Annotated in this window: 52 protein-coding genes (2 of these 52 only partly in view); 35 read left to right on the top strand and 17 right to left on the bottom strand. The window is 62.8% G+C overall.

What is annotated here, in order from left to right; all coding sequences use genetic code 11:
- Positions 1-763, bottom strand: the 5' portion of a protein-coding gene (gene glmM / locus VGT77_RS05710) for a phosphoglucosamine mutase (protein WP_327460455.1). The gene continues 575 nt to the left of window position 1, outside the view; the window shows 763 of its 1,338 coding nt (coding positions 1-763); it begins with the start codon at positions 761-763; the stop codon falls past the left edge of the window.
- A gap of 49 nt (positions 764-812) precedes the next feature.
- Between glmM and VGT77_RS05705 the strand changes: the two genes are divergently transcribed.
- A complete protein-coding gene (locus VGT77_RS05705; protein WP_327460453.1) occupies positions 813-1,808 on the top strand; it encodes an aldo/keto reductase in 996 nt (331 codons plus the stop codon).
- Between the two features lies 1 nt (position 1,809).
- On the opposite strand, the gene VGT77_RS05700 is transcribed toward VGT77_RS05705, so the two are convergent.
- The 5 genes from VGT77_RS05700 to VGT77_RS05680 all read right to left on the bottom strand — a co-directional run bounded on the left by VGT77_RS05700 (position 1,810) and on the right by VGT77_RS05680 (position 8,356).
- Entirely contained in the window at positions 1,810-2,475 is a 666-nt protein-coding gene (locus VGT77_RS05700) for an NnrU family protein (RefSeq protein ID WP_327460451.1), read from the bottom strand.
- Positions 2,476-2,576: 101 nt separating this feature from the next.
- Complete coding sequence (locus VGT77_RS05695) at positions 2,577-3,860, bottom strand: amidohydrolase family protein (protein WP_327460449.1); 1,284 nt, start codon at positions 3,858-3,860, stop codon at positions 2,577-2,579.
- A gap of 80 nt (positions 3,861-3,940) precedes the next feature.
- Positions 3,941-5,335 (bottom strand): amidohydrolase, encoded by a 1,395-nt coding sequence (locus VGT77_RS05690; RefSeq protein ID WP_327460447.1) that lies wholly within the window; start codon positions 5,333-5,335, stop codon positions 3,941-3,943.
- A gap of 2 nt (positions 5,336-5,337) precedes the next feature.
- A complete protein-coding gene (locus tag VGT77_RS05685) occupies positions 5,338-7,347 on the bottom strand; it encodes a peptide MFS transporter (RefSeq protein WP_327460445.1) in 2,010 nt (669 codons plus the stop codon).
- 94 nt (positions 7,348-7,441) lie between these two features.
- Positions 7,442-8,356, bottom strand: a complete 915-nt coding sequence (locus tag VGT77_RS05680) for a M48 family metallopeptidase (protein ID WP_327460443.1) — start codon at positions 8,354-8,356, stop codon at positions 7,442-7,444.
- Between the two features lie 54 nt (positions 8,357-8,410).
- Between VGT77_RS05680 and VGT77_RS05675 the strand changes: the two genes are divergently transcribed.
- The 4 genes from VGT77_RS05675 (at position 8,411) to VGT77_RS05660 (ending at position 11,015) form a co-directional block, all read left to right on the top strand.
- The gene (locus VGT77_RS05675) at positions 8,411-8,983 is read left to right on the top strand and encodes a nitroreductase (RefSeq protein ID WP_327460441.1); all 573 of its coding nucleotides are present in this window, start codon (positions 8,411-8,413) and stop codon (positions 8,981-8,983) included.
- Between the two features lie 32 nt (positions 8,984-9,015).
- Positions 9,016-9,357 (top strand): GntR family transcriptional regulator, encoded by a 342-nt coding sequence (locus tag VGT77_RS05670; protein WP_327460439.1) that lies wholly within the window; start codon positions 9,016-9,018, stop codon positions 9,355-9,357.
- A gap of 40 nt (positions 9,358-9,397) precedes the next feature.
- On the top strand, positions 9,398-10,195 hold the full coding sequence (locus tag VGT77_RS05665; RefSeq protein WP_327460437.1) for a class I mannose-6-phosphate isomerase: 798 nt from the start codon (positions 9,398-9,400) through the stop codon (positions 10,193-10,195).
- A 61-nt stretch (positions 10,196-10,256) separates the two neighbouring features.
- Positions 10,257-11,015 carry a metallophosphoesterase family protein gene (locus VGT77_RS05660; protein ID WP_327460435.1) on the top strand — a complete coding sequence of 253 codons (759 nt, stop codon included), beginning with the start codon at positions 10,257-10,259 and terminating at the stop codon, positions 11,013-11,015.
- Here VGT77_RS05660 and VGT77_RS05655 read toward each other — a convergent pair.
- Entirely contained in the window at positions 11,004-12,044 is a 1,041-nt protein-coding gene (locus VGT77_RS05655; protein ID WP_327460433.1) for a mannose-1-phosphate guanylyltransferase/mannose-6-phosphate isomerase, read from the bottom strand. The two genes, VGT77_RS05660 and VGT77_RS05655, sit on opposite strands and share 12 nt — an antisense overlap.
- A gap of 3 nt (positions 12,045-12,047) precedes the next feature.
- Positions 12,048-13,751, bottom strand: coding sequence for an acyl-CoA dehydrogenase (locus tag VGT77_RS05650; protein WP_327460431.1), 1,704 nt, complete (start codon positions 13,749-13,751; stop codon positions 12,048-12,050).
- 43 nt (positions 13,752-13,794) lie between these two features.
- Here VGT77_RS05650 and VGT77_RS05645 point away from each other — a divergent pair, with 43 nt between their 5' ends.
- From VGT77_RS05645 to wecB, 3 genes are read left to right on the top strand one after another with little or no spacing between them, the layout of a single operon-like run.
- Entirely contained in the window at positions 13,795-14,715 is a 921-nt protein-coding gene (locus tag VGT77_RS05645; RefSeq protein ID WP_327460429.1) for an L-threonylcarbamoyladenylate synthase, read from the top strand.
- Positions 14,716-15,696: a GDP-mannose 4,6-dehydratase gene (locus VGT77_RS05640; protein ID WP_327460427.1), complete on the top strand. Its 981-nt coding sequence runs from the start codon at positions 14,716-14,718 to the stop codon at positions 15,694-15,696.
- A 51-nt stretch (positions 15,697-15,747) separates the two neighbouring features.
- Positions 15,748-16,890, top strand: a complete 1,143-nt coding sequence (wecB, locus tag VGT77_RS05635) for a non-hydrolyzing UDP-N-acetylglucosamine 2-epimerase (RefSeq protein WP_327460425.1) — start codon at positions 15,748-15,750, stop codon at positions 16,888-16,890.
- Here wecB and VGT77_RS05630 read toward each other — a convergent pair.
- From VGT77_RS05630 to VGT77_RS05620, 3 genes are all read right to left on the bottom strand, one after another.
- Complete coding sequence (locus tag VGT77_RS05630; RefSeq protein ID WP_327460423.1) at positions 16,887-17,753, bottom strand: UTP--glucose-1-phosphate uridylyltransferase; 867 nt, start codon at positions 17,751-17,753, stop codon at positions 16,887-16,889. The genes wecB and VGT77_RS05630 overlap by 4 nt on opposite strands.
- Positions 17,754-17,817: 64 nt before the next feature.
- Positions 17,818-18,348 carry a peptide-methionine (S)-S-oxide reductase MsrA gene (gene msrA / locus VGT77_RS05625; protein WP_327460421.1) on the bottom strand — a complete coding sequence of 177 codons (531 nt, stop codon included), beginning with the start codon at positions 18,346-18,348 and terminating at the stop codon, positions 17,818-17,820.
- Between the two features lie 19 nt (positions 18,349-18,367).
- Complete coding sequence (locus VGT77_RS05620; RefSeq protein ID WP_327460419.1) at positions 18,368-19,321, bottom strand: UDP-glucuronic acid decarboxylase family protein; 954 nt, start codon at positions 19,319-19,321, stop codon at positions 18,368-18,370.
- Positions 19,322-19,527: 206 nt separating this feature from the next.
- On the opposite strand from VGT77_RS05620, the gene VGT77_RS05615 reads away from it, so the two are divergent.
- The 27 genes from VGT77_RS05615 to VGT77_RS05485 all read left to right on the top strand — a co-directional run bounded on the left by VGT77_RS05615 (position 19,528) and on the right by VGT77_RS05485 (position 50,681).
- Entirely contained in the window at positions 19,528-21,450 is a 1,923-nt protein-coding gene (locus VGT77_RS05615) for a nucleoside-diphosphate sugar epimerase/dehydratase (protein ID WP_327460417.1), read from the top strand.
- Between the two features lie 108 nt (positions 21,451-21,558).
- Positions 21,559-22,893, top strand: coding sequence for an O-antigen ligase family protein (locus tag VGT77_RS05610; RefSeq protein ID WP_327460415.1), 1,335 nt, complete (start codon positions 21,559-21,561; stop codon positions 22,891-22,893).
- A gap of 74 nt (positions 22,894-22,967) precedes the next feature.
- The gene (locus tag VGT77_RS05605) at positions 22,968-23,690 is read left to right on the top strand and encodes a polysaccharide biosynthesis/export family protein (protein ID WP_327460413.1); all 723 of its coding nucleotides are present in this window, start codon (positions 22,968-22,970) and stop codon (positions 23,688-23,690) included.
- A gap of 14 nt (positions 23,691-23,704) precedes the next feature.
- Positions 23,705-25,912 carry a GumC family protein gene (locus tag VGT77_RS05600; protein WP_327460411.1) on the top strand — a complete coding sequence of 736 codons (2,208 nt, stop codon included), beginning with the start codon at positions 23,705-23,707 and terminating at the stop codon, positions 25,910-25,912.
- Between the two features lie 4 nt (positions 25,913-25,916).
- Positions 25,917-27,113 carry a hypothetical protein gene (locus VGT77_RS05595; protein ID WP_327460409.1) on the top strand — a complete coding sequence of 399 codons (1,197 nt, stop codon included), beginning with the start codon at positions 25,917-25,919 and terminating at the stop codon, positions 27,111-27,113.
- 7 nt (positions 27,114-27,120) lie between these two features.
- Complete coding sequence (pseB, locus tag VGT77_RS05590; RefSeq protein ID WP_327460407.1) at positions 27,121-28,179, top strand: UDP-N-acetylglucosamine 4,6-dehydratase (inverting); 1,059 nt, start codon at positions 27,121-27,123, stop codon at positions 28,177-28,179.
- The gene (gene pseC, locus VGT77_RS05585) at positions 28,172-29,341 is read left to right on the top strand and encodes a UDP-4-amino-4,6-dideoxy-N-acetyl-beta-L-altrosamine transaminase (RefSeq protein WP_327460405.1); all 1,170 of its coding nucleotides are present in this window, start codon (positions 28,172-28,174) and stop codon (positions 29,339-29,341) included. The genes pseB and pseC overlap by 8 nt, the downstream gene beginning before the upstream one ends.
- Before the next feature lie 3 nt (positions 29,342-29,344).
- On the top strand, positions 29,345-30,028 hold the full coding sequence (gene pseF, locus VGT77_RS05580) for a pseudaminic acid cytidylyltransferase (RefSeq protein WP_327460403.1): 684 nt from the start codon (positions 29,345-29,347) through the stop codon (positions 30,026-30,028).
- Entirely contained in the window at positions 30,025-30,924 is a 900-nt protein-coding gene (locus tag VGT77_RS05575; protein ID WP_327460401.1) for a class I SAM-dependent methyltransferase, read from the top strand. Before pseF ends, VGT77_RS05575 begins: the two co-directional genes overlap by 4 nt.
- Positions 30,921-31,676, top strand: a complete 756-nt coding sequence (locus VGT77_RS05570) for a class I SAM-dependent methyltransferase (RefSeq protein WP_327460399.1) — start codon at positions 30,921-30,923, stop codon at positions 31,674-31,676. Before VGT77_RS05575 ends, VGT77_RS05570 begins: the two co-directional genes overlap by 4 nt.
- A gap of 41 nt (positions 31,677-31,717) precedes the next feature.
- Complete coding sequence (locus VGT77_RS05565; protein ID WP_327460396.1) at positions 31,718-32,266, top strand: GNAT family N-acetyltransferase; 549 nt, start codon at positions 31,718-31,720, stop codon at positions 32,264-32,266.
- Positions 32,241-34,190: an NAD-dependent epimerase/dehydratase family protein gene (locus VGT77_RS05560; protein WP_327460394.1), complete on the top strand. Its 1,950-nt coding sequence runs from the start codon at positions 32,241-32,243 to the stop codon at positions 34,188-34,190. Before VGT77_RS05565 ends, VGT77_RS05560 begins: the two co-directional genes overlap by 26 nt.
- Positions 34,174-34,854 (top strand): HAD family hydrolase, encoded by a 681-nt coding sequence (locus VGT77_RS05555; RefSeq protein ID WP_327460392.1) that lies wholly within the window; start codon positions 34,174-34,176, stop codon positions 34,852-34,854. Before VGT77_RS05560 ends, VGT77_RS05555 begins: the two co-directional genes overlap by 17 nt.
- 30 nt (positions 34,855-34,884) lie before the next feature.
- Positions 34,885-35,934, top strand: coding sequence for a pseudaminic acid synthase (pseI, locus tag VGT77_RS05550; protein ID WP_327460390.1), 1,050 nt, complete (start codon positions 34,885-34,887; stop codon positions 35,932-35,934).
- A 5-nt stretch (positions 35,935-35,939) separates the two neighbouring features.
- Positions 35,940-36,632, top strand: a complete 693-nt coding sequence (locus tag VGT77_RS05545) for an acylneuraminate cytidylyltransferase family protein (RefSeq protein WP_327460388.1) — start codon at positions 35,940-35,942, stop codon at positions 36,630-36,632.
- Positions 36,619-38,868 carry an N-acetylneuraminate synthase family protein gene (locus VGT77_RS05540; RefSeq protein ID WP_327460386.1) on the top strand — a complete coding sequence of 750 codons (2,250 nt, stop codon included), beginning with the start codon at positions 36,619-36,621 and terminating at the stop codon, positions 38,866-38,868. The genes VGT77_RS05545 and VGT77_RS05540 overlap by 14 nt, the downstream gene beginning before the upstream one ends.
- 20 nt (positions 38,869-38,888) lie before the next feature.
- Positions 38,889-40,256: a surface carbohydrate biosynthesis protein gene (locus VGT77_RS05535; protein ID WP_327460384.1), complete on the top strand. Its 1,368-nt coding sequence runs from the start codon at positions 38,889-38,891 to the stop codon at positions 40,254-40,256.
- A gap of 12 nt (positions 40,257-40,268) precedes the next feature.
- Positions 40,269-41,852 (top strand): oligosaccharide flippase family protein, encoded by a 1,584-nt coding sequence (locus VGT77_RS05530; RefSeq protein ID WP_327460382.1) that lies wholly within the window; start codon positions 40,269-40,271, stop codon positions 41,850-41,852.
- A gap of 122 nt (positions 41,853-41,974) precedes the next feature.
- The gene (locus VGT77_RS05525) at positions 41,975-42,925 is read left to right on the top strand and encodes a class I SAM-dependent methyltransferase (RefSeq protein ID WP_327460380.1); all 951 of its coding nucleotides are present in this window, start codon (positions 41,975-41,977) and stop codon (positions 42,923-42,925) included.
- Positions 42,926-43,146: 221 nt separating this feature from the next.
- Positions 43,147-43,941 (top strand): hypothetical protein, encoded by a 795-nt coding sequence (locus tag VGT77_RS05520; protein WP_327460379.1) that lies wholly within the window; start codon positions 43,147-43,149, stop codon positions 43,939-43,941.
- A gap of 66 nt (positions 43,942-44,007) precedes the next feature.
- Positions 44,008-45,402, top strand: a complete 1,395-nt coding sequence (locus tag VGT77_RS05515) for a DUF6418 domain-containing protein (RefSeq protein WP_327460377.1) — start codon at positions 44,008-44,010, stop codon at positions 45,400-45,402.
- 27 nt (positions 45,403-45,429) lie between these two features.
- Positions 45,430-46,818, top strand: a complete 1,389-nt coding sequence (locus VGT77_RS05510) for a hypothetical protein (protein ID WP_327460375.1) — start codon at positions 45,430-45,432, stop codon at positions 46,816-46,818.
- Between the two features lie 12 nt (positions 46,819-46,830).
- Positions 46,831-47,595: a glycosyltransferase family 2 protein gene (locus tag VGT77_RS05505; protein WP_327460373.1), complete on the top strand. Its 765-nt coding sequence runs from the start codon at positions 46,831-46,833 to the stop codon at positions 47,593-47,595.
- Positions 47,493-48,560: an NAD-dependent epimerase/dehydratase family protein gene (locus tag VGT77_RS05500; protein WP_327460372.1), complete on the top strand. Its 1,068-nt coding sequence runs from the start codon at positions 47,493-47,495 to the stop codon at positions 48,558-48,560. Before VGT77_RS05505 ends, VGT77_RS05500 begins: the two co-directional genes overlap by 103 nt.
- Positions 48,557-49,249: a PIG-L deacetylase family protein gene (locus VGT77_RS05495; RefSeq protein WP_327460370.1), complete on the top strand. Its 693-nt coding sequence runs from the start codon at positions 48,557-48,559 to the stop codon at positions 49,247-49,249. The genes VGT77_RS05500 and VGT77_RS05495 overlap by 4 nt, the downstream gene beginning before the upstream one ends.
- Positions 49,249-49,821, top strand: coding sequence for a sugar transferase (locus tag VGT77_RS05490; protein WP_327460368.1), 573 nt, complete (start codon positions 49,249-49,251; stop codon positions 49,819-49,821). The genes VGT77_RS05495 and VGT77_RS05490 overlap by 1 nt, the downstream gene beginning before the upstream one ends.
- Before the next feature lie 2 nt (positions 49,822-49,823).
- Positions 49,824-50,681, top strand: a complete 858-nt coding sequence (locus VGT77_RS05485; protein ID WP_327460366.1) for a formyltransferase family protein — start codon at positions 49,824-49,826, stop codon at positions 50,679-50,681.
- Here VGT77_RS05485 and VGT77_RS05480 read toward each other — a convergent pair.
- The 6 genes from VGT77_RS05480 to VGT77_RS05455 all read right to left on the bottom strand — a co-directional run.
- Entirely contained in the window at positions 50,663-52,135 is a 1,473-nt protein-coding gene (locus VGT77_RS05480; protein ID WP_327460364.1) for a hypothetical protein, read from the bottom strand. The genes VGT77_RS05485 and VGT77_RS05480 overlap by 19 nt on opposite strands.
- A 110-nt stretch (positions 52,136-52,245) precedes the next feature.
- Positions 52,246-52,491: a hypothetical protein gene (locus VGT77_RS05475; RefSeq protein WP_327460362.1), complete on the bottom strand. Its 246-nt coding sequence runs from the start codon at positions 52,489-52,491 to the stop codon at positions 52,246-52,248.
- Positions 52,492-52,692: 201 nt separating this feature from the next.
- On the bottom strand, positions 52,693-53,841 hold the full coding sequence (locus VGT77_RS05470; RefSeq protein WP_327460360.1) for an HlyD family type I secretion periplasmic adaptor subunit: 1,149 nt from the start codon (positions 53,839-53,841) through the stop codon (positions 52,693-52,695).
- Positions 53,841-55,931 (bottom strand): ATP-binding cassette domain-containing protein, encoded by a 2,091-nt coding sequence (locus VGT77_RS05465; protein ID WP_327460358.1) that lies wholly within the window; start codon positions 55,929-55,931, stop codon positions 53,841-53,843. Before VGT77_RS05465 ends, VGT77_RS05470 begins: the two co-directional genes overlap by 1 nt.
- Positions 55,928-57,247, bottom strand: a complete 1,320-nt coding sequence (locus tag VGT77_RS05460) for a TolC family protein (protein ID WP_327460356.1) — start codon at positions 57,245-57,247, stop codon at positions 55,928-55,930. The genes VGT77_RS05465 and VGT77_RS05460 overlap by 4 nt, the downstream gene beginning before the upstream one ends.
- 43 nt (positions 57,248-57,290) lie before the next feature.
- A protein-coding gene (locus tag VGT77_RS05455) for a class I SAM-dependent methyltransferase (protein WP_327460354.1) crosses the window boundary here: on the bottom strand, positions 57,291-57,671 show its 3' end. It continues 1,140 nt past the right edge of the window; only the last 381 of its 1,521 coding nucleotides appear in the window; its start codon lies off the right edge, out of view; it ends in the stop codon at positions 57,291-57,293.

The following is a 57,671-nucleotide window of genomic DNA, read 5'->3' as shown; positions in this document are numbered from 1 at the left end:
TCCCGGTCTCGTCGACCACGATCAGCCGGTCGGCATCGCCGTCCAGAGCCAGGCCGATATCGGCACCGCTCGCGACCACCGTTTCCTGCAGCGTTTGCGGTGCCGTAGATCCGCAACCCGCGTTGATGTTGGTGCCATTAGGGCCGACGCCGACCGGCACGATTTCAGCACCCAACTCCCAAAGCGCTTCGGGCGCGACCTTGTAAGCGGCGCCGTTCGCGCAATCGATCGCGATCTTCAGCCCTTCGAGCCGCAGCCCCTCCGGAAAGCTGGACTTGACCGCATGGATATAGCGGCCCTGCGCGTCGTCGACACGCCGTGCTCGTCCGGTGCGGTCGGCCGGGGCGAGCCGGGCTGCCGCTTCGATCAGCGCCTCGATCGCCATTTCGTCGTCATCGGACAGCTTGTAGCCGTCCGGGCCGAACAGCTTGATGCCATTATCGGCAAAGGGATTGTGGCTGGCCGAGATCATCACGCCAAGGTCGGCCCGCATCGAACGGGTCAGCAGCGCCACGGCAGGCGTCGGCATCGGCCCGACCAGCACCACGTCCATGCCGACGCTGGTGAAGCCTGCGACGAGCGCCGGTTCCAGCATATAGCCCGAAAGCCGCGTGTCCTTGCCGATCACGACCCGGTGGATATGGTCGCCACGGACGAAGTGCGCTCCGGCCGCCATGCCGACCTTCATCGCCATTTCCGCCGTCATGCTGGGGGTATTTACCCGCGCCCTGATGCCGTCTGTCCCGAAGAATTTGCGTGTCATGCCGCTTCCACTACCCTGAACCCGATCCCCTAGCGAGAAGGACCCGCCCATGAAATACCGGACGCTCGGCCAAGGCCTTGAAGTATCAGCGATCGGCATCGGCTGCATGCCCATGATCCGCGGTGGCAACATCAATTACGGGGGGGATGCAAGCATCGACGAGTCGCTCGCGACAATCCACCGCGCGATCGATCTGGGCGTCACTTTCTTCGACACGGCGCAGATCTACGGCCCCTTCCAGAACGAGGAGCTGGTCGGCGAAGCGATCAAGGGCCGGCGCGACAAGCTCGTCATCGCGACCAAATTCGGGTTCAAGTTCGACGGCAACACAATCACCGGCGTCGACAGTTCTCCGGCGAATATCCGCAGCTCGGTCGAGGGCTCGCTGAAGCGATTGGGGATCGACGCGATCGACCTCTATTATCAGCACCGCGTCGACCCAAACACGCCGATCGAGGAGACGGTCGGCGCAATGGCCGAGCTGGTAGAGGAAGGCAAAGTGCGCTTCCTCGGCCTGTCTGAGGCTGGACCCGAGACGATCCGCCGCGCCCACGCCGTTCATCCCATCTGCGCTTTGCAGAGTGAATATTCTTTGTGGGAGCGCGACGTGGAGAAAGATATCCTGCCCGTCTGCGAGGAACTCGGCATCGGCTTCGTGCCCTATTCGCCGCTTGGGCGCGGGTTCTTGACTGGCCAGATCCAGAGCCGGGACGACCTGCCTGCCGACGACTGGCGACGCAACGATCCGCGCTACTCAGAAGAGAATTTCGGCCCCAATCTGAAGATCGTCGATGCGATCCGCGCCGTCGCCGAGCGGAACGGAGCCAGCCTGGCGCAAGTGGCGCTCGCCTGGCTGATCGCGCAAGGCCCGCACGTGGTACCGATTCCGGGCGTGAAGCGGCGCGTGACGATGGAGGACTCGGTCAAGGCCGCGGACCTGGAACTGTCCGCAGCCGATCTCGACGAACTCGATGCCGCGGTGCCGCCCGGCGCGGCGCAAGGCCCCCGCTACCGTGAGCAGGGCATGCGGATGGTGCGGCTTTAGTCTAGCGCCAGACCGCGGGCGCGCCGAGCAGCGGGTGGAGCCAGCTGGCGGCGAGCCAGAGTGCGACGCCGCCGAGCAGCACGCCCCAGCCGGGCCACATCGCACGGGCCGGCGGCGGGCCTGTGAACGGCACAAAGCCGGTCTTGCGCCGCCAGCCCGGCCAGAAGTCCGGCTGCAGCTTCGTCTTCTTTGCGTCCTGCCCGGCTGCGCCCACAAGAGCGAGCAGGCCGATCCCGAAGCACAGGATCACCACGGACGGTTGCGGCCAGACCAGGGCATGCGCCACCGCCCAGAGCGCAAAGCTCCACATCATCGGGTGGCGCGTGATAGCGAACACGCCGCGGGGCTCACGCGCGTTCGCGGGCGCACCGGGCAGCGCGGGATTGCCGATCAGCGAACCGACGAGCAGCACGCTGGCGAACAGCATGATGATGGAAGCAGCGAACCAGGCCCAATCGGGCGCCGCCCAGACAAACTCCTCCGGTCCCATCCGGCGCATGGCCCAGACCAGCCAGCCCAGCGTCGCGAACGACACGAGCGAATAGACGCCCTGGAAGCCCTTCTCCCCCAGCCGCGCGACCATCGGTGCCCGTAAGGGATGCGACATGAGCAAATGCGTGCCAACAAACGCCGCCGCGGCAGCAGTGACTTGTCCTAAATCCCCCATTTTTCGTCACCCCGGACTTGATCCGGGATCCAGCTTACTTCTTCTGCCGTGAAAGAGAAGAAGCGGGATCCCGGCTCAAGGCCGGGATGACGAATGGTGGGTCAGCGCTCGTACGTCTTCGGCAAATCACCCTCGTGCGGGCGCGCATAGCGGTCGCGGAGCTTGGTCTGGCGGCTCACCATCGGCTGCTCGACGCCATCGATCCAGACGCGTTCGGCATGGCTGGTCAGTTCGAGCGGATCGCCGCTCCACAGCACGACGTCGGCGCGGCGGCCGGGGCGGAGCGAGCCGATCTCATTGCCCATGCCGAGCGCGTCAGCGGGGCCGGAAGTGATCGCCGCGAGCGCCTCGCCCCATTGCAGCCCGGTCGCGCCCGGCACCTTGTTCAGGGCGACCAGATTGCCTGCATATTGCGGGGAGTAGCGTGCCTGCATCGCGTCATTGTCGTCGATCATGCCGACCGAGACCCGCACGCCAGCCGCCTTCATCCGGCCGATGTTCGACTGGGTCGCGGCGACGCGCTCGAACGACGACGGCAAGTCGGCAAGCGCCGACGCGATCACCGGCACACCGGCCGCCGCTATCTCGCGCGCGACGAGCCAGCCTTCGGCGGCCCCGACCAGCACCAGCTTCACGGCCGGAAACTCCCGCCGGAGCCGCAACACATTGCGAATATCGTTCGCGCCTTCGACATGGACCAGCAGCGGCATCCTGCCGTTGATCACGGGCACAAGCGCTGCCGCATCGGCCCGATTGAGCAGCGAGTCCCGGCTGTCGCCGTCATAGCCCGCGGGATTACGGGCATAACGCTGCGCTGCTTCGAGCGAGGCGCGAAGCTGCACGAACGCCGCAGGCCGGCTGCCGCCGGCATTGTCGGCGCCTTCCTCGCCCAGTTCGACGAACTGGAAGGCGCGCGGCACGGTCACGGCATTCACGTCGGCGCCGGTGTCGATTACCGCGCCTTGGCCGGCGAAGATCATGTTGGCCGTCGCGGGCGCCACGATCGCGCGGGTCACGCCACCGACACGGCTGACCGCCATGGCGGCTACGGCAGGATTAATGCCCGGTTCGATATCGATCGCGGAAGAGTAAGGCGAACGTGCGCCCGCCCGCGTGTCGTTGGCGGCATCGACCGCATCGACTTCGACGAGGCCGAGCCGCGTAAACCCGGCGACAAAGCCCGGCGCCACCCATTTGCCCGACGCGTCGATTGTCTGCGCGCCCGCAGGCACAGCCACGCCACGCCCGGCAGCCACGATCCGGCCGTCGCGGATCACGACCGTGCCGCCCTCGATTGGCGCGGAGCCGTCGCCGAGCGCGACGGTTCCGCCGGTAAGGGCGACGGTCTGGGCGAAGGTGGGCGAGCTCAAAAGGCCGAGCGCCAAGAGAGCCGTCCGTGTCGAGCGAAGTCGGGACACGCTTCTCGACTTCGCTCGAAGCGAACGGAGGAGGGGTCGCACGCTGCTCACTTCACATCTCCCTCGCCCGGCTGGCCGAGTTCGAAATCGGTCACGGGGCGGCGCTTCGGGTCCATGGCGTCGTACATCAGTGCGCCGTCGATCCAGACCTTCTCGGGCCGCGTGTAGACGCTGAACGGATTGCCGTTCCACAGCACCACGTCCGCCATCTTGCCGGGCTTGAGGCTGCCGGTCTTTTCGGCGATGCCCATTGCCTTGGCCGGGTTGTAGCTAAGCCAGGACCAGGCGACCTCGTCGGGGATGTTGATCCCCATCCGCCGCCCGTTGCCGAGCGCCTTGGCCGCTTCCTGATAGAGTCGCTGAATGCCGTTCTCGTCGTCCGAATGGGTGACGACGCATGCGCCCGCATTGTGGACCAGCGGCATATTCTCGTTGACGGCATCATAGGCTTCCATCTTGAAGCCCCACCAATCGGCCCAGATCGCCGCGCAGATGTCGTGCTGCTTCAGCAGGTCGGCGACCTTGTAGGCCTCAGTCGCGTGATGGAAAGCGGCGACCTTGTAGCCGAACTCCTTCGCCATATCGATGACATAGGCCATCTCCTCGGCGCGGTAGCAGTGGTTCTGCACCAGGATCTCGCCGGCGAGGACGCCGCGGAGCGTGTCGAAAGCGATGTCGCGCGTCGGCGGATCGCCGCCATCCCGCTCATATTTGTCCCAGCGCCGCTTATATTCCTGTGCGCGCACCCAGGTCTGGCGGTTTACCGCCATGTTCCCCATGCGCGTCGCGGGCATCTGGTTGCGCGAGCCATAGACGCGCTTCGGATTCTCGCCGCACGCCATTTTGAGGCCGTAGGGAGCACCGGGGAACTTCATCGCCTGAACCGTGCGCGCGGGCACGTTCTTCAGCACCACGGAGCGCCCGCCGAACAGGTTGGCGGAGCCGGGCAGGATCTGCAGCGAGGTCACGCCGCCATTGGTCAGCGCCCGCGTGAAGCCGGGGTCCTGCGGCCAGATGCTGTGTTCGGCCCAGACTTCCGGCCGGACCGGGTTCGTTCCCTCATTGCCGTCGCCGAAGTCGCCGCCGGGATTCCCCTCGCCCAGATGGCTGTGGATGTCGATGATGCCGGGCGTCACCCATTTGCCGGTACCGTCGATCGTCACTGCGCCCGCGAGCGCGGAGACAGTCTGCCCCAGCGCGACGATCTTGCCGTCGGCGAACAGCACCTGGCCGTTGTTTATGCGTCCGCCCTCGCCGTCATAAATGGTGACGTTGGTGATGACGGTCGGCACGCCGGGAAAGGCGCGATAGGTCGAAGGATAGGGATCACGGGAGAAGGAGACCGGCTTTTCCCGCGGCGCGGAGGCCGATCTGCGCTTGTCACCCGTCGCCGCGCAGGAGGCGAGCGCCAGCGCGCTCACGGCAATGACAACAGAACGCATGCTTATTTGACCCCGTGCATCAGATATTTGAGCGGGAAAGCGATGACGAGCAGCACGGCGCCGATCGCGACGGAAATCCAGCCGATGGTCGTGAACACGCCGACATAGGTGTCGAGACTGACCTTCAGGTTGGTCACCTGACCGCCGACCGTCTCCACGCTTGCGACCTGGGCGACCGCGCCGGCAACATATTGCGCAACCGAGATGGAGAGGAACCAGACTCCCATCATCAGGCCGACGATCCGGGCGATCGACAGCTTGGTGATCATCGAAAGACCGACCGGCGAGATGCAGAGCTCGGCGATTGAGTGGATCAGGTAGAGCCCGGCGAGCCAGGCAAGGCCGACCTGGAAGCCTGCATCGGCGAAGCTCGCACCCCAGACGAGGAACAGGAAGCCGGCGCCCACGCCCATCAACGCGATGCCGAACTTGACCGGGATCGGCGGCTCCAGCCCGCGTCGGGACAGGGCATTCCACAGGAAGCTGAACAGCGGCGCCAGCAGCACGATGAACAGCGCGTTGAAGATCTGCGTCTGGCCCGCCGGCATCACATATACGCGTTCATTGCCGAAGCCGTTCATGCGCGCGAAGTGCATGCCGATCATCACCAGCACGGCGACGACGCCAAAAGCGATCGCCATGGTCCGCCGCGTGGCCGGCTCTTCGCCCCAGGCGAAGAACCACCAGGCCAGCCAGAGAATGCCGCCGGTCAGCACGCCGAAGAAGAGATAGTAGGTGATTGGGGCATCGCGGAACATGGCGAATAAGGGCGCGGTCCAGCCGATCTCCAGCATGGTGTTGCGCTCGGCGAACAGGGTTAGCGAGGAGCCCGCTTGTTCGAACAGCGTCCAGAAGACAACGTTGAAAACGATCAGCACCATCGCCGCCAACATCATCTGAAACTCGGTGCGGCTGCCTTTCAGCCACGACCAGCCGAGAATGCCAGGCACCGACAACAGGAAGGTGCCGAACAGGAACTTGCCCATGATCGGCAGCGACGCGACATAGCCGATCACGCCCGAGCCCGCCGGGGGCGCGACATAGTTCATCAGGTTCCAGAACAGGAAGATGACGAGCGGGATGGCGGCCAGGGCGCCGCCATAGATGAACATGTCGCGATCGGAGCGCGCATCCTGCGGCCGTTCGCCATAGCCGTTTAGACGGCCGCCATCGAACTGGAACAACAGCCAGGAGCAGGTCATGCCGATGGCGGCAAGACCAAAGCCCGCCCACCAGCCGACGGTGACGGCCAGCAGTGGGCAGAAGAACTGGGAAATGAGAGAACCAAGGTTGATCCCCATGTAGAAGATCGTGAAGCCCGCGTCGCGCCGCCGATCTCCTTCCTCGTAGAGGGTGCCGACGATCGTCGAGATATTGGGTTTGAAGAAGCCGTTGCCGATCGTGACTAAGGAGAGGCCGAGCAGCAGGATGACGACGAACAGGCCCGAGCGCTGGCCGTCCGACTTGAACCCGTCGGGCGCGATCCGCCGGACTTCGTTGCCCGCAGGGCCAACCAGCGACACCGACTTGTCGTCATTGCCCTTGATCAGCAGCCTTTCGCCATTGCTGTCGATAAATCGCTGTTGAGCATCGCCCTGACCTTGAACGGTCACTTCGAAGCGCTGGCCGTCCACCACCGCGAATGGCCGCGCCGCCTGGCCACCGAAGCACAGGGTGAAATAGCCGAGCGCCATCAGGATCGCGCCGAACTTCACCGAGCGTTTCGAGCCCAGATACTGATCCGCCAGCAGGCCGCCGATCAGCGGGGTCAGATACACCAGAGCGGTGAAGCCGCCATAGATGCCGGCAGCGGTGACGTCGTTGAAGAGGAAATGATTGACGAGATAGAGCGTCAGGATCGCTCGCATCCCGTAAAATCCGAAGCGCTCCCACATCTCGGTGGTGAACAGGCGCTTCAGCTGCCTCGGATGGTTGAACCAGGTGCCGCCGTCCGACCGGCTGACGTGTGGCGAAAGCGGCTCTGCCGTCGGATCGGCGTTGACGTTGACCATTCAGCTTCCTCTAGTCCCAGTGACGAGCCGAGCCGTCTGCGCAGCCCGATTGGCGCGGGACCCTAACGCCGAAATCCGCGCTGCCAAGAGGCGCTTAGGGGGTGGGCTGCTGACCGGCTGCCTGTTGCGCGCGGATCCGGGCGATTTCCGCCTCGGCACGGCGCACCCGCTCCCGCGCGCCCGGATGGGTGCCGTCACTGAGGAAGCCAGGTACGGTGTGGCGGCCGAACCGCTCCCAAAAAGCTGGAGCGACACTCACGTCATAGCCGGCCCGCGCCATCAGATAGAGGGCGAGCCGGTCGGCTTCGAGTTCGGTCTCGCGAATGCGCGTACGGTTCTTGCCGAAGCCGGCGAACAGCCCGCGCGACACGCCGGCCGCGTCCAGCCGGTTCTTGTGGCGCAGGATGTTGTGCGCGAGTTCGTGCGCGATCACGAGCGCGAGTTCGTCGTCGTTGTGGACGAACTCGACCAGTTCGCCCGTGACCTGGACGTAGCGGCCGTCAGCCTTGGCATTGAGGCCGCGGCCCGTGAGGAGCTGAAAACGCGATCGGCAGCCCGGCACCGGCACGATGCGGACCGGCACATCCCTGCCCTCGCGCCGCACCACCAGCGCGACCGGTCCCGCGGCGAGTGCCTGCTCGACCATCGCCTCAACCTGTTCGACCCGCCGGTAGCCCCTCGCCTGGGCGGCAATAGCCTGACCATTCACCGAGACGATCTCGTCCCCCACCCGCAGCCCTGCGGAGGCGCCGCTGCCGGGCAGCAAGGCGACGACGCTCGGCAGGTCGCCCAGCTTCAGGGCCTGGCGCGCCGCTGGACGCAGCGCCGCACTATATTGCGCGACGTCCTGCAACACCCATCCCGGACTACTCAGCACCTCTTTACATAGGCCTCCCCGCGCGAGCCGCTCGCCGATTGCAGCAACCCGGATGTCGAGTGCGACGAGTGCACGCAGTTGCTCCGCCTGGGGCACGGGCGCCGCAGCGGCGAGAAGAAGCGCAAGCAACATGGGCTCCAGCATAGCCGCTTGATCCCGCCCCGCCAGCCGCCCAGATGCGGACCCATGTTCAACGACCTCTCCTCGCCCGCCAAGCTGCTCGCCACCCGCCGTTCGGGCAAGCCGCGCGACATGGTGGCTCCCGGCCCCGACGCCGACCAGTTGTGTGCGATACTAACGGCCGCGATGCGCGTGCCGGATCATGGCAAGCTCGCGCCGTGGCGGATGCTGGTGATCGATGACCGGGACAGTTTCGCGCTGCTGTTGCAGAACGCATTCCGGGCGTCGCGCGGCACACCCGAGCGGGAGGATGTAGTCGCAATCGACCAATTCGCCCGCCAAGCCCCAACGCTCGTCGCCGTCATCTCCTCGCCGGTCGAGCCCAGCAAAATCCCGCTTTGGGAACAGCAGCTCTCGTCCGGCGCACTGTGCATGAACCTGGTCACGGCGGCTACGGCGCACGGCTTCGTCGCCAGCTGGATCACCGGCTGGGCAGCCTTCGACCCGAATGTGCTGAAGGCGCTTGGCGGCAAGGAAAGCGACCGTATCGCCGGTTTCGTGTTCATCGGATCGCCCGGCCGCGCGCTGGAAGAGCGACCGCGACCGATTTACGACAACGTGGTGCGGCATTGGCCTTGACGTGACCCGCTGTGTTAGGGCACCAATGCGCGATGCCCGCAGCCGAGCGCCCCGTTTACCTCCAGCTTCGCGACCGCATCGCGGAAGCGATCCTGGACGGCCGCTATGGCGAGGGCGACATGCTGCCCTCGGTCCGCGCCTTTGCCGCCGAACAGGGCGCCAATCCGCTGACGGTCGCCAAGGCCTATCAGCTGTTCCAGGAAGAAGGGCTGGTCACCGTCCGCCGCGGCGTCGGCATGTTCGTGGCCGATGGTGCGGCGACGCGCCTGCGAGAGCAGGAACGCCGCGCTTTCCTCAGCGAGGAATGGCCCCGCATCCGCGGCGTGATCCAGCGGCTGCGCATCGATCCCGCAGAACTGTTCGAGCGCGCCTGAGGCTCGCATTCTAGCCAGCGCACGGCTAAGGCACCCCGCCATGCCTGCCGTGAAACTGAATGCTCACGCTGTCGAAAAGCCGTGGGGGCGTCCGAGACTTCTCCCGTCCTTCAAGGCCTTCGAGACGGCCGAGCCCATCGGTGAAATCTGGTTCGACCAGAGCGGCGACCCGGAGCTGCTCGTCAAATATTTGTTCACCAACGAGAGATTGTCGGTTCAGGTCCACCCCGGCGATGCAGCCGCACAGGCGGCAGGCTTTTCGCGAGGCAAGGACGAGGCATGGCTGATCCTCGACGCGGCACCGGATTCGACGATCGCGCTCGGCCCCAGACGGCCGGTGAGTCCCGACGAGTTCAGGACTGCGGCGATGGACGGCAGCATCGTCGACCTGCTCGATTGGGTGCCGGTGAAGGCCGGAGACTTCATCTATTCGCCGGCCGGAACGGTTCACGCGATCGGTGCCGGGCTAACGCTCATCGAGATCCAGCAGAACCTGGACCTGACCTACCGCCTTTTTGATTATGGCCGCCCGCGTGAGCTTCACCTCGAAGATGGTGCGGCGGTCTCCGTGCTGCGGCCCTTTGCGCCTGTTCCAGCGCCGGAGGAAGGCGACCTGCTCGCGCGAGGTCCGAAGTTCGTGGTCGAGCGCCTGGAGGCGATCGAACGGCGGCTGCACGCGCCAAAGGGGGCGCTGTTGGCGCCGATCACGGGCGTCGGATCGGTCGATGGAAAGCGATTCGGTGCCGGCGAGTGCTGGGCTGTTACCGACGAAAGCTGCATCAGTGTGCCTGAGGGATCGTCCGCACTGCTCGCTTATCCGGGGGCGTCCCGGCTCTGATCATCTGGTGTTCAGGCGCACGCGCCCTATATGAGCGCGCTCAGCTGACAATAAGAAGAACATGGTTCTGAAGCTTCTCCGTCGTGCCATCGAACCCGCACCGCCGCCCGCGCGCGTGCCCGACGGGCTGCGCATCTATGCCATCGGCGACATTCACGGTCGGCTGGACCTGCTCGACTCCCTCCTCTTCCGTATCGAAGCCGATGAAAGGGCGCGCGGAGCGGCCAAGACGCAGCTCGTTTTTCTCGGGGATCTGATCGATCGGGGGCCTGACTCGGCAGGCGTTGTCCAGCGCGCGTTGGAACTCGAGCGGAGCGGCCGTCCAGTGCGCTTCCTCATGGGCAATCATGAGGAGGTTTTCCTCAAGACATTGGCCGGCAGCCTCGAAGCCTTGCGCTTCTTCGTAAAGATCGGCGGGCGCGCGACTATCCTCAGCTACGGCTTCAGCGAAGAGGAATATGCGGCGCTCGACTATGAGGACCTGCTGCACGCCTTGATCGCACGTGTTCCGGCAGAGCATGTCGAGTTCCTGAAGCGGTTTGAGGACCGGATCGCAGTCGGCGATTATCTGTTCGTCCACGCAGGCATTCGGCCGCGCGTGGCGCTGGAAGAGCAGACCGGCAGCGACCTGCGCTGGATTCGCTCCGAGTTTCTGGACTTTCGTGGCCACCATGGCCCGATCGTCGTCCATGGCCACACGATCAGCGAAGAGGTCGAACAACGACCGAACCGCATCGGGATCGACACCGGCGCGTTCGCGAGCGGCCGTCTCACCGCGCTCGGCCTGGAAGGCGGCGAGCGCTGGTTCCTAAGGACCTGAGAGGCGCTTGACCTCCTGCGACTGACCGCGCGGCATGATCAGGATTTCGTCGCCGGTCGCGATTACGATCAGGTCGGACACGCCCAGCATCGACACGCGCGGTCCTTCGCTGCGCACCAAGCAGTTGGACGTGTCCACCAGCCGAGCCGCACCTTTGATCAGGTTGCCGGCCGGGTCACGAGGTCCAAGGTCATACAACGCGTCCCAGCTGCCGACATCGGACCAGCCGAGATCGACCGGGACGACCGCAACCTTCCCCGCCTTTTCCATGACGGCATAGTCGATCGACTCTGACGGGCAGGCTGCGAAAGCCTCTGCTTGCGGCTGTATGCGGACACCGGTGGTGACAGCGGCCTCGAGCGCTTCACGCGCTTGTGCCAGCACCTGCGGCGCCAATTCGGCCAGGGCCTGCAGCAGCGCACCGGCTTTAAACAGGAAGATGCCGCCGTTCCAAGCATAGCCTCCCTCGGCAAGCATCGATTCCGCAGCAGGGCGTAGCGGCTTTTCGATGAAGCGCTCGACCCGGTGCACGCGCGGGTCCAGCGGCTCGGCGAGCTTGATATAGCCGTAGCCCGTCTCCGCGTGCGTGGGCGTGACGCCGAACGTAACAAGCCAGTCCTGCTCGGCAAATGGCAGACCCGCTGCCACTGCTTCGTGCAGCGCCTCAGGTTTCGCGATCACATGGTCGCTCGGCATGATGAGCAGAATGGCTTCCGCGCTGGCTGATAAGGCCGCCAGCGCGATGGCAGCGGCCGTGTTGCGCGCAACCGGCTCCAATATGATCGCCTGCGGACCGCAGCCAATCGCCTGCAACTGACCTTCTATCTCGTCAGCATGAGCGGCATTTGCGACGATCAACGGCGGCGCATAGCGGGTCCGATCGGCCGTGCGGGCGGCAGTCGCCTGCAGCATTGTCTGCTCGGAAGCTAGCACCAGGAACTGCTTCGGCTTGTCCGGACGCGAAAGCGGCCAAAGCCTCGTGCCGCCGCCTCCCGACAGGATGACGGGCACAACGCGCTGCTCGGTCATGTCTCAGGCCGCCAGCGTCTCGGCATCAAGGCTGTACAGACCCGCCGCGCCGCCTCGCGCCGAAGCCTCGAGGCCGATCGCTTCCGGCACGATGCGCTCCAGGAAAAAGCGCGCAACCGCCTGCTTCATCTCGGTGAAGGGCGTGGCCTCCACAGCGGCCGCGGCCTTGGCCTGCCGCGCCATCAGCCAACCACCGACGGCAACTCCCGTCATGGTCGTCATGGGGTAGCTGCCGGCGAGCCGGTCTTCCTGCGTCGCTTCATTGCCCGTCATCCAGCGCGCGATCGCTTCGACGCGGTCGACCAAATGCATAAGCTGCGCCTCGTCCGCAGCCTCGCCGCGAATATCCGCCAAGAGCGAAGCAAGCACTTCGCCCCCCTGCATTGGCAGCTTGCGGTTGACTAGGTCCGCCGCCTGAATGCCGTTCGTTCCCTCGTAAATCGGGGCGATACGGATATCGCGATAATGCTGTGCGGCGCCGGTCTCTTCGACGAAACCCATGCCGCCATGGACCTGCACGCCGAGCGACGCGACTTCGCAACCGACATCGGTGCCCCAAGTCTTGGCGAGCGGCGTCAGCAGCTCCAGCCGCGCCCGGGCAGCGGCGTCGCCAAGATGGGCGCGGTCGGCCATGCCCGCGCCATAATAGATCAAGGCCCGCGCACCCTGCGTCAGCGCCCGCATCCGCAGCAGCATGCGCCGTACGTCCGGATGCTCCACAATGGGTTTGCCGAGCTGCACACGCTCCTTGGCATAAGCAAGCGCCTGCTGAGTCGCCCGTTCGCCGATCTGCACGCCCTGTAGGCCGACATTCAGCCGTGCATTGTTCATCATCGTGAACATGGCGCGCATGCCGCCCATCTCCTCGCCGATCAGCCAGCCATGGCAATCGTCATTGTCGCCAAAGCTGAGCGTGCAGGTGGGGGACGCGTTGATGCCAAGCTTGTGCTCGATCGAGACGCAGCGAACGTCGTTGAACTCGCCGGGCGTGCCATCGGCGTTCAGGCGGAACTTGGGCACGAGGAACAGCGAAATGCCTTTCGTGCCCGCCGGCGCTCCCGGTGTGCGGGCTAGGACCAGGTGGACGATATTGTCGGTGAGGTCGTGCTCGCCAAAGGTGATGTAGATTTTGTTGCCTTTGATCCGCCAGCTGCCGTCGCCCATCGGCGTCGCAGTGGTGCGGAGCGCGCCGACATCGGAGCCGGCCTGCGGCTCGGTCAGGTTCATCGTCCCGTTCCATTCGCCGCTGATCAGCTTGGGCAGGTATGTCGCCTGCTGCTCCGGCGATCCGTGCGCGAGCAGCGCCTCAACGGCTCCAGGCGTCAGCATCGGCATCAGCGTGAACGCCATGTTGGCCGAGCCGAGATCCTCGAGCACCACGGTGGCCAAGGCATAGGGCAGCCCTTGCCCGCCGAACGCTTCCGGCGCATTGATCGTGCCCCAGCCCCCTTCGACATAGCCGCGATACGCTGCCTTGAAGCCCTCAGGCATTACAACCTGGCCGTCCCGCCATTGGGCGCCGACCATATCGCCGAGGCGGTTGAGCGGTGCCCATTCGCCTGCCGCGAACGCGCCAGCGCCCTCGACCACGGCATCGACCAGATCGGGCGTGGCAGCCGCGAACTCCTGATGCTCGGCGAGCTCGCCGATCCGCACGACATGATCGAGCACGAAGCGCTGCTCGGCGACAGGGGCGATGTAGCTCATAGGGCTCCTTGAGAAAGTGTCGGCGCGCCTATAGCGCGGCACCGTGAGCGCCACCACTACCCGCATCCTTGCCTTTGATGAGCAGGCGATCGCCGAGGCCGCGCGGCTGGTGCTGGCGGGCGAACCGGTCGCCGTGCCTACGGAGACGGTCTACGGCCTTGCGGCTGACGCGACCAACGCCGAGGCGGTGGCGCGCATCTATGCCGCAAAGGGCCGGCCGAGCTTTAACCCCTTGATCGTGCACGTGCCCGATTTCGCGGCGGCCGAGCGCCTCGGGGAGTTCGGGCCGGCGGCGCGCCAGCTGGCTGAGCGTTACTGGCCTGGCCCGCTGACCTTGGTCGGTCCGAAGGTCGGCGTCACCCTCCCTTCCATCGTCACGGCCGGGCTGGAGACCGTCGCCCTGCGCGTGCCCGCACACCCGGTCATGCAGGCACTGTTGAGAGCCTGCGGACGGCCGCTCGCCGCACCCTCGGCCAATGCCAGCGGCACCATCAGCCCCACGCGCGCCGAGCATGTGCTGAAAAGCCTGAACGGCCGCATCCCGCTCATCATCGATGCAGGACCGACTAGCGTGGGACTTGAGTCGACGATCATAGCAGCGGAAGCGGACGAGCTGCGTCTGCTACGCCCCGGCCCGCTCGATCTCGGTCTCGAAGCAGTCACCGCCGACAGGGTCGAGGCACCCGGCATGCTCGAGCGTCACTACGCACCGTCCAAGCCGCTCCGCCTCGATGCACCAGATGCCCCGTTTGGCGAGTTCCTGATCGGCTTCGGTCCGGTCGCAGGGGATGCCACCCTCAGCGCCTCCGGTAACCTGATCGAAGCAGCTGCGCGCCTATTCGACTTGCTGCATCAGGCCGAAGCTTCGCGGGCAGCGGCCATCGCGGTGGCGCCGATTCCTGAGGATGGGCTCGGGATCGCCATCCGAGACCGGCTTCGCCGCGCCGCGCATAGGGAGAGTTGATTGACCACGCTCGTCACCGGCGCCGCCGGCTTTATCGGGTTCCATCTGGCCGACCGGCTGATGTCGCGCGGCGAGCCGGTGATCGGCATTGACAATTTCAACGCCTATTACGATCCGCAGCTGAAGGAGGACCGCGTCGCGGAGCTCTGGCGACGGCATGGCGACCTGTTGACGCTACACCGGATCGACTTTGCGGACCATGAGGTGCTGGAAGCGGCCCTGGGCTCATATGAGTTCGACCGGATCGCGCATCTGGGGGCACAGGCGGGCGTCCGCTACTCGCTCGAGAACCCTCGCGCCTATGTCCAGTCCAACTTGGTCGGGCATCTGAACCTGCTGGAGATTGCCCGGGCGCGGCAGGTGCCCATGGTCTATGCCTCGTCATCGTCGGTCTATGGCGGCAACACCAAGCTGCCGTTCAGCGAAGATGACCGCGTCGATCATCCCGTCTCGCTCTATGCCGCAACCAAGAAGGCGGACGAGCTGATGAGCGAGACCTACGCCCATCTCTACCGCATTCCACTGACCGGCTTGCGTTTCTTCACCGTCTACGGTCCTTGGGGCCGGCCCGACATGGCGCCCTGGCTGTTCACCGAGGCGATCCTCACCGGCAAGCCGATCAAGGTCTTCAACAATGGGGATATGCGGCGTGATTTCACTTACATAGACGATATCATCGATGGCGTGACAGCGGCGCTGGACCGTCCGCCGACCGATAATGGGTCAGCGGCCCCTCACCGCGTTTATAATATCGGCAACAGCCGTTCGGAGGAGCTCGGCCGCTTCATCGAAGTCATCGAGGCCGCTTGCGGGACAAAGGCCTTGCGAGAGCCGGCGCCGATGCAGCCTGGAGACGTCCAGGAGACCTATGCGGATGTCAGCGCGATCTCGGCAGAGCTGGGGTTTTCGCCGCGCACCTCCTTGGACGAAGGCATTCCGAAGTTCGTAGATTGGTTCAGAGCCTACCGGGCGCTTGCTTAAGCGAACCAGCTATGTCTTGATAAAGCTGGGGATAAAATCGGGGGCAAGCTCATGGCCGGTATTTTGGTCGTGGTGGGCACGCGACCAGAAGCGCTGAAGCTGGCGCCTGTCATTCATGCGCTACACAGCCGTGGCATCAAGCCTCGTATCTGCGCCACCGGACAGCATGGCGATCTCCTGAAGCAGGCGCTCGAGGGCTTCCATGTTCGAGCGGACATCGACCTGGCCCTGATGCAGCCCGACGGAAATCTCAACGAACTGTCTGCGCGCCTGATCTCTGGCATATCCTCCGTCCTGGCCGCGGAGCGGCCCGAACGGGTGGTGGTGCAAGGCGACACCAGCTCGGCCTTCGCCGGAGCGCTCGCTGCCTATCACCTGAAGATCCCTGTCTCCCATGTCGAAGCCGGCCTTAGAAGCGGCGACACCGCTCAGCCATGGCCGGAAGAGTTCAACCGCCGGGCGATCGGGGCAATCGCGGATCAGCATTTCGCCCCGACCAGCCGTGCCGCCCGGGCGCTGTTGGCGGAAGGCGTACAACCCTCGGCCATCCACATCACCGGCAACACAGCCATAGACGCGCTGCTGGCGATGCGGCTGAGGATCGCTGCCGATCCGATCGCCTGCGAAGCTGTCACTCCGGTACTGGGCGCGGCGCGCGGCCGCCGGCTAATCCTCGTCACCTGCCACCGCCGGGAAAATCTCGGCTCAGGAGTTACCGAAATCGCTTCCGCAGTTCGCGCCTTGGCCGCCCGCGGCGACCTGTTCCTTGCAGTAGCGCTTCATCCGAATCCCGCGGCACGCGAGCCACTTCATGCAGCGCTTGAGGGGCTTGCCAACGTCATGCTGCTGCCGCCGCTGGACTATGCCTGTTTCGTGCGGCTGCTGTCCGCAGCCCACGTCGTGCTGACTGACAGTGGCGGCCTCCAGGAGGAAGCGCCCGCGCTAGGCAAGCCGGTTCTGGTCTTGCGCAACACGACCGAGCGGATGGAAGGCGTGGAAGCGGGCACCGCAAAGCTGGTCGGCGTGCGTGCACAGCGGATCGTCGCCGAGACCTGCCTGCTCCTGGACAATCCGGAGGCGCATGCGCGCATGGCCCGCGCGCACAGCCCCTATGGAGACGGACGGGCTGCAGAGAGGATTGCCGCCGTGCTGGCCGGCGAGACTGCTCCCGCGATCAGCCGAAGCGAACGCTAGTTCAGCAGTTCTCGCGCGAAAGCCCGGACATCGGCACCAATGTCGTCTCGCTCCAAAGCGAGCGCGAGGTTCGCCTGCACGAAACCTGCCTTGTCGCCGCAGTCATAGCGCGCGCCGCGATAGGTGCGCGCATGGAAAGGCTGGCTGCCGATTAGCTGGGCCAGCGCGTCGGTCAGCTGGATCTCGCCGCCGGCACCCCGCTCGCCCTTGTCGAGAATCCGCATGACTTCGGGTTGCAGCACATAGCGGCCGATCGCAGCTAGTCGGCTAGGCGCGGTGCCCGGCTTCGGCTTTTCGACAAAGCCAAGAACCTCGGTGACATCGCCGTGGCTCCCACCCGGATCGACGATGCCATAACGGTGGCAGTGATCCTCGGGCACTTCGAGCACCGATATCACATTGCCGCCCCTCTCCCGGTAAGTCTCGGCAAGCTGGTTTATCGATGGATCAGAAGGGTTCCACAGCAGCTCGTCGACCAGAAGCACCGCGAACGGCTCGTCGCCGACCAGATGCCGCGCGCACCACACCGCATGCCCAAGCCCAAGCGGTTCCTGCTGCCGCACATAGGCGATCTGGCCCGCTTCGAGCCGCGTGCCTTTGAGCGGATCGAGCGACTTGCCGCGCTCGCGCATTGTCGCTTCCAGCTCGTAGGAGATGTCGAAATAGTCCTCCATCGAACCTTTGCCGCGCCCGGTGACGAAGATCAGTTGCTCGATGCCTGCGGCAAGCGCCTCGTCAACCGCATATTGGATCAGCGGCCGGTCCACCACGGGCAGCATTTCCTTCGGCACTGACTTGGTGGCCGGCAGGTTGCGGGTGCCGAGACCGGCGACCGGGAACACGGCCTTGCGCAAAGGCTTCATCGAGACGGACTCTCCCTGTTGAACATCGCGGCCGTAACGACCGTCGGCCCGAGCCCCAAGCGCATTACTGCTTCAAACGTTCCGCGAAGCTCTTCCGGAACTTGCGCAGCTTCGGCGCGATCACTGCCATGCAATAGGGGTTCTGATCGCCCACCCGCGCGAAATATTCCTGATGATAGTCTTCGGCCGGATACCAGGTGGCAAGCGGCTCGATGGTGGTCACGATCAGCCTCGGCCAATCGGCCTGCGCGCGTTCTATCGCAGCCCTCGCCTCCGCTTCCTGCTCCGGAGAGTGCGGGAAGATGGCCGAGCGGTATTGCGTACCGACGTCGTTGCCCTGCCGGTTGAGTTGCGTCGGGTCATGCGTGGCGAAAAAGATGTCGAGCAGGTCGCCATAGGCAATTACCTGCGGGTCGAAAACGATCCGGATCGCTTCCGCATGGCCGGTGTCGCCTTCGCAAACCCGCTTGTAGCTGGGGTTCTCGACATGCCCGCCGATATAGCCGCTTTCGACGCTTTCCACGCCGATCACATCGTCGAACACCGCCTCGGTGCACCAGAAACACCCGCCGGCAAATGTTGCAATTTCGCTCATATGCTCGCTCCCGTGACTTTCAGGCAAAAGTTCGGAAATAGTCGATCGTTCGTTTCAGCCCCTCCTCAAGCGGAACCGACGGTTGCCACCCGAGCTGCGATTGAGCCCGCCCGATATCCGGCCGGCGCTGCTTGGGATCATCCTGAGGCAGCGGCTTGAAGACAAGTTCCGACTTGGAGTCGGTCAACGTAACCACCTTCTCGGCCAGCTCACGAATGGTGAATTCCCCCGGATTCCCGAGATTGATGGGTCCGGTCACCTCATCGGCGCTGTCCATCAGCGCGATAAAGCCTGAAACGAGATCATCCACATAGCAGAAGGAGCGCGTCTGAAGGCCATCGCCATAAAGGGTGATCGGCTCATTGCGGAGAGCCTGCATGATGAAGTTCGACACGACGCGGCCATCCGCCGGGTGCATGCGCGGCCCATATGTGTTGAAGATGCGGGCGACCTTGATCCGCAGCCTGTGCTGGCGATGATAGTCGAAGAACAGGGTCTCCGCGCACCTTTTCCCTTCATCGTAGCAGGACCGCGGCCCGATCGGATTCACATTACCCCAATAATCTTCCGTCTGGGGGTGGACGTCCGGGTCGCCATAGACTTCGCTGGTCGACGCCTGAAAAATCTTGGCACCGACCCGTTTCGCCAAGCCCAGCATGTTGATCGAACCATGCACCGACGTCTTGGTCGTTTGCACCGGATCATGCTGGTAGTGAATTGGAGACGCAGGACAGGCGAGATTGTAGATCTCGTCGACTTCGACGAACAAAGGATTGTTGATGTCGTGACGGATCACCTCGAAATGGGGGTTGGCTAATTGGTGCTGAATGTTGTCCTTCGCGCCGGTGAAGAAGTTATCGACGCACAGCACCTCATCGCCCCGCTCGAGCAAGCGGTCGATCAGGTGGGAACCGAGAAAGCCGGCTCCGCCAGTCACCATGACTCGCTTGCGAAGATTATAGTCTCTGATCATTGGGGCGAGGATCTCTCCTGAGGGAACTGGGGCGGGCCTGTGGCTGAAGCCGAGGGGTTGCGCAAGCACCTCGGGACCCCGTAAACGCAGGCGATCCAGGTGCTATCCAGCTGAAATGTCCAGTGCGGCCGTCCAAGAGGCGCGCGCAAGAGACACTAAGGTGAGCACCCAGCGCCGGATATGTTTAGGGTGTACAAGGACGTTTGATGGCGACGGGACAAGACGCCTTTTTCTCTACGCTTCGCTATCTTCTGAGTCTCAGCCGAAAGCACAAGCGACTGATCGTCATGTCGATCGACGGGGTGCTGTGCTGCGCTGCCGCCATGGCCGCCTTCGCGCTCAGGCTCGGTGAATGGAATGGCTTGACCCAACCCATTCAGCTCTATGTTCTGGCCGCACTCGCCGTCTGGTTTCCGGTGTTTCAACTGCGCGGCGTCTATCGTGCGATCTTCCGCTATGCGGGATCCCGAACGATGGTCGCGCTCGCATATGCCACGGGCATCATGGCGATACCTCTCGTCGCGCTGTTCATGTTCATCAGTATCCCGGGCGTTCCGCGGACTATTGCCGTCATCCATTCGCTGCTGTTCCTCGCGCTGCTCTGCTTGAGCCGCATCGTGTCGCGCTACTTGCTGGTCGATTTGCTTGCCCAGCAGAGCTTTCGCGGCGTTCAGCGCAACGTACTCATCTACGGCGCCGGGGCCGCTGGCCGCCAGCTTGCGTCATCGATGCAGATGGAACCGAGCATGTATCTTTGCGGGTTCATCGATGATGATGTGAGGCTCGACGGGCAGCGGCTCGATGGGCACCACGTCTTTCATTCCGGCCGGATGGCCGATGTGGTCGCTCGGTTCGATGTCAAGGCAGTGCTGCTGGCCCTGCCGAACATCGGGAGGGCGGCCCGCAAGCGGATCATATCCGAACTTGAGCTGCTCTCGGTGCAGGTCCAGACGCTGCCCAATGTAAAGCAGATACTGGACGGCCGGGTGTCGGTGAACGACTTGCAGGAAGTCCGTATCGAAGATTTGCTGGGGCGTGATCCCGTTGCGCCGAATGAGCTGCTGCTGGGACGGACGATCAGGGGCAAATCGGTGCTCGTCACTGGAGCCGGAGGCTCTATCGGCAGCGAACTGTGCCGGCAGATCATCCGGCTCGCTCCCCGCCAGCTTACATTGGTCGAGAACTCCGAATATGCGCTTTATGCAATCCAGCAAGAGTTGGAAGACACGCTAAGCCGCGAAGCGCTTAGCATCCAGGTCGCTGCAGAGTTGTGCGACGTGACCGATGCGATCCGCGTTCGGTCGGTGCTGTCGTCTCACAGGCCGGATACGGTTTTCCACGCGGCTGCCTACAAACATGTGCCGATCGTAGAAGCCAATCCCACGGCTGGCCTGCGCAACAATGTGCTCGGCACGTTGACCATGGCGCAAGCGGCCGAGCAGGCGGGCGTTTCGCGCTTCATTCTGATCAGCACCGACAAGGCGGTGCGGCCGACCAACGTCATGGGCGCCACCAAGCGGGTCGCGGAGCTCGTCCTGCAGGGTCTCGCCGAGCGCGGCAGCACGACCAAGTTCGCGATGGTGCGGTTCGGCAATGTGCTTGGATCCAGCGGATCCGTCGTGCCGCGGTTCGACAAGCAGATCAGGGATGGCGGACCGGTGACCATCACCCATCCGGAGGTCACCCGGTATTTCATGACGATCCCCGAGGCCGCCCAGTTGGTTATTCAGGCTGGCGCGATGGCCTCCGGCGGAGAAGTCTATGTGCTCGACATGGGGGAGTCCGTCCGCATTCTCGATCTCGCGCGCTCCATGATCCGCCTCTCGGGCCTCTCGATCAGGGATCCGGCCAACCCGGATGGCGACATCGAGATCAGGATCGTCGGCCTGAGGCCTGGAGAAAAACTCTACGAGGAGTTGCTGATTGGCGAGAATCCGGAGCCGACACGCCACGAGCGTATCATGCAGGCTCGGGAAAAGTGCCTAGCCTGGTCCGAGTTGGAGCCTCATTTGCACAGCCTCCGCACAGCGATAGAGACGGTGGATGTCGGCGGCTCTCTCCACATTCTGCGCCACCTGGTGCCGGAGTTCGCGCCTGCCGCGCCCGACCAGGCTCGCCAGACGGCTTAGGTAGCTTGCATGTGTTTCATCCGGCCGCTCGCGCGGCATCGACTTAGATTGGGCTGACAGATCGTGCCGAATGCCAGATATTCGAAGGCGCGCGTGAGCTCGGGCGCGTTGGTTGCCCTGCTCGTGCTCGTTTTTCTGACCGGGGGGAGCGCGAGAGACGATATTTTGTCGCTGGCGATCCTGCGACCCTTGTCCGTCCTCTTCTTCACCGCCGCTGTCGTCCTCGCATGGGGCACAGGTATGCTGCGGAACTATCGCATCCTGCTGGTGCTGGCTTTCGCTCTCCCGGCCCTTGCGCTGCTTCATCTCATTCCTTTGCCGCCAGCTCTCTGGAGCAGCTTGCCGGGACGAGAGCTTGCCTGGAACGTTGCTGAGGCAACCGGACTCGCGCAACCATGGCGCCCGCTCTCGCTTGTCCCCTGGAGAACCTGGAACAGCTTTTGGGCAAGCTTCGCTCCCCTGGCGGCCTTGCTGCTCACACTATGTGCCGGGCGTGAGCGCCTGCACGTGCTTGTTCTTCTGCTCGGCGGCATCATCATAGTCAGCGGCCTGGTCGGCCTGCTCCAGATCATCGGCGCCCCCGGCAACGCATTCTACATCTACCGGGTCACCAATGAGGACGCGGCCGTCGGCCTGCTCGCCAACCGCAACCATCAGGCGATGCTGCTCACCCTCGCATTTCCGATTTTCGCCGCGGCCGCGTCGGTCCAGCGGGGTTCTCGTGAAAGCGCCAAGCCACGCCGGCAGTTCGCGATTGCGATGAGCATTCTGATCATACCCTTCATTCTCGTGACCGGCTCGCGAGCGGGTATTCTCCTATCGATCGTCGGAATGGCGACGGCCCTGTTTGTGTACCAGGATCCGACCGCCTACACCCAGGCGAGGCGGCAAGCGCCGCGTCTTGGCTTGCGGATCGCGGTTGTCGGTGGGCTGATCGCCGCCATGGTGATTACCACAGCCCTTGTCGCTCGATCGTCCTCATTTACCCGGCTCTTCAAGGATGCCCAAGCGACCGAACTCCGGTTCAACATTCTCCAGCCGCTGCTCGACCTCGTCGCTCAATATTTCCCGTTCGGAAGCGGGTTGGGCACCTTCGTCGAAGTGTACAAGGTGGTCGAGCCGGATCGCCTCCTATCCCCGCGATACCTGAACCATGCGCATAATGACTGGCTTGAACTTCTCATCACGGCCGGCCTGCCCGGCGCCATCCTGATCGGAGCGGCAGCTTGGTTCTTGGGGCGCGCTTTTGTTCGAGTGGTGCGCGACCAGAACAAACGGCCAAGCTTTGAGCATGTTACGGCACGGCTGGGGGCAGCGATCGTCCTCATACTTGCCATTGGCAGCGTCTACGATTATCCGCTCCGCACGCCTTCGCTTGCTTGCCTATTCGCTGTTGCCGTAGCATGGCTCTCTGGCTGGCGTCCCGATGCAGAAAGAGCCTAAAGCACTGAAGCTGTTAAGCTTTGTCGAAAAATTGGCTGCCGCGGGATAGTTCATCCGACAGGATTGGAAGACAGATGTTCGTTCGTAGTGCCGCTCTCGCCGTGATGCTCGGCAGCTTGCTGACCGCTTGCGCCGGCTCGGGCCGCCTTCAGTCCAGCCAGGCGGTGCGGGTCGTGCCCAGCGCGGAGCTGCCGCCCCCTGCGCGCGTCGACCTCTTCTCCCAGGAACGGCCCTATCTCGTCGGACCCTTCGACAAGCTCAAGATCGACGTGTTCGGGATCAAGGAGCTGAGCGAACGCGAAATTCAGGTGGACGCCAGCGGCCGCGCGAGCTTCCCGCTGGTCGGATCCTTCCAGGCAGCGGGCCGCACCCCCAACGAGATCGCGCAGGAACTCGAAAGCAAGCTGGCCGGCAACTATATCCGCAACCCTCAGGTCACCGTGAACCTGGAGGAGACCGTTAGCCAAGTGGTGACCGTCGACGGACAGGTCATAAAGCCCGGTCTGTATCCGGTAATCGGCCGCATGACCCTGATGCGCGCTGTTGCGACGGCGGGCGGTACAGCGGAGTTCGCCAAGCTCGACGATGTCGTGGTATTCCGAACGGTCAGCGGCGCTCAATACGCAGCGCTATATAATCTGCGTGCGATCCGTCGCGGCGCTTATGCAGATCCCGAGATTTTCGCGAACGACATCGTCGTGGTCGGCGACTCGCAGGCCCGCCGCATCTTCAAGGATGTGCTGCAGGCTGCGCCCTTGCTGACCGCGCCGATCGTCGTTGCCCTTCAGAATAATTAAGCAAGAGCCAGTTCATGATGAACATCACCGATGGCGCGCTCGCCCAGCTGACGTCGCGGATAGCCACAGAAAAGCCGGAAGAGGCCGGGACGCCGCTCGTGGTGCAATATCTGCACCTTCTGCAGCGCCGCAAGTGGGTCATCATCGCGGTTCTGGGGCTGTCACTGATGGCCGCTCTTGTCGTGACCCTCCTGACCACGCCGAAATACACGGCGACGACCCGTATCGAGATCAGCCGCGAACAGAAGAACGTCACGAATGTCGAGGGGATTGAGAGCGATCAAGTTGGCCGCGACCTCGAATTCTATCAGACGCAATATTCCTTGCTCGAAGCGGAATCCCTCGCGGAGCGCGTGGTGCGGAGATTGCGCCTGGATCGGACCGACAGCTTCTGGGAGGCGCACGGCATCGATCCCGATCAGGACGGAGTTCTGAGTTCGGGGCCAAGGCGCTCGGCAAATGCCGAAAGGCAAGATAAGCAACGCGCCGCTGTCCAACTGCTGCTGACAAACGTGCTGATTTCGCCTATTCGGGGCTCTTCGCTCGTCGACATCAGCTATACCAGCACATCGCCCGACATGTCGGCCCGGATCGCGAATGCCTGGGCAGAGGAGTTCATTGCCCAGAACATCGCGCGCAAGTTCGACTCCACCGCGCAAGCGCGTCAGTTCCTGGAGAACAGGCTTAACGAGCTGCGGGGACGACTTGAACAGTCGGAGCGCGACCTGGTCAATTACGCGGCCAATCAGAACATCATCACGCTCAGCAGTGCGCCGACGGAAAACGGCCGCCCGGCGCAGGAGAGAACACTTACTTCAGACAGCCTGGAGGCGCTCAACAAGGCGTTGGTAGCCGCGACGGCGGATCGCATCGCTGCCGAGGCACGGCTTGCGCCAGGCGGTGCGGGCGAAGCCGGCGTCACCAATCCAGCGCTTACGTCGCTCCGGGAGCGCCGCGCCGACGCCGCCGGTGACCTCGCCAAGATTCTTTCTCAATTCGAACGGGGTTACCCCGAGGCTCGCGCCCTCGAAAGCCGAGTGCGCGAACTGGATCGCAGCATCGCGCGCGAGGAGGCCCGCGTACGGGGCAGCATCTCACAGGAATATACGGCCGCTGCCGCCCGCGAGCAGGATTTGCGCAACCGCGTTGCTCAGCTGTCCTCGGCATTGAACTCGCAGCGCCGGGCGTCCATCCAGTACAACATCTACCAGCGCGAGGCGGATACCAACCGCCAACTCTATGATGGTCTGCTGCAGCGCTATAAGGAAATCGGCGTCGCCGGTGTCAGCGCGAACAACATCGCGATCATCGACACCGCCAAAGCGCCTAACGTCCCCTCCTCGCCCAAGCTTCTGCTGAATCTTGCGCTGGGTGCGATCTTCGGCCTGCTGTTGTCGATCGGCCTGATCTTCCTCCTGGAACAGGCGGACGAGGGTCTGCGCGATCCGACGCGGGTCCAGGAGCTCATCGGCGTCCCCTTGCTCGGCAGCGTTCCGAAGGCGTCCGAAGAAATCGTCATCGCCGACGAGCTTCGCGATCCGAAGTCGCTGCTTGCCGAGGCCTATCTATCGGTGCGGTCCAGCCTCGCCTTTTCGACCGACCATGGCGTTCCGCGCAGCCTGATGATGGTCAGCGCTCAACCGGCTGAGGGCAAGAGCACCTCGTCGCTCGCCCTGGCCGCAGTGCTCAGCCGATTGGGCCGCAAGGTCATCATCGTCGATGCGGACCTGCGCTCTCCTTCGCTGCACAAAACGCTTGATTTGGATAACCGGCAGGGCCTCAGCAATTATCTGGCTGGTGACGGCAACCTGCAAGACAAAATCCGGAATGTCGGGCCCAGCATGGACTTCCTGTCGGCAGGGCCTCAACCGCCCTCGGCCGCGGAGTTGCTCAGCGGTGACCGGATGTTCCAGCTCGTACGTGAGTTGGAAAGCCGCTACCAGCATGTGATCATCGACTCGCCGCCGATCCTCGGTCTCGCCGATGCGCCGCTGCTCAGCAAGACGGTCGAGGCCGTCATCTTCGTCGTTCAAGCGGGTGAAGTCGCTGTGCGCGGTCTGCGGTCGGCCCTCGCCCGACTCCGCGACGTCGATGCGCCGATCGTGGGCGTGATCCTGACCAAGTTCGAGGATCGTTATTCCGAATATGGTTACGGTTATGGTTTCCGGTACAAATACGGCAATGCCGAAGGCGACCGTACGGCGGAGCCGGCCGGGGCCTGAGCTGATGCTGAAGGGACGAAGCAGCAAGAAGTGGAGCGGCTTGGCGCGCGAAGCGCGGCCATTGCTGCTGCCTGCCCTGATCGGACTCGCCGGCGCCGCGGCGGCTTCTGCCTACACCGTCGCCCGTCTCGCCGAGAAGGCCCGGCCGGATTTCGCGCTCCAGCTCTATCCGAGTCTCGCTCCCGCCAAAACCCACAAGGCGGACGCATTGCTGGCGGATACGGCCGCTGGTCGCGGCCGCTTCATGCGCGCGCGCAGTCTGGCTTTCGAGTCTCTTGCAGCCGACCCGCTCAACCCCGCCGCCCTTCGCGTCATTGCCGCCACCGAGCCAGCTAGCTCGCCGCGCCTCGCTCCTTTGCTCGACCTGGCCAGCAAGGCTTCGCGCCGCGAAGTGGGTGTTCAGCTTCTTCAGATCGAGCTGGCCGTCACCCGCAATCGTGTGGATCAGGCGCTTCACCATTACGACCAGGCGCTCAAAGTGAAGCCTTCGGTGGGAAGCATCCTCTTTCCGGTGCTGTTGAACGCCGCCACCGATAGGGAACTCCTTCCCTCGATCCGCTGCGTGATCGCTGCCAATCCGGTCTGGTTGCGGAACCTGTCCAGCTGGGTTCTCGAAAACCCCGAGTTGATGCCCCAGTTCGCCCTGCTCGTCCCGGCCTTGCCGCTGCGCTCTGAAGCCGCTTCCCAGGATTTTGGTCACGCGATCGTGGAAGGGCTGGTCGAGCAGCGCCGATATCCGGAGGCCTATAGCAGCTACCTGACCTACAAGCGGGCAATGCTGCTGACTCCCAAGGAAGAGCATCGTCCTTATCGACCGTTCGAATGGATGCCGGTCGAAAGCCCCGATTTCGGCGCCGAGGCGAACGACGAGAATAACGCGTTCGAGCTTTACGCTAGTCAAAACGCTACCGGCGACGTGTTGCGGCGCCTGACGCGCAACGCGCCTGGCAGATACCGGTTGAGCTTCGCGGTCGAGCCGCTGGAGGGACGGCCTCAATCCTTCCAGACCAGCATCACGTGCCCTGCCTCCAGCGGCTCCGCGCCTCGACTGCCAAGCAAGGTTTCCGCGGTTGGAAATATTGTGCGCGTCGAATATGCGGTGCCGCCGAACTGCCCGTTTCAATGGATTCAGATGACGCTGAAGGCCGGCACCTCGCCTGTTCGGATGCGGCTAAGCCGCTTCGGCCATCAGACAATCTAACGCAATCATGTGGCGCCCTCTGGTCGCGCCGCAAAGGACCCGAAAGATCAAGATGCTCAAGGACAAATCGATCCTGGTTACCGGCGGCACCGGCTCCTTCGGCCGTGCATTCGTCGCCCGTGTTCTCGAGCAGTATCCGGACATCAAACGGCTCGTCATCTATTCGCGGGACGAGCTGAAGCAGTTCGAGATGGAGCAGCAATTTCCTCGCTCGCGCTACCGGGGGCTACGCTACTTCATCGGTGACGTTCGCGATGCCGCCCGGCTGAGACGCGCCTTTGAAGGGATCGACATTGTGATCCACGCAGCTGCTCTGAAGCAAGTGCCGGCGGCGGAGTATAATCCGTTCGAGTGCATCAAGACGAACGTCATGGGCGCTCAGAACGTCGTCGAAGCCTGCTTGGACAGCGATGTGAAGTGCGTGGTGGCATTGTCCACCGACAAGGCCGCCGCGCCCAGCAATCTTTATGGCGCGACCAAGCTCTGCTCGGACAAACTGTTCATCGCTGCGAACCACATTCAAGGCGATCGCGGCATTCGCTTCTCGGTTGTCCGCTACGGGAACGTCATGGGTAGCCGCGGCTCAGTCATGCCGTTCTTCCTCTCCCGCCGACACGACAAAACCCTTCCGATCACCGATCCTCGCATGACCCGCTTCAACATCTCCCTGCAGGAAGGTGTCGATATGGTGCTCTGGGCCGTGGAGAACGCTGAGGGGGGCGAAATATTCGTTCCCAAGATCCCGTCATACCGCGTGACTGATGTAGCGCGTGCGATCAATCCTGACTGCGAGTTCGAGGTGATCGGCATTCGCCCCGGCGAGAAGATTCATGAGGAGATGATCACCGTCAGCGACAGTCTCAACACGGTGGATCGAGGGCAGTTCTACGCCATACTGCCGAGCTCCGACATCCTCGATCCCGCCTCCTATTGCGAACGAACCGGAGCGGTGCCCGTGCCGGAAGGCTTCTCCTACAATAGCGGCGACAATGATCACTTCCTCTCGGTTGTGGAGCTCCAGGCCCTGATCGCGCGGCATGTCGAGAACGCCAAGGATCATGGCTGAAACGCACATGCGATTCATCCCCTACAGCCGGCAAGACATTGACGAGGCGGATCGGGCAGCCGTGCTCCGTGTACTCGGAGCTGATTTCGTTACCCAAGGACCCGAGATACAGCTTTTCGAGGAAGCTTTTGCCGAAAAGCATGAAGTTGCGCATGCAATGGCGGTCAGCAATGCCACGGCCGGGCTGCACATCGCCTGCCTGGCCTTCGATATCGGTCCCGGGAGCCTGGTCTGGACGGTGCCGAACAGCTTCGTGGCGTCGGCGAACTGCGCGCTTTATTGCGGTGCTGACGTGGACTTTGTGGACATCGATCCACTCACCCGCAATCTGTCCGTCGAAGCACTGACGGAAAAGCTGGCGGCAGCCGATCGCGCCGGCCGCTTGCCCGATCTGCTGATCCCGGTCGACTTTGCCGGTATCCCCTGCGACCTGGCCGACATCAGGCAGTTGGCGGATCGGTACGGATTCAAGATCCTTCAGGACGCCTCCCATGCCACCGGTGCCGCCTATCAGGGGCGGCCGGTCGGGGGGCAATATGCGGACGCATGCGTCTTCAGCTTCCACGCGGTGAAGATCGTCACCACCGGTGAAGGCGGCATGATCACGACGCAGGACGATCGGCTGGCTGCTCGAATGGCAATGCTGAGGACGCATGGCATCACGCGCGATCCCGAAGCGATGGAGGACCAGAGCCAGGGAGCGTGGTATTTCGAGCAGCAGGAACTCGGCTACAATTATCGGATGACCGACATCCAGGCAGCGCTTGGCCGGTCGCAACTCGAGCGATTGGAGCCGATGGCTGCGGCGCGGTCAGCACTCGCCCGCCGTTATCTCGACAAGCTCGCGGGGCTGCCGTTGCTGCTCCCCCACGTGCCCCAGGATCGGCAAGCCAGTTGGCACCTTTTCGCGGTTCAACTCTCCGATGAAGCCCGCTGCACGCGCGCGGCGCTGTTCGCGCAACTTCGTGAAGCCGGCATTGGAGTGAATGTGCACTACATTCCGATCCACCTGCAGCCATTTTACCGCCGCCGAGGCTTCAAGCCCGGGGATTTTCCGGCCGCAGAAGCGTTCTACGACCGCGCGCTATCGATTCCACTGTTCCCGGCCTTGACGCACGAGGATCAGGATCGCGTGATCGACGAGCTTCGCACCCGTCTTTAGGCCATGAATTTGGCCATCATACCGGCGCGGGGCGGCAGCAAGCGCATTCCGCGCAAGAATATCCGCTCGTTTCGCGGAAAGCCGATTCTTGCATGGTCTATTGAGGCTGCTCGGTCCTGTGGCCTCTTCGAACAAGTTCTTGTCAGCACTGACGACGAAGAAATCGCGCAAACGGCGACAGAACTGGGCGCGTCGGTACCCTTTCTGCGATCGGAAAGGAACTCGAACGATTTCGCGACAACGGCGGACGTTCTGCAAGAAGTTCTGGCCCAGCTGGAAGGCCAAGGGCAAATGTTCGACGCTGCCTGCAGCCTCTACCCCACAGCGCCATTCGTCACCGCGGAGGATCTGGCAGAGGGGCTGAAGGTTTTGCAGCAGGGATGGGATTGCGTCCTTCCCGTTTCGGCGTTCAGCTATCCGATCTGGCGCTCGCTGAAGCGCCTGCCCGACGGGCGGATCGCCATGAACTTTCCAGAGAATGTGAACGCGCGTTCGCAGGACCTGCCCGTGGCTTATCATGATGCCGGGCAATGGTGTTGGTTCAAGGTTGAGCCGTTCCGGCAGAGTGGCCTGCTCTTCGGCGAGCGGACCGGGTCGGTCCTGCTGCCGCCGGACCGTGTGCAAGACATCGACACCGAAGAAGACTGGCGCCTGGCCGAATGGAAGCACGAAAGACTGCTCGGATGATCGATCCGCGTCTGAAGCGTCATCCCCTGGGCTTTCTGCACGTGGCCGAACCGCCCACGGCGGAGGAACTGAGCGCCTACTACGCGCAAACCTATTATCAGCAGGAAAAGGCTCTCTACAGGAAATCCTATCCGGACGAAGAACTCGCCTATTTCCGAGCTAAAACAGAGCAACATGCCGCCCTCGCCGGCAGACTGAGGCAAGAGGAGGAAGGCGGCTCCTTTCTCGACGTGGGGTGCGGCGAAGGGTTCGCGATGCGCTGGTTCTCGGACCATGGCTGGTCCGTCGACGGTATCGATTTCAGCTCGGCAGGCCTGGCCCAGATGAACCCCGACCTGCTGGCCAAGGCGGAAGCAGGAGATGTGTTCCAACTGCTCGAGCAAAGGATCGAGAGCGGGCGACGTTATGATATTGTCTGGCTCAAGCACGTGCTTGAACATGTTATCGATCCGATCGGCCTGTTGAGCTCGCTGAAGCGGCTGGTTGCCGAAACTGGCGTCCTTGTGGTGACGGTGCCGAACGATGGATCGGAATATCAGGAACACCTGCTCGAGCGCGGCGCGATCGACGAACGCTTCTGGATCGCCCTGCCGGATCATCTATCCTATTTTCGGCGCGAAAGCCTTGAAAACGCCGCACGATCGGTGGGCTGGGAAGTCAAAGACGTGCTCGCCGACTTCCCGATCGACTTCTTCTTGCTGCACGACGGCTCCAACTATGTCAGAGACCGCGCGCAAGGCCCGTCGGCTCACCGTGCGCGGATCCAGCTCGAACTACTGCTTGCGGCCAAACCGGCCGACGAGGTCAACCAATTCTACCGGTCGATGGCACGGGTTGGCCTGGGCCGGAACATCATCGCATTCCTGATGCACCGAGAGGATCGAGTTACACAATGAACGCGCCCCGCCGGATCGACACTCTGGTCGGCTCAACTCAGAACGAGGTTGAGCGCAAGCTTGAGCTGGCCGATAGTCTGCGCAATGCCGGCATCCCCGACGGGGAACTGCTCGACAATCTCGGCGTGTTCCTGACGCGACAGAACCTGTCTCGCATCACTCTGATGCAGAAGCTCTATGACATGATCTTGCCCGTCCATGGCGCGATCATGGAGTTCGGCGTCCGCTGGGGTCAGAACCTTTCGCTCTTCTCCAATCTTCGGGGAATGCTCGAGCCCTTCAACTATAACCGCAAGATCATCGGCTTCGACACTTTCAGCGGTTTTCCCTCGGTGCACGCGCAGGATGGGGGAAAGGTGCACCAGGGCCAATATGGTGTATCGGAGGGATGGGAAGCGCGGCTCGAGAAGATCCTGTGCTTCCACGAGCAAAATGCGCCCATTGCGCACAAGCGCAAATTCGAGCTGGTGAAGGGGGATGCCACCAAGACGCTGCCCGACTATCTGGAGAAGCATCCCGAGACGATCGTCGCATTGGCGTATTTCGATTTCGATCTCTACGAGCCGACCAAGCACTGCCTCGAAGCGTTGCTCCCCTACCTGACCAAAGGCAGCGTGCTTGCGTTCGATGAACTCAACTGCGCCGACTTCCCCGGTGAGACCGTTGCGGTGCGCGAGGTGCTAGGGCTTTCGCGCTACGCGCTGAGACGTGATTCCTCCAATCCGCTCGTCTCTTATCTGGTTATCGATTGAGCGTTGCTGCCGTGCAAACGCGGGAACAAGGCTATGCGTGCATGCCGCGCCCGGCAGTGGGCAACGGCCAGCGGCGGCTGCGCGCCGTAGGTCGCGACGATATCGAATCCATCCGCCTGTGGCGCAATGCCCAGATGAGCGTTTTGCGACAGGCCAAGGCGATCACGCGCCAAGAGCAAATCTCCTATTTCGAACAGCATATTTGGCCTTCACTCGATCAGCCGCAGCCCGCCAATATCCTGCTCGCCTATGAGGAAGATCGGAACCTGATCGGCTATGGCGGCTTGGTTCATGTGGCGTGGGAGCATCGGCGCGCGGAGGTGTCGTTTCTGCTGAAGCCGCAGTTGACGACGGAGATACAGGTCTATTCCGACTATTTCGGGAGTTTCTTGGCGCTGCTCAAAGAGGCAGCATTCACCGACCTTAGCCTGGAGCGGGTCTGGACCGAGACGTACGCGATCCGGCGCCACCATGTGGAAGTGCTGGAGAGCTCCGGCTTCAGGTTGGAAGGCGTGATGCGCCGCCACGTCCTTATCGACGGCCAATTCACCGACTCTCTTATCCATGGCTGCCTACGCGATGACGATTGAATTGCCTTCCTTGCGGGGTCGCCGCGTCTTCGTGACTGGAGGCGCTGGCGTCATTGGGCTTGAAATGGTCCCGATGCTGGCGGAACAAGGCGCCGAGGTGCTCGTCGGCGATCTGAAGCCACGCCCGGCGAGCTTCGATTCGGCGGTCCGCTACCGGCGTGGCGACCTCAACGACATGACCCTCCGGGAGCTGCAAGGCTTCGGTCCGGAGCTGATCATACACCTCGCCGCGACGTTCGAACGATCGACGGAAAGCTACGAATTTTGGGAGCAGAACTTCCGGCACAACGTCCGGTTGAGCCACCACATCATGAGCTTGGCCAAGGATCTCTCCAGCTTGAAACGAGTGGTCTTCGCGTCAAGCTATCTGATCTACGATCCTCAGCTTTACCAGTTCGCCAAGCCTGTCGAGCAGCCGCGCGCTCTGCGCGAGGACGATCCGGTGCTTCCCCGAAATCTGACGGGAATGGCCAAGCTCTCTCATGAAATCGAGCTGCGATTTCTGAACGAATTCCGAAGGCAGCACTTTTCGAGCGTCTGCGCGCGCATTTATCGTGGTTACGGCCGGAATTCGCGAGACGTGATCTCGCGCTGGGTGCGCATGCTGCTGAACGGCGAAGAGATCGCTGTCTATCGGCCGGAAGGGCGCTTCGACTATATCTACGCGAAAGACTCGGCCGAAGGCCTGATCAGGCTGGCAGAGGCCCCGATCGAGGGGATCGTCAATCTGGGAACGGGTCGGTCGCGGAGGGTCCAGGATGTTGTCGACGTGCTGCGCCAGCATTTCCCTCAGATGCGGGCGCGCGTGGAAGCATCCGACATAGCGTTCGAGGCCTCCCAAGCGGATCTGACGCTTTACGAAAGCGCAACCGGGTGGCGGCCGCGCTACGATCTGGAAACAGCCATTCCCGAGATCATCGCGCACGAAACGGCCCGGCAAGGCCGCAACGAAGCGGCTCCCCGCTTGGGCAACATTCTAGTCAGCAGCGCATCCAGTAAGATCTCGCTGATCCGCGCGCTCGCCCAAGCCGCCAGGCGCATCGATCCCGAGGCCAAGATCGTGGCCGGCGACATGTCGGACCAAGCATTGAGCCGCCACACAGCCGACCATTTCTGGTTGATGCCGCGCGCCACGGTGGAGAATTTGGATCCGATCATTGCGGGTTGCCGTGACCGCGGCATTACGGCCATCCTTCCTACGCGCGACGGCGAGCTCCTCTTCTGGGCAGAGCGCCGCGATGTTCTTAAGGAAGCGGGGATCACGCTGATCTCGTCCCCGGTGAACAGTATTCGCCGATGCGTCGACAAGCTCGCCTTCGCTGAATTCGGTGCGAGTGCGAACCTGCCTTTCATCCAAACAGCCACGACCCCGGACGAACTCGCTTGCAGCCGGTTCGTGGTCAAGGAACGGTTCGGCGCCGGGAGCCGCTCGATTGCCATCGCTGTTGGCCGGAGCGAAGCGCTGCTCCATGGCGAGACGCTCGATAGTCCCATCTACCAGCCCTTTGTCGAGGGCAAGGAAATCAGCGCAGATGCATGGCTGGATGGCCGGCACCGGGTGAAGGGTATCGTTCTCCGGACCCGTGACCGAGTGGTCAATGGCGAATCCCAGGTAACCACCACTTTCCGCGAAGAGCGGATCGAGGAACTGCTCACACGGGTGCTCGAAGTGTTGGAGCTTAGTGGCCCCGTGGTCGTGCAAGCGCTGATCGACGCCGAGGGCAAGGTGCATGTGATTGAGTGCAATGCGCGTTTCGGAGGTGCCTCGACTCTGGGCATCGCGGCCGGCGTCGACAGCTTCTATTGGAGCTTGGCAGAGATCGCAGGCGAGGACCTCAGCCATATACAGTTTCAGCCCACTTCCCGACCCATCCGGCAGGTCCGCTTGCCCGCTGACATCTATGTCGATGATCCTGATCTTTGACTTGGACGATACCCTCTACGTAGAGCGAACCTATGTGCAGAGCGGGTTTCGGGCCGTAGCGGCCTGGGGAGAGCGGCGGTTCGGCTGGCCTGCAGAGCAGTCGTATGGATCGATGCTGGAGACTCTGGACCGGGAGGGCCGCGGTGCTGTGTTCGACGAGTGGCTGGCCGCCCATGGACGAAGATCTGCCACGCTGGTCGCGGAAGCCGTTCGAACCTATCGCCAGCACGAGCCTGACATTCAACTTGCGCCCGAAGCTGCGGAGTTGCTGAGGCGGTACCGCAGATGGCCGCTTTACCTGGTTACGGACGGGCACAAGCTCGTGCAGCTCCGCAAGGTGCAGGCACTTGCGATAGAGCCTCTGTTTCGCAAGGTTTTCATCACGCACCGCTATGGCATAGCGAACGCAAAGCCATCGACCCTCTGCTTCGAGCGAATTCGATCGCGGGAAAGATGCGATTGGCGGGACATGGTCTATATCGGCGACAACCCAGCGAAGGATTTCGTCAATCTGCGGCCGTTGGGTATGCGGACCGTGAGGGTCCTAACTGGAGAGCATAAGAATCGGCCTGCTTCGGAGAGCCAGGAGGCCGAGTTTCGCATTGCAAGTTTGACGGACCTCCCTCCTCTAATAGAGTTGTTTCAGGCGGATAAGCTCGGCTAAGCGAACTCCGCCTTCAGGAAAGATTTCGGAATGTTCCCCTCGATAGAGATCGACGGCCGCAAGATCGGGCGCGACTTCGAACCTTATGTGATCTGCGAGTTGTCGGGTAATCACAATGGCAGCCTAGATCGCGCACTGCAGCTGGTCGATGCGGCCGCGGCCACAGGGGCCGATGCGATCAAAATTCAAAGTTACACCGCCGACACGATCACCATCGATCACGACGGTCCAGGCTTCGTCCATGATGGTGGGCTTTGGGACGGCAAGCGCCTTTACGACCTTTACCTCGAGGCGCAGACTCCCTTTGAATGGCATGAAGCCTTGTTCGAGAGGGCGCGGCAACGGGGCGTCACGATTTTCTCGACACCTTTTGACGAATCCGCAGCCGATCTCCTCGCTGAGCTGGGTGCGCCGGCCTACAAGATCGCCTCGTTCGAAGCGATCGATCTTCCGCTGATTGCGCACGTAGCCCGGAAGGGCAAGCCGATGATTATTTCAACGGGCATGGCCAGTCTTTCTGAGATTGACCAAGCTGTCAAAGCAGCTCGGCAAAATGGTTGCGAGGAGCTGGCGCTGCTCCACTGCGTCAGTTCCTATCCGGCGCCTGACGCTGACTCCAATGTTCGGACGGTTCCGCACTTAGGAGATGCCTTCAACTGCGTTTCTGGGCTGTCGGACCATACGTTCGGCAGCGCAGTGTCGGTTGCGTCGGTCGCCCTGGGCGGCAGCATCATCGAGAAGCATTTCACCCTCCGCCGAGCAGACGGCGGGCCGGATGCCGCATTCAGCCTGGAGCCTGAGGAGTTCAGCGCCCTAGTCAAGGATTGCAAGCGCGCCTGGCAGTCATTGGGCCGGGTCAGCTACGATCTGTGCCGGTCGGAAGAGGCTTCGAAGCAGTTCCGGCGCTCGCTTTATGTCGTCGCGGATGTGCGGGCCGGTGATCCGCTGACGCGTGAGTCCGTGCGATCGATACGGCCGGGCTATGGACTGGAACCGGTTCACCTTCCCGACGTGCTCGGCCGGCGCGCATCTCGGGACCTGCGTCGGGGCGAGCCGCTCAGCTGGGATGCGATCGCCTGACGGCCATGACGTGTGTGGCGATCATACCCGCCCGAGGCGGCTCTCGAGGAGTGCCGGGGAAGAACCTTCGGCTGCTTGCCGGCAAACCGCTCATCGCCTGGTCGATCGAGCAGGCGCTCGCCGCGAATTGCATCTCGAAAGTCGTCGTTTCCACTGACGCGCCGGAGATTGCGGAAGTCGCGCGGCGTTACGGCGCCGATGTCCCTTTCCTGCGGCCCGCCGAACTGGCGACCGATACGGCGGCCACGGAACCCGTGATGGCGCACGCCATTGATCATCTCGAGCAGTCCGGGCAGCATTTCGACCAGGTGATGCTGCTACAGCCGACCTCTCCGCTGCGGCTGCCCGGCACGCTCGATGGTGCGCACCATCTGTTTACCTCGGAGCAAGCGGACTCTCTGCTCGGGGTCGTTGAAAACCATCATTTCTTTTGGCGGCGGACCGAACAGGTAGAAGCTCTCTACGATTATCGTGCCCGACCCAGGAGGCAGGACCTAACCGAGAGCACCAGATGGTATCGGGAGACTGGGTCGATATACATCACCAAGATCGACGCGTTCAAAGCTTCCCGAAACCGCCTGTCTGGCCGTATTTCGTTGTTCCAGATGAACGAAATCGAAGGTTGGGAGATCGACACAGAGATCGATTTCGCCGTCCTCGACGCGCTGTTCACGAAAGTTCCTCATGCTCATCGATAAGAATATTTCCAGGTATATCGTCTTTTCAGAAGACGATCTGGTTAATGCGCTGCGGAAGATCAGCTCGAACAAGGCTCGCGTTGTTTTCTGCGTTTCCGGGTCCGGCCAGTTGGAAGGCGTACTGACGGACGGCGACGTCAGGCGGTGGCTGACGCGCGAGGAAGACCTGTCGCTGGACGTGACGGCGCTCACGGTTGCCAACAAAGACTTTGTGTCGGCTCCGATAGACTCAGCGTCGGCCGAGATCGAAAGCCGGTTGTCCGACCGGATTGGCTTTATTCCGCTAGTCGACCGGCACAATCATCTTGTCGCCATTGCATGGCGGCAGCGCGCGGAAGTCAGCATCGGCCATCTTGTTCTGGATGAAGAGTCGCCGGCATTTATCATCGCCGAAATCGGTAACAATCATAACGGCAGCCTAGATCTGGCCAAGCGACTGATCGACTTGGCCGCCGACGCAGGCGCCGATTGCGCCAAGTTCCAGATGCGCAACATGGCCAAGCTGTACCGGAACGCGGGGGACGCGAACGACACAAGTGCGGACCTAGGCGCTCAATACACCCTGGATCTGCTTTCCCGCTTCCAGTTGAGCGATGATGAGCTTGTGGAAGCCTTCGACCACTGCAAGGACCGTCGCATCATCCCCTTGTGCACGCCTTGGGATCATGAGAGCCTGGAGCGGCTCGAAGCCTACGGCATGCCCGCTTATAAGCTCGCGTCGGCCGACCTCACCAACCACGATCTCCTGTCTGCCATGGCGAAAACAGGCAAGACCATCATCTGTTCGACAGGGATGTCGACAGAGAACGAGATCAAGGACGCCGTGGCCATTCTGCAGCAGAACAGCGCGCCATTTATCTTGCTCCACTGCAACTCGACCTACCCGGCTCCCTTCAAGGACATCAATCTCAGATATTTGGAGCGGCTCAAGCGGATCGGCGGCAGCCTCGTTGGTTATTCGGGACATGAGCGCGGCTATGCCGTGCCTCTCGCGGCAGTCGCCATGGGCGCCAAACTGATCGAGAAGCACTTCACGGTCGATCGAAGCATGGAGGGGAACGATCACAGGGTAAGCCTGCTTCCGGACGAGTTCCGAGAGATGGTCGTCCGTATACGTGAGGTGGAAGAGTCCTTGGGAAATGCGGGTGAGCGCCGCCTGACCCAAGGCGAGATGATGAACCGGGAGGTTCTGGCCAAAAGTCTCGTTGCAGCGGTCCCAATCGCTCGAGGCACGATCCTGAGTGATGATATGCTGTCAGTCCGCAGCCCTGGACAGGGGCTGCAGCCCTATTACCGCAAACAGCTGATCGGGCGCCCCGCGCCGCGAGATCTTGCGGAAGGGGATTTCTTCTACCCTTCGGATCTACAGGAGGCAGCGTACGGCGCTCGCCATTTCACTTTCCGTCGGCCGTTCGGCTTGCCCGTCAGATATCACGACCTGCAGAAGATGGTCGATGCGACGAACCTCGATCTCGTCGAGTTCCACCTCAGCTATAAGGATATGGAGGAGCCCGTCGAGCGGCACTTGGGGGACCGCGTCTATGACCTCGATCTCGTCGTTCACTCACCCGAACTCTTCGCCGGCGATCACATCATGGATCTCTGCGCCCCCGATCCCGCCTATCGCGCACGATCCATTGCGGAGCTCAACCGCGTCGCAGAGCTGACCCGCCAGTTGAAGCCCCATTTCGCGCGCGCTCAGCGGCCGATGATCATCATCAATGCGGGAGGCTTTTCGCTCGACCGCCCGATCCCTGCTCAATCGCGGCTGCCGATGTACGAAATGATTGCCGATGCTCTAAGGCAGGTAGATCAGGAGGGCGTCGAGATCATTCTGCAAACCATGCCGCCCTTCCCGTGGCACTTCGGCGGACAGCGCTATCATAATCTCTTCATGTCGGCCGACGACATCGTGCGCTTTTCAGCGGAGCATGGCTATCGGGTCTGCCTAGATCTCTCGCATTCCCAGCTGGCTTGCACCCATGAGGGCGAGTCATTTTCGCAGTTCCTGGAGCAGGTTGCTCCACTCACCGGCCACCTTCATGTCGTCGATGCCGAAGGTGTGGATGGTGAAGGCCTCCAGATCGGCGAAGGCACCATGGACTTCGCTATGGTCGCGGAGATTCTAGACCGGCGTGCGCCCCAAGCGTCGTTCATCCCGGAGATCTGGCAGGGGCACAAGAACGATGGCGCCGGCTTCTGGGAAGCGCTGGCGAAGCTTGAACGCTGGTTTTGAGGCGATCAGCGCCCTTCCCCATGGCACGCATCTGCCTGATCGTGGACAATCCATTGCGAGACCTGGAAGGCAATGTCCTTTTGGGCCGAGCGTTGGCGAACCGCGGTCATCAAGCCTTCCTCATACCGATGTACAGCCAAGCCTTTGCCGTATCGGACGTGCAGCCGCAGATGGTCATCGCGAACTACGTGCGGCCCAACAACGTCAATCTGCTGAAGAGCTATCGCCGCAAAGGCATCAAGGTTGCTGTGATGGACACGGAAGGTGCTGGCGGGCGCAGTCCGGTCGAGTTCGCATCGTTAGTGGCTCATGGCGGCGCCATCGGAAATGTCGACCTTTATTGCGCCTGGGGGCCTGCGCAATTTGAAGCTTTGCAGCCCATACTGGGCGACGCCGTCAAGCTCACCGGCTGTCCGCGGTACGATCTCTGCGCTCCCGATCGGAGGCCCGCCTTGCGCAGGCCTGCGGTTGAGTCCGGCTTTGTGCTGATCAACACCAACTTCCCCGGAGTAAACCCGCGTTTTTCGTCCGGTACAGCAAATGAGCGGCGTGTGGCGCTGAAAGTGGGCTTCGACACGAAGTTCGCCGACGATTATCTGTCAGCCGCAAAGCGTACGCTGGATGGCATGCTCGCGCTCATGGCTGAGCTGGCGAAGCGCCTCCCACAGACGAGCTTCGTCCTGCGGCCACATCCCTTCGAGAACGCTAGCTACTACTCGCGCTTGACGAAGCTGCCGAACTTCAGCGTTCATCAGGAGGGCACTTCCCTCGAGTGGTTGGCGCAATCGAGCATGCTCATTCATCTCAACTGTTCGACCGCCGTCGAAGCAAGGATGCTCGACAAGCCGGCAGTCACGCCAGCCTGGCTGGACGATCCGGTCCTGAGGATTCCAGGACCCTCTGCGGTCAGCCAGCATGTTCAAAGCATGGAGGAACTGGTCGGTCTGGTCGAGCTGGTAACGACCGGCACCTGTCTGCCTGCGCCCGCCGAAGTGACAAAGGCGAGCCGTGATGTGATCCACTCCTTCTACCTCGCGATCGATGGAGAAGCGGCTGAGCGGGTAAGCGACGAGGTGGACGCATGCCTTGCTGCACCACTCGTGTCTGATCTTGGCCGGCCCAAGCTAAAGGTCATCACCACTTCTTTGGTGCAGCGACTTTTAGGACAGGGCGGCTGGTTTGTCCTGGTGGACATGATCAGTCGGGGCCAGCTGCGTCGGAAGCGACAGAGCAAAAACTTCAGCATGGGCGAAGTGCGAGAAATTCTGGACAGAGTGAACAAGGCTTTCCCGGGCACGCCGGCCGTCTGCTCTGAAGCTGGAGGGTGGATCATGATCTCGGCTGCCCGTCAGGACGAGAAGGTCGTGCAGGCTCAAGCCGCCATCTGATAGAGCGAAGCTATGTCAGACCCGCAATCCCGCCCTCGCGACTCGGTCGCTATCGAAACGGGCAAGCGGCGTTTCTTCAGGAACACGGCTTTCAGCTTTGGGCATCAGGTGGTGACGATGCTCACTGCGTTGCTGCTCCTTCCGTTTATGCTGTGGCGCTTAGGGCCGGAGAAATACGGCCTTTGGCTCACCTTACAGATATTTAGCATGAGTGGACTCGTTTCACTTGCGGAGCTTGGCTTCCAGAGTTCTATCGTCCGCTATCTCGTGAAATACCACACCGAGAATAGATTGGATGAGTTCAGACGGCTTCTTGTTACCAGCTTCGCGCTATTTGCGGCGATTGGTATTCTGATTTCGAGTTCCATCATCTTGGTGGGTCATGAGCACTTCATAGCGGTCTTCAACATCCCGGCTGCCTTCCGAGTGGAGATGCTCACCGCCTTCTGCGTTCAGGTCGGCGGGCTTGCCATTGGCTTTCCGATCCTTGCCCTTAAGGCATTCTACTCCGGGACACAGAAACTTGGTATGTTGAAGAGCTGGGAGGCGGGAGAGCGGCTTGTCTTTGCTCTTCTCGCGGTTCCCCTGCTGTTCATCACGGACAGGATTCTTCCAGTTGTCCTCCTAGAACAAGCTGTGATTGCAACAGCCTTTCTATCTTTTCTGGTGTTGGGGCGTGTTCGCTTCCGAGAAATCTTTTCCATCAACCCGAAATATGCGTCACTGCAAAGCTTACGGCGTGTGGCGGGCATGTCCGGCCTTGTCTTTCTGAACAGCGCTTCTTGGCTCGTCTATCTGAAGATTCCCGATATCGTGATCGGAGCTGTTCTCGGACCGGTTCACCTAGCATATTACACGATCATCAATCGCATTCCGAGAGCGCTAAAGGCATTCCAAGGTTCAGTGAATTCCGCCGTGATGCCGTTTGCAGTCATGCTGGACTCGGTCGATGGCGGAGCAGAGGCTAAGAAAAGCCTGGTACTGAAGGGAATGCGCTTCAGCTTTCTGGTGTTCGTACCGATTTCTGCGATCGTCCTGATATACGCAGAGGAACTACTCACCTTATGGGTGGGGCAGCGCTACGCATTCCTTGGTGATCAGCTCCGTCTCTTCATGCTGTGGCAGCTGACGGCTTTTTTGGTGTCGTTTGGGGGAGCCACTTTCACAAAGGCAGAGCACTACCGCCGTGTCGTGGGACTTAATTTCCTGGTCAACGTCACCTTTCTCATTCTGATGTTCGCGCTGATTTATCCGTACCAATTGAACGGCGTACTTGCCGCCCTCCTCGTCACCGGCCTTGCAACTACCGCAATCACTTTCAACGGGATCAGGCAAGCCAATGGCTTTTCCTACGGCAGCTTCGCGAAGACCGTGCTCCTCGGCCCGATCCTTTTCTCGCTCGTCCTGGGCCTTGCATTGCTTGGCGGCGCTAAAGCGGCCTGGACGCGGATTGGTTTCGAAGCCGGTTCGGCTGCATTCCTGTTGGCAGGCTTGCTCTACCTGTGCGCACTCCTTTTCTTCGTGCTCACGCGGCAGGAACGCGAGCTGCTGGCTAAGCTGCCGAAGTGGCGCCGCAAGCAAGCGCCTTTTGAATAGCAAGTTCTTCCTCTTTCATCCGCAATGCTCTAGCGGGCTCCGGTCGCTCCCGATTCGGGAGTAAGAGCAAGCCGGCCCTTCGCTGCCAGCTCGAGCCAACGCATTTGCCGACGGAGTTGTCTATGCCTGCCGCTGTCCGGGCAGTTCATTCGATCGACGTGAGTTCGGGCCGGAGCCCCGGCTTTGCCGGTTGGCGCAAGGAACTTTCGCGAGCTGCGGCCTTCCTCCCGTGGGCACGGAAATACGAGCATCCGCAGGGGCGCTCAGGCTTCATCATCGAAGAGCTGGCGCCGTACATCCATGGCACGATTTTGGACGTGGGCGCGGGCCGAAACGCCACGGTGTTCGCGCAGGCATTCGGCGACGCATATCACCCGCTCGATATCGGCGGCTCCTATCATGTCGCGGATAAGCCCAATGCCGTCCTTCCCGAGACTGTAGTAGATCTGGAACGTGGCGGCCTTCCGTTCCCCGACGGAAGTTTCGACACTGTCTTTTGCACCGACGTGCTCGAGCATATCGACAATATCTATAATGCGTATGACGAGCTGTTTCGGGTGGCTCGGAAGTCGGTTATCATTTCTCTGCCAAATAACTGGGTCAAATACCCGATGAGCTTTTTGCGGGGCACGAACGTGACCCATAAAGCTGGGTACGGCCTGCCTCCTCAGCCGAAAGGCGTCGGTGAACGCCACAAATATTTTTTCAACCTCGAAGAGGCTGCAGATTTCCTGACCGGCCGGACGCCGCAAGGCTTTCGCCCGGCAGCATTCGAGCCCCGTTTCGAATATGGCACAGACGGCGTCCTGTGCGGAGTTCAGCGATTTTCCTACCTGGTCAGAGGCGTCGAGATGCGCAGGCTTCTCCACCTCTCCAGGCGCGAACTTGGCGAACGGCTGGGCACATTGGTGGCGATGATCGGGATTCCCGTTTACGCCGTCCTTCGCCCGATCGACGTCATCATAAGCGCCTTGCTGTGGGGATTCGGATCGCCCGTGCGCTTCTACAATCTGTTCTGCCGGCAAGTTTGGGTGGTTTTTGAGAAGGTGCCTGCCAGCGAACCGCCTGCCTAAGCTTAGAGGGGCATCTAAGTCGTTGTGGATGAACGGCTTTGCGATCCCAATCCCCGCTTGACATCGGGACCTGACTAAGGTGCGGTGAGGCGTGCGCTGAACGCGCCAGGACGAAGGGGGATTGATTGGGCCAGTTGACGCGCCGACTTCGCTATCAGTTGCTACGCTCTCCCCTCGTTCCGCCAATCAAGATGCTTAGGCGCGCAAAGCTTCACCGACTGGTGTCGAGCAGGCAGGGCCTGCTGGGCGAGTTGGGCGCAAATTCAACCGCTGAAGAACTGGGCCGCACTCTGCGTCGCGACGGCTATGCGGTCTTGACCGACATGGTCGGTCAAGACTTGCTCATCGACCTAGCGGCGGCTGCCCAGTCGAAGCTTGCGGATCGGGCCGCGCAGGTCGCGGATGGCGGTCGCGATTTTACCGCGAAAGCTTTCTGGGTTCGTCTGCTCGACAGCGAAATGCGCGATGGCCGGATGCCGAGCGACAGCATCTTTGTGCGCTTCGCATTGCAGCCGGCGCTGGTTCAAACCCTTTCCGAGGCAATGGGGGGGTTGCCGCAGTTGGATTATGTGCTGCTTACCTTGTCTCAACATAGCGCCGAACCGCTCGCCCAATCTCAGCTTTGGCACCGCGACTATGACGATCCACGCACGATCAAGGTGTTCGTCTATCTGACCGACGTGACCTCCATCGAGGATGGTCCCTTCACCTTCCTGCCCGCCCGGGCCACCGACCGCTGCGGTTCGTCGCTGCGCAGCCACCGCAGCGACGCCGACATCTTCAGCCATGTCGCACCCGAGGAAAAGGTCGAGATCATTGCCCCCAAGCTGAGCGTCTTTGCGGTCGAGACATCCCGATGCTTGCACATGGGCAGCCGCTTGGCGCCGGGACACGAACGCCTGCTCTACACCGCTACCTTCACCTCCTTCCCAAAGCTGGCGCCGGCGCCCTCGCAGTTCGCCCTGACCGGGCAAGAGACCGAAATAGAACGTGCCATTCTCGTTCCGGAAAGCTAGAGAGCGGAGCCATTCCCAAACCAGCACAAGCGAGAAGCGCCGTTACCGGGCGGCGGAACATGTAAGATGTTGAGTCTCATCGCCTTTGCCGCGCTCATGCCGCTCCTCGCCCGCATCTTCCTGCGTGCTCCCGCGGCCGCGTTCGCAGGTTTCTTCCTGCTGTTCGCGATGTTTTATCGAAGCGTTGACATTCTCTACGTCGATCTGTTCGGGCCGCTCTATGCGAGCGAACTGGGCCGCTACGTGGGTGGCAATGCCGCGGCGCCGATGTTCTATTATGGCGTGGCGTCGTTCGCGATACCCTTGCTCTGGGTGTTCCGCGACCAGGCCCGCGCGATCCAAGCGCTGCGCAGCCGCCCGGCCTGGCAAGACTATCAGATCAAGTTGAGCAGCCTCGCTTTCCTGGGCACATCGGCGTTCGTAGCCCTTCTATTCGGTAATCTGATCCGCGTCGGTGTGGTGCCTCTGTTCGCCGGCATGGATCGGCTGCAGTATAACGAGATTGCGGGCATCGTGCACAACGGCGCTTATGAACTGAACTTCTTGACCTGCTTTACCCTGGGCGCCTTCACTATCCTGCCCCGGATCAACGGCCGGGAGCACGACTTCCGCTTCGTGCTCGTTTTCGTCGTGCTGCTGATCTACTGGGTTCTGACGGGGAACCGCTTTTCGATCTTCTATACTCAGTTCAGCTTCTTCTTCATGCCCTTCGCGGCTGTGTCGATCGGCAAGACCCTGGGTGTTGTAGGCCCCTTACCTAAAAACGCGATGGTTCACCGCATCTTCGCGTCCAAGGTGTTCCGCTTCGTCGCCGCTTTGGTGATCATGTTCAGTCTCGCCGGGCTCGTGGTCAACAGCTATTACAATGTCCGCAACTATCGAGATCCGGTTGAGCAGATCCAGGAGCGCATTCTGCTCCAGCCAGTGCAGATGTGGTCCGCGGAATGGGAGCGGGTACGGTTCGACAACCCCCTGCCTCTCGTCTCACGCGAAGCCTTTGACCAGATCTTCATCAATCCTATAGACCGCGATCGCAATACCACCATCCAATACTTGATGAGCCTGGAGCTGGGTTATTTTCGTAGCGCAGAACTGGCCCGGATGGGACAGCAGTATAATGGCGGTTATCCAGAAGTTCACTTTGAACTATTTAACCCGTGGCTGGCACTTATCACCCTTCCTCTGTTTGGGCTCGCGACGGCTCTCATGCTACGGTACACGGTCCTGTTGCTGTACCGGAACATGGTGGTGAGCGCGATTGCAGCAACCTATGTGTTCTACGGCTTTTCATTACATTACGCGGGCGGATTTTTGCTCTTCCCGCTATTCGTCACCTATTGGTTGAAGATTGCCGCCCTCCTTTTGGCCATCGCATGGGAGCGTCAGTTCACGCGCCGGCCGCCGCCAGCGGAGAGCGGACCTGCCTTTGCGCGCAGGCCCCTCACCGGCGCACGCGCATAGGCGCGGCTTTCAACCGGATATAGGCACATGCAGCTGTTGATCGTTACTCTGGCGGAATACCAGACCGTGTTCTGGGTCAATGTGGCGCAGGCGCTAGCAGCGCGCGGCTTTCGTCCGCGCTTCTTGTCGTTCGATGACAGAAGCGCCGAGATGATCGAGCGAGCGGGGTTGCCCGTCGTGCTCGCAACCGATGCCATCACCCGTATCTCGGTCGATGAGCAGGAGGAGCTGTTTGCGCGCGCGGCCATCAGCGGCGTCAACTCGCTGACGACCCACGAGCGCTTAGCATTCAACCGCACCGATAGCGACGCAATGCGAGCAAAACTCGCCGGCGCGGTGAAAGCTGCCGGACGGGCGATCGAAGACGCGCGCGCCGAAGGCGGCGAGGTCGTGATGGTTCAGGAAGTGGGCGGTTTCCTGTCGGTGATCGGCAGCTATTACGCGGCACGCGCCGCCGGTGTCGACAATCTGTTCATCGAGCCGAGCTTCTTCCGCGGCCGCATGATGCTGACGAAGAACAGCTTCAGGGCCCCGCAGATACAGGAGGCTCCCGCCTCACCCCCTGAAGAGATGCTTGACTATATTCGCTCGACGCTGTCGCAGGGTGCGATCGTGATCCCGGAAAAGGATGCACACCAATATCGGTCGGCATTCAAGAAAGTGGTGAACCTGAAGAACGGTCGCCGCCTGGTGGAGAAGGCGGCCGACAAATATCTGCGGGGCAAGCGCCAGGAGTTCGGTTTCATCGGGCATCATGTGCGATCGCATCTGGGCATGATCCTGAACTCGAGGCGGTTGCGGCCGCACTACACGCCTCTGCAGGAGCTCCAGCGGTTCATCTATTATCCGCTGCACGTCCCCGGGGACATGGCGCTGACCATTCGCTCGCCCCAGTTTCTCGATCAGCTGGCGCTGGTGGATTATCTGTGCCGGACTCTTCCCGACGGCTACCGGCTCGCGCTGAAAGAGCATCCCGCGATGGTTGGCGCCATCGGCAGCGAGCGGATGATCGAGCTGCTGCGGCGCTATGACAATCTGGCGTTGCTGCCGCCAACCACTAACAACTATCAGGTGATGGCCCGGGCGCGCGCTGTCGTGACGGTGAACAGCAAGAGTGGCGCCGAGGCCGGCTTGTTGGGGAAGCGCGTCCTTGTTTTGGGCGACGCCTTCTACAATGATGCCCCCTTCGCGCTCTCCGTGCGATCCCTGACCGAGTTGCCGGAAGCGCTTACCCGCGAGCTGGACCGATCTCTCCCGGATCATCAGGCACCGGCACATCTGGAATGGTTCGCTCGGGTGTGGAGGGAAAGCTACCCTGGGGAACTTTTCGTTCCCGATATCGAGCGCGCCGAACAGTTTGCCGATTCTCTGGCATCGGCTCTTACGGCACAGCCGCCTGCCATGCAGACCGCTTGAGGCGCTGCGATCATGCCACGCAATGACGGCCTTGTTTCGATCATCACCCCGGCCTATCGCGCCGCAAGCGTAATCGGCGAAACCATCCAATCGGTGCTGGATCAAAGCTATGCCGATTGGGAGATGCTGATTGCGGAAGATTGCGGGCCCGACCACACACGAGACGTGGTCCGCGACTGGGCGGCACGCGATCCCCGCATCAAGCTGATCGAGATGGAGCGGAATGGCGGCCCTGCCGCTGCCCGCAACGCAGCGCTCGAGCGGGCGCAAGGCCGATGGCTGGCCTTTCTGGACAGCGACGACCTTTGGCTGCCGGGCAAGCTGGAACGGCAACTCGACTTCCACCGCCGGAACCAAGGTACGGTGCTGACCTTCACGGGCTACCGCCGCATTTCGGCAGATGGATCCCGGACGGGTCACTATATTGGCGTTCCGCGACGCATCGGCTATAAAGGGCTGCTCGGCAACACCATCATCACCACGTCGACGGTGCTTGTCGATCGCGACCGATCCGGACCGTTCCGGATGAAGAAAACCTATTATGACGATTTCGCCTGCTGGCTCGAGCTGCTGAAAAGGGGTGGCGCGGCCCTTGGTCTGGATGAAGACCTGATGCGATATCGCGTGCTCGAAAAGTCGGTGTCGCGTGACAAGGGCAACTCCGCGAAGCAGGTTTGGCTCGCCTATCGCAACATCGAGCAGCTGGGGCCGCTCGCTTCGGCCTGGTACTTCAGCAATTATGCCGCCCGTGCCTGGCTGAAATATCGCCAATTTTGATGAGCGTGCCGCCCAAAATTGCTGTCATTGGTGCTTCAGGCTTTATCGGCCAGGCTCTGGTGCGTGAGATGATGCTTCGCGGCATCCCCGGGATCGCGGCAAGCAGCGCGCCCGCGCCCCTGGACAACAGCTCCGTGAAGCCCGTCCGCATCCGATATGATGCCGCGTTCTCGGATGCGACGTTCGAGGGCGCCGAAGTGGCGATCATGCTCGCCGGCCGGGCACATGTTCTGCGCGAGCAGGCGCCCGACCCCGAGCGTGCGTTCCTTGAAGCCAACCGCGACCTGCCTGTCGTCGTGGCGGATGCGTTCGCGCGAAGTGGCGGCCGCCGGTTCGTCTTCGTCAGCACGGTTGCCGTTCACGGCGTGGTCACTCATGGCCGCCCCTTCGAAGCCGACGACCCCTTCGCCCCCGTTAGCGCCTATGCCCGTTCGAAACGCGCCGGCGAAGATGCACTGCGTTCGCTCTGCAGCGAGCGCGGCTTGGAGCTGGTCATCATACGCCCGCCACTTGTGTTCGGACCCAACGCCCCTGGCAATTTCGGGCAGCTTATTGCGGCCGCCAAGCGCGGCATTCCCCTGCCGTTGCGGTCCATCAGCAATCGACGTTCCTTCATCAGCCTGCACAATCTCGTCGACTTGCTGCTGCATATGGCCGCGCATTCGGAAGCCGCCGGCCGCGCCTTTCTGGTCAGCGATGGACCGCCGCTTTCCACGGCGGAGGTGGCGCTTACCCTCTACAGGGCAGCCGGCCACCCGAACCGGGTGCTCCCCTGCCCTCCTGCTTTGCTTCGGACTCTCGGGCGATGGATAGGTCGTGAGGCCATGATCGACCGGCTGATCGACGATCTGGAGATCGACAGCACCCCGGCCAGAGAGTTGCTGGGCTGGAGGCCGCCGCATGCTATCGAGGCAGAGTTGCAGGCTAGCCTGGAGAAATCAGTGACGAGGGGAAGGGGCGGATGAGCGAGGCGAAGATCAACCTGGTCGTCGTCTCGCATCCCGACGACGAAATCCTCGGTTTCGGCGCCACAGGCGCGAAGCTGACCGGCCAAGGCGATATCGTCCAGCCGGTCATTCTCTGCGGAAATGTAGACGCGCGCACACGCAGGCCGACGGACGAGCAACTGCACGCCGACATGACGGCTGCCAATGAAAAGCTCGGCTTCGGCCGCCCCATACTCGGCGAATTTCCGAATATCCGCATGAACACCGTTCCCCATCTGGAGCTGGTGCAGTTCATAGAGGCACAGATTGCCACCTTCCGCCCACATCGGCTGTTCACTCATCACCCGTCGGATCTGAACGACGATCACAAGCAGGTTCATCGCGCGTGCCTGGCCGCGGCGCGGCTGTTCCAGCGCCGCGACGAGGTCCGGCCGCTCGAAATGATCGCGCTGATGGAGATCCCCTCGGCCACGGACTGGGGCTTTCCCGTCGGTGAGGCTCCCTTCATCCCCAATATGTTCGTCGATGTAGCGAATACATTGGACGCCAAGCTCGCCGCGCTCGCCTGCTACCGCAACGTCATGCGTGACTATCCACACCCCAGAAGCACGGAGGCTATCCGCGGTCTCGCCGCACTGCGCGGTGCTCAGTGCGGAAGCGGCCCGGCCGAGGCGTTCCAGATGATCTTCGGCGCATCCCTGATTTGATGGGTGCTTATGCGAAATGGGGCAAGCGCACCCTGGACGTGACGCTTGCCCTGACTGGCCTTTTGCTCCTCCTGCCGTTTATGGCCGCGATTGCGATCGCCATTCGGCTTGCCGATCCGGGGCCAGTCATCTTCAGGCAGCTGCGGACCGGACGCGGAGGCCGAACCTTCGAGTTCTACAAATTCCGCAGCATGCCGGTGAACACCGGCAACGTGCCGTCGGATCAACTTGCGGGAGTGAAGCTGAGCCCCGTCGGCCGATTCATTCGCCGGACGAACCTGGACGAGCTGCCGCAGCTGATCAACATCCTGCGGGGCGACATGTCGATCGTGGGACCGAGACCACCTATCCCTAGCCAGACGGAGCTGATCGAACTGAGGCGTCGGAGCGGCGCGCTGGCGTGCCGTCCGGGCCTGACCGGCTGGGCGCAGGTGAACAGTTTCGACGGGATGTCCGTGGCTGAAAAGGCGACGCTGGACGCTGCCTATGCGACGCAAGTCAGCTTGATCCGCGACCTGTCGATCATTGCGCGGACCTTTTCCTATCTGCTCAAGCCACCGCCGAGATATTGATCATGCGCTTCGGTTTCGTCACTTGCGTCCAGCTGGGCCTATCCTGCATGCGGGCCATCTATCGTGTAGGTGGACGGCTCGACCTTGCGCTGACGATCCCGGACGATCGCGGCGTCACCAAATCGGGCCGCGTGTACCTTGACGAGTTTTGTGGCGAGCACGCCATCCCGTTGGTGAAGGTGCGCAACATCAACGATCCCGAAGCGGTCGAAGCCATCCGGCAGGCACGCATTGATTGGCTCTTCATCATCGGCTGGTCCCAGATCGCGCGTACGGATGTGCTCGCGGCTCCCCGCAACGGTGTATTGGGAATGCATCCGACCTTGTTGCCGCAAGGCCGGGGACGGGCAGCGATCCCTTGGGCGATCATCAAGGGCCTTGAGCGCACCGGCGTCACCATGTTCAAGCTCGACCAGGGGGTGGATACGGGCGAGATCGTCGATCAGGTGGTGATCGAACTAAGCGAGCGCACCGATGCGGGAGAACTCTATCGTGCGGTCGACGCGGCGCATGTGACGCTGATGGAAACCGCCTTCCCCAAGCTGCTCAACGGGACCATCCAGCTAAGGAAGCAATCGGAGGATGAGGCCAGCGAGTGGCCGGGGCGTACACCCGAGGATGGGAGGATCGACCTGGCCGGCTCCGTCCGTGACGCTGAACGGCTGGTGCGCGCCACCACTCGGCCTTATCCCGGCGCCTTCATTGTAAGGGACGGCCGCAAGCTCATCGTGTGGCGGGCAGCCCTTGCGGAGAGTGACGGCGACGGCGAACTGCTGCCGTTCAGGGACGGCGAGCTGCGGCTGATCGAGACCGAAGACGGAGGACCGATGGCCGTTACGGATCAAGACCGGCAGAGCTGATTTCCGCTCCAGCCTTCCACCTGAGCCCGGACAGCCTGGCGGGTGACCCGGACAACACAGTCGCCGCCCCGCTCGGTTGACGGGCCCCTGCCGGTGAGGCGGACATCGTCGCTCCGCCCGATCAGGATGCCGGGTCCATCAACGTCCGGCGAGTCGATGCGAATTCGCCCCGGCGGCCGGCTTGGATGTTCGACCGAAATGCCGAATTCGCGACTGCCGATTGCGACGGGGCGAACCAGGTCCAAGTCGTAGACCTGCTCGTCGATGTAGAAGCCGCGTCCGAACCCCCGAACCGCGCAGTCGACGATGCGGCCGCCGCGCTGATGGTCGACACGGATGCCCCAGGGGGCGCCCGGTCCCTGCTCCACCCCCCGCATGCGTTCAAGCAGAATGTCGGTGGAGTGGAGCGGATCGAGGCGAGGCCGATAGCCCTGTGCCGACTGGCGGGCGATGTTGTCGGCGAAACTGTCGCTCTTCACCAGATAGGCGGAGGAGGAACGGCGCAGCAGGCCGTTGCTGAAGCGTATGCCGCGGCAGGCGCGCGCCGCCGCGTCGGGTCTCGCGAACTCGAAGCCGAGATCGCCTGCGGTGTGGTAGAAGGCTGCCTCGCTCACCTGCTCGACTTCGACGTCGCTGACCGAAATGTCGTGTACGCCCGACAGGCGGACACCGAAGGTGCCATGCGCCTGCTGCAGCGGCCTGGCCAAGGCCCCCACCTTGATCCGGCGGATGATGATATCGTGCGGATGGGTGGTATAGCCGCGCCCTTCGGCAAATGCGCGTGCGCTGGCTTCGATGTCGGCGGACGAGAGCGGCCCGACCACGCCCCAATCCAGGTGCACGCCGCCCATGATGTGCGCACTGTCGAGGACCTCTATGTCTTCGATCAGGCCATTATGCGCGCTGCCCATGATCTGGATGGCGGGGGAGCCGACCATCGGACCACCGGGTATCGCAACATTCTTGTCGCCACCCAGCACCAGCCCGCGAATGGTCCAGCCGGAGACGTCCTCGTTGGGCCAGAGGCGGCCGACCTCGCGGGCTTCGTCGAGCAGCGAACCCACCAGGATCGGAGCGTGAGCGCCGCCCTGAATGCCCGGAGTTCCCAGGGATCGCACGAAGACGCCGCCATTCTCGATAGTGGCGCCAGACCTGAGCCGGACACCCGCGTCATCCGCTTGCGAAAGGTGAAAGATGAGCTGTCCGCCGTTCAGATCGAGGCGAACCTTGGGCTTGATGATCAGACCCTTACGGAAGTGAGTTGTCGCCCCGCGCGGCAGGACCACAGCTCCCCCGCCTTCGCGAGCTGCCGCATCGATCCTGGCTTGCACGTCCTGCGAGGAGTCAGGTCCGGCCGTCGCGGAGGGCGTAAAGGCGCTCCACAATGCCGTTCCTGCTGTGCCGAGGATTGCACCGGCCGCGCCGAGGCGAATGACACTACGTCTGTCCATCATCGTCAGCACGAAACGCGGCTGCGCCAAAAGGAGCTAGGCCATGAGACCGGAAACAAAAAAAGGGGGCGGCGAAAAGCCACCCCCTTCTAAATCACTAGCGAGAGCTTCGCTTACGCGCTCTCGGCGTCGTCGTCGCTGTCCGCGGCAACGAGGATGCCCGCAACGACCGCGGCTGCGGCGAGGAGCGCGATGATCAGGCTGCCGCCGGCGAGGTTCTCGCCTTCGACATTGGCGCTGGTGCGGGCCGAAGCGACCGAGAGCTTCGACGCCGAAGCAGTCTGCGCGGCTGCCATCGACGGCAGGGCGATCATGGAAACGGCGGCAACGAGCGAGGTCGCTGCTTTACGGAAACTCATCAGGAAACTCCCTTTTTAGTTCAAACTGGTCCGCTTTTGGCCTTTGGCACCTCTCCGCAGGCCTGACAACCCTAAAACCGTACCATAACGGAGCACAAGCCCGTTCTGCTCGCACTCGCAGCAAAGGACGCCGGGTCGAAGCGGCCTTCGACGCTTCCTTGGCCGAGTGAGATTAAGCTTTTGTGAACGGCGGCGAAACAATCACCGCTCGCCCATCGCTTCCGAGGTCGTGCGCAGGATCGGCTTGGTCAGATACCGGAAAACGGTGGTGGTGCCCGTCTTGATTTCCGCCGTGGCGGTCATGCCGGGCTGGATAGCGATGCGCTCGCCGGGATCCCTTGGGCGCATGGTGCGCGTGTCCACCGCCAGCTGGACGCGGTAGAAGCTGTCCTGTCCGCCATCGGCCCGCGGCACCGTCGTGGTGTCGGGGCTGACGAAGATCACCTTGCCCTCGGCTCCGCCATAAACCGAGGCATCATAGGCATCGAACTTGACCGAAGCACTCTGGCCAGGCCGGATGAACGCGATCTCGGCCGGCGAGAGATTCGCCTCGACGATCAAACGCGCGCCGGCTGGGATGATCTGCATCACCTCGTCGCCCGGGCGCAGCACCGCGCCGACAGTCGAGAGCTTCAGATTGCTGACGATGCCGGCGACGGGCGCTCGCAACTCGGCATTGCCGAGCTGGTCGGTGCGCTGGGTCAGGCCCTGCTCGGCCGTCGTCAGCTGCTCCTGCGTCTGGGTGTACTCGGTCTGCAACTCCTGCAGATAGCGGCTGCGGCGGCTGGCGATCTGACCCGACAGGTCCGACACCGAGCGTTGCAGCCGCAGCAGTTCGGCGCGGGCAATGTCGCCGGAGCCGACCAGCGGCCGGTTCAGCTCCAGCTCCTGCCGGGCGAGCGTCAGCTGCGCGCTGAGCGCTGCGATATCGGCGTTGAGCGCCTGCCGCCGGCGGGCGAGCAGCATGCGCTGGTTGTTCGCCACATCCGGGAAGGCGGCAACATCGGCAGGAAAGCTCAAAGGCCGGTTGAACAACTCGGCCTCGATGCGGGCCATGGACGCACGAAGCGCCGCGACACGGGCCCGCCCCTCCTCTACCGCGGCGCCGGCACTGACCTGATCGAGCGCGACGAGCAGCTGACCCTTGGCGACGCGGTCGCCTTCCTTGACCATGATCGCGTTGACCGTGCCTTCAGTCGCCGCCTGCACCGTCTGAACACGGCCGGTCGGTATGACCTGCCCGCGAGCGCGGGTGATCTGGTCGAGCTCCGCCCAGATTGACCAAAGGAAGAAGCCGAGCACGGCCAGGGTCGACAGGGCAATGACCCAGATGGATGTCCGCGAGCGCATCAGGCGGCGGCTCCCGACTGGGCGGCCACCTTTTGCGGCTGCTTGGGCGGTCCTTGCAGCGCCTTCACCACTTCCGCCGTCGGGCCGTCGAGCACGACCTTGCCGTTCATCATCACGATCACGCGATTGACCAGCGACAGCAGCCGCAGCTTGTGGGTAACGACGATCAGAGTGCGCGACGCCGTCATTTGCGCGGCGACCGCGCCCAGGGCCATGCTCTCCACCTGATCGTCGAGATTGGCAGTCGGCTCATCGAGCAGCAGCACCGGCGGCTTGGCCAGCAGCAGGCGGGTCAAGCCGACGAGAGTCCGCTGACCTCCGGACAACCCACGCCCGCCTTCCTGAATCGGCAGGTCGAGCCCGCGCGGGTGAGCGGAAACGAGCGGCAGCAACCCGCTCTTGCCGATCACGTCCATCAACACGTCATCGCCAGGGTTCGACATGCCAAGCAGCAGATTCTCGCGCAGCGTGCCGTTCACCAGCCGGTAGTCCTGGGCCAGATAGCCGATATGCTGGCGGAGGATGTCGGGCGCGATCTGCGACGCATCTAGGCCGCCCAGCATCACGCGACCGCTTTGGGGCCGGTAGAGGCCGGCGAGCAAACGCAGCAATGTCGTCTTGCCCGAGCCGATGCCTCCCACGATCGCAACCCGTTCACCTTCCCGGATCTCCAGCTGCGGCACATCGATGCCCTCCCGTGCGCCAGGATAGGCGAACCGAATGCCTTCGAGCCGCAACGATCCGCCCAGATGGGCCGGACGGAGCCCCTGCACGTCGGGGTCTTCGTCCATGGGGAGGCCGAGGATCTGATCGAGCATGCGCAGCGACGCACGGGAGTAGCCCCATTGCACGATCAGGCTCGGCAACTGAGTTACCAAGGGGCCGTTCACGCGGCCGGCGATAATCGCGCAGGCGATCAAGGCGCCGGTGGTCATCCGCCCTTGCGCGACTTCTATCGCGCCAAAGGCGATCAGCGCGACATAGGTGACCTGCTGTAGCGTCGAGAAGATCGAGCCTGCCGTCGAGGTCCAGCGCTTCACCGGGTCTTCGGACGTGTGCACATCCTCGACCAGCCGGTTCCAGCGGGCGAGCAGCTGCCAGCCGCCGCGATTGGCCTTGATCGTCTCGGCCGCGTCGATCGACTCGACAAGCAGGCCGTTCTTGCGATTGGCGCTGACCTGCGCGCGGTCCGTGTCCTTGCGTATCAGCCTGGCAAGGCTCCAGGCGATCGCCAGCGCGATCGGCAGGCTGACAAGTGGCACCAGCGCCAGCCAACCGCCGAGCAGATAGATGATCACGACAAAGAACAGGGCGAAAGGCAGATCGGCGAGCAGAAACAGCGAGCCCGACGACATCATCGCCCGCACCTGTTCGAGCCCGCGCAGCTGCGCCGCCATGGTGCCGACGCCACCGGTGCGCGCATCGAGGCGGACCGCCTGGGTCCGCGCGAAGAAATACTCGGACACGTCCTGGTCGATCCGCGCCGCTTCCCGCTCGATCATAAGCGCGCGCACGGTGCGCAGCGCGAAGTCCAGCATCAGCGCGACCAGCACGCCAACGGTTAGCACCCAGAGTGTCGAATAGCCTGCCCGCGGGATCACGCGGTCGTAGATCTGCATCGAATAAAGCGAGGTGGCGAGCGTCAGGATATTGGCGACGATCGTCGCGATGGTCGCCGCGAACAGCACATCCTTGCGCGCGATGATCGCCCGCCAGAACACGTCGAAGGCCGAGCTGTGGCTACGCGCGGTGGCGGCCTGCGGCAGTTCCAAATCGTAGAGAGACAGCTCGCCATGAAAGTCGATGGTCCGCGGCATGCCGTCCCAGACGCGCAGCCGGTCCCTGCCCTCCCATTGCTCCGCCAGCAGCCAGCCGCCCTGATCGGGCGCATAGGCAAGCAAGGGGAAACGGTTGGCACGGGGCCGTCCGCTGACCTGACGCACGGTCCAGCCGGCGCTGTCCGCCAGTTCGCTCAGGCCCTGCTCGCCCGTCAGGCGCGCAGGATCGGCCCCGCCCATCCAGTCGGGCGGCAGATCGACGGATCGCTCGCGCGCCATGCGCTCGACAAGGGCAGGTAGAGGTGCGGTCATGGGCGGCTCACTGGCGGTTCGGGCTGCCAGCGGCAGGTGCGGAGAAGGATGCGGGCGGCCGACGCCATGGCGCTGACCTCTGCATCGGTGACGGCAATGTCGGATTGGGCGGCCTCGAGCGCGGCGTTCATCACGTCTAGCCAGCTGCGCCGGCTGACCACGAACTGGCGCTGATAGGAATCGGTGACGGCTCGCGCCGCGGCAGCGGCGGCGGTACTGGTCGTGATCCGGTCGCGTGCCGAGCTGTTCTCGGCAAAGTCGGCGGCCAGCGCCGTCTGCACGTCCAGATCGACCACGCCGACACGGGTCTCGGCGGCGGTGCGGCGCAGGGACGCGCTTCGTGCGGCCTCGAACTGCGAGAGCCCGCCATTGGTCGACGCACTGAACGCGATGCCGACGCGCTCGCCGGTCACTTCATTGCTGGTGAACTGGGCGGAGACGCGCGGCAGCACCTGCGCGCGGGCGATCTTCTGGTCGGCGCGCGCCACCAGCGCTTCGGCCTGCAGCCGCCGCCGCGCCGGCGAACAGGTCGTCGCCGCCTCGATCGCGCCAGCCGGATCAGGGTGGTGCACCGCCGGATTGTAGCGCGGCATCTCGTCCAAGGTGAAAGCTGTGTCGTTCAGCAGCACCCGCAGTTGCTGCAGGCTCGACGCGGCGAGTGCATTGGCTGTGGTCTGTTGCTCGAGCAGCTGCGCCGTCCGCGAACGGGCGAGTTCCAGATCGACCCGCGGACTGACTTCCTGCTCAACCCGCCGCTCGATCGAACCGACGAGATTACGGTGCTCGGCAAGGCCCTGGTCTAGCGTCCGCGCGCGCAGCGTCGCACGTACGAGCTCGAAAAAGATGTTGGTGACCCGCAGCGCGATCTCCTGCGCCGTCTCATCCGTCACCGCTTCGCTCTGACGCACCGCGGCTTTGGCGCGGTCGATGGTGCCGCTGATCCGCCCGCCCTGCCAAATCGGCTGGTCAACAACGAGATTGGCGGTGAAACTGTCGTCCCGGACGATCGCACTGCCGCCTTCGAAGGCGAAGGCGTTGACCGACAAGCTTGGACCGTAAAGCCAGCGCGCCGACTTCACGTCCGTTTCCGCGGCGCGGTTGCCGATCCGCGCGGCTCGCATGGCGGGATTGAACTGCACGGCCTTGCTCGCGGCCTCGGCCAGCTCGCGGGGGATGGCGGGGGGCGTGACGCCGGCCAAGGCGGCGGCTTCGGGCTTTTCGACGGTCGGACCATAGGTCTGGGCCGGCAGCGTCGCCGCGACGCCCGCTACCGCCAGTCCTCCGATCCGTCCCAATCCGGCACAGATAAAACGCATCACGGCCCTTCCGCTAGGGAAGTTCGACCGTCGGTACCACCCCTTAAGTGACCGCGCCGAGCTTCTGCCAGAGCGGCAGCCGGTTTACGAGAACATCGTTAACCAATTCCTTTGCGAGCTGCGCGGCCTGCTCTCCCTCGACCGGTTTGCCGTCGGCGAGCAGCTTTCGGCCTAGCCTGCCCAAGGCCTCCAGCAGCCGAGCCCACAGCGTGTCGCGGTCGCCATCGTCTGCCATCAGCCCAAGCAGCATCAGGTCGACATCGCGCGCGGTGAGCGCCGAGCCGATCGCAGGCGCGGCAAGATAGTTATACGGCGCCCCGGTCAGCACGGCGGCCGCGCAAGCGCGATTGAAGGCTTGAGCGGCGGCGAAGTCTCGCGCTTCGTCCTTCAGCACTGCGACATGACCGCCATGGGCGAGCAGGAT

The sequence above is a fragment of the Sphingomonas sp. genome (genome assembly GCF_035944535.1).
GTDB lineage: Bacteria > Pseudomonadota > Alphaproteobacteria > Sphingomonadales > Sphingomonadaceae > Sphingomonas_B.
Note: the sequence above shows the minus strand (reverse complement) of the source record. Positions and strands in the feature narration are given on the sequence as shown.

Bases quoted from the DNA above. Each gene is read 5' to 3' on its own strand.
- VGT77_RS05705 (WP_327460453.1), top strand. From the start codon at position 813: ATGAAATACCGGACGCTCGGCCAAGGCCTTGAAGTATCAGCGATCGGC.
- VGT77_RS05700 (WP_327460451.1), bottom strand. From the start codon at position 2,475: ATGGGGGATTTAGGACAAGTCACTGCTGCCGCGGCGGCGTTTGTTGGC.
- VGT77_RS05690 (WP_327460447.1), bottom strand. From the start codon at position 5,335: ATGCGTTCTGTTGTCATTGCCGTGAGCGCGCTGGCGCTCGCCTCCTGC.
- VGT77_RS05685 (WP_327460445.1), bottom strand. From the start codon at position 7,347: ATGGTCAACGTCAACGCCGATCCGACGGCAGAGCCGCTTTCGCCACAC.
- VGT77_RS05680 (WP_327460443.1), bottom strand. From the start codon at position 8,356: ATGTTGCTTGCGCTTCTTCTCGCCGCTGCGGCGCCCGTGCCCCAGGCG.
- VGT77_RS05675 (WP_327460441.1), top strand. From the start codon at position 8,411: ATGTTCAACGACCTCTCCTCGCCCGCCAAGCTGCTCGCCACCCGCCGT.
- VGT77_RS05670 (WP_327460439.1), top strand. From the start codon at position 9,016: ATGCCCGCAGCCGAGCGCCCCGTTTACCTCCAGCTTCGCGACCGCATC.
- VGT77_RS05665 (WP_327460437.1), top strand. From the start codon at position 9,398: ATGCCTGCCGTGAAACTGAATGCTCACGCTGTCGAAAAGCCGTGGGGG.
- VGT77_RS05660 (WP_327460435.1), top strand. From the start codon at position 10,257: ATGGTTCTGAAGCTTCTCCGTCGTGCCATCGAACCCGCACCGCCGCCC.
- VGT77_RS05655 (WP_327460433.1), bottom strand. From the start codon at position 12,044: ATGACCGAGCAGCGCGTTGTGCCCGTCATCCTGTCGGGAGGCGGCGGC.
- VGT77_RS05650 (WP_327460431.1), bottom strand. From the start codon at position 13,751: ATGAGCTACATCGCCCCTGTCGCCGAGCAGCGCTTCGTGCTCGATCAT.
- wecB (WP_327460425.1), top strand. From the start codon at position 15,748: ATGGCCGGTATTTTGGTCGTGGTGGGCACGCGACCAGAAGCGCTGAAG.
- VGT77_RS05630 (WP_327460423.1), bottom strand. From the start codon at position 17,753: ATGAAGCCTTTGCGCAAGGCCGTGTTCCCGGTCGCCGGTCTCGGCACC.
- msrA (WP_327460421.1), bottom strand. From the start codon at position 18,348: ATGAGCGAAATTGCAACATTTGCCGGCGGGTGTTTCTGGTGCACCGAG.
- VGT77_RS05620 (WP_327460419.1), bottom strand. From the start codon at position 19,321: ATGATCAGAGACTATAATCTTCGCAAGCGAGTCATGGTGACTGGCGGA.
- VGT77_RS05615 (WP_327460417.1), top strand. From the start codon at position 19,528: ATGGCGACGGGACAAGACGCCTTTTTCTCTACGCTTCGCTATCTTCTG.
- VGT77_RS05605 (WP_327460413.1), top strand. From the start codon at position 22,968: ATGTTCGTTCGTAGTGCCGCTCTCGCCGTGATGCTCGGCAGCTTGCTG.
- VGT77_RS05600 (WP_327460411.1), top strand. From the start codon at position 23,705: ATGATGAACATCACCGATGGCGCGCTCGCCCAGCTGACGTCGCGGATA.
- VGT77_RS05595 (WP_327460409.1), top strand. From the start codon at position 25,917: ATGCTGAAGGGACGAAGCAGCAAGAAGTGGAGCGGCTTGGCGCGCGAA.
- pseB (WP_327460407.1), top strand. From the start codon at position 27,121: ATGTGGCGCCCTCTGGTCGCGCCGCAAAGGACCCGAAAGATCAAGATG.
- pseC (WP_327460405.1), top strand. From the start codon at position 28,172: ATGGCTGAAACGCACATGCGATTCATCCCCTACAGCCGGCAAGACATT.
- pseF (WP_327460403.1), top strand. From the start codon at position 29,345: ATGAATTTGGCCATCATACCGGCGCGGGGCGGCAGCAAGCGCATTCCG.
- VGT77_RS05575 (WP_327460401.1), top strand. From the start codon at position 30,025: ATGATCGATCCGCGTCTGAAGCGTCATCCCCTGGGCTTTCTGCACGTG.
- VGT77_RS05570 (WP_327460399.1), top strand. From the start codon at position 30,921: ATGAACGCGCCCCGCCGGATCGACACTCTGGTCGGCTCAACTCAGAAC.
- VGT77_RS05565 (WP_327460396.1), top strand. From the start codon at position 31,718: ATGCCGCGCCCGGCAGTGGGCAACGGCCAGCGGCGGCTGCGCGCCGTA.
- VGT77_RS05560 (WP_327460394.1), top strand. From the start codon at position 32,241: ATGGCTGCCTACGCGATGACGATTGAATTGCCTTCCTTGCGGGGTCGC.
- VGT77_RS05555 (WP_327460392.1), top strand. From the start codon at position 34,174: ATGATCCTGATCTTTGACTTGGACGATACCCTCTACGTAGAGCGAACC.
- pseI (WP_327460390.1), top strand. From the start codon at position 34,885: ATGTTCCCCTCGATAGAGATCGACGGCCGCAAGATCGGGCGCGACTTC.
- VGT77_RS05545 (WP_327460388.1), top strand. From the start codon at position 35,940: ATGACGTGTGTGGCGATCATACCCGCCCGAGGCGGCTCTCGAGGAGTG.
- VGT77_RS05540 (WP_327460386.1), top strand. From the start codon at position 36,619: ATGCTCATCGATAAGAATATTTCCAGGTATATCGTCTTTTCAGAAGAC.
- VGT77_RS05535 (WP_327460384.1), top strand. From the start codon at position 38,889: ATGGCACGCATCTGCCTGATCGTGGACAATCCATTGCGAGACCTGGAA.
- VGT77_RS05530 (WP_327460382.1), top strand. From the start codon at position 40,269: ATGTCAGACCCGCAATCCCGCCCTCGCGACTCGGTCGCTATCGAAACG.
- VGT77_RS05525 (WP_327460380.1), top strand. From the start codon at position 41,975: ATGCCTGCCGCTGTCCGGGCAGTTCATTCGATCGACGTGAGTTCGGGC.
- VGT77_RS05515 (WP_327460377.1), top strand. From the start codon at position 44,008: ATGTTGAGTCTCATCGCCTTTGCCGCGCTCATGCCGCTCCTCGCCCGC.
- VGT77_RS05510 (WP_327460375.1), top strand. From the start codon at position 45,430: ATGCAGCTGTTGATCGTTACTCTGGCGGAATACCAGACCGTGTTCTGG.
- VGT77_RS05505 (WP_327460373.1), top strand. From the start codon at position 46,831: ATGCCACGCAATGACGGCCTTGTTTCGATCATCACCCCGGCCTATCGC.
- VGT77_RS05495 (WP_327460370.1), top strand. From the start codon at position 48,557: ATGAGCGAGGCGAAGATCAACCTGGTCGTCGTCTCGCATCCCGACGAC.
- VGT77_RS05490 (WP_327460368.1), top strand. From the start codon at position 49,249: ATGGGTGCTTATGCGAAATGGGGCAAGCGCACCCTGGACGTGACGCTT.
- VGT77_RS05485 (WP_327460366.1), top strand. From the start codon at position 49,824: ATGCGCTTCGGTTTCGTCACTTGCGTCCAGCTGGGCCTATCCTGCATG.
- VGT77_RS05480 (WP_327460364.1), bottom strand. From the start codon at position 52,135: ATGATGGACAGACGTAGTGTCATTCGCCTCGGCGCGGCCGGTGCAATC.
- VGT77_RS05475 (WP_327460362.1), bottom strand. From the start codon at position 52,491: ATGAGTTTCCGTAAAGCAGCGACCTCGCTCGTTGCCGCCGTTTCCATG.
- VGT77_RS05470 (WP_327460360.1), bottom strand. From the start codon at position 53,841: ATGCGCTCGCGGACATCCATCTGGGTCATTGCCCTGTCGACCCTGGCC.
- VGT77_RS05465 (WP_327460358.1), bottom strand. From the start codon at position 55,931: ATGACCGCACCTCTACCTGCCCTTGTCGAGCGCATGGCGCGCGAGCGA.
- VGT77_RS05460 (WP_327460356.1), bottom strand. From the start codon at position 57,247: ATGCGTTTTATCTGTGCCGGATTGGGACGGATCGGAGGACTGGCGGTA.